General features: G+C 59.9%; 46 protein-coding genes and 2 riboswitches (2 of these 48 only partly in view). Of the genes, 20 read left to right on the top strand and 26 right to left on the bottom strand.

Features of this window, described 5'->3' with window-relative positions:
- The 5 genes in view from NL64_RS05805 to NL64_RS05785 are tightly spaced (at most 4 nt apart) and all read right to left on the bottom strand, a layout consistent with a single transcriptional unit that may run on beyond the window.
- Positions 1–804 carry the 5' portion of a sensor histidine kinase gene (locus NL64_RS05805; RefSeq protein WP_034147195.1) on the bottom strand. The gene continues 72 nt to the left of window position 1, outside the view, so the window shows 804 of its 876 coding nt (coding positions 1–804); the start codon lies at positions 802–804; its stop codon lies off the left edge, out of view.
- The gene (locus NL64_RS05800) at positions 797–1807 is read right to left on the bottom strand and encodes an ATP-binding protein (protein ID WP_034147240.1); all 1011 of its coding nucleotides are present in this window, start codon (positions 1805–1807) and stop codon (positions 797–799) included. Before NL64_RS05800 ends, NL64_RS05805 begins: the two co-directional genes overlap by 8 nt.
- Positions 1804–2208 (bottom strand): anti-sigma regulatory factor, encoded by a 405-nt coding sequence (locus tag NL64_RS05795; RefSeq protein WP_034147194.1) that lies wholly within the window; start codon positions 2206–2208, stop codon positions 1804–1806. Before NL64_RS05795 ends, NL64_RS05800 begins: the two co-directional genes overlap by 4 nt.
- Positions 2205–2567, bottom strand: coding sequence for an STAS domain-containing protein (locus tag NL64_RS05790; protein ID WP_034147193.1), 363 nt, complete (start codon positions 2565–2567; stop codon positions 2205–2207). Before NL64_RS05790 ends, NL64_RS05795 begins: the two co-directional genes overlap by 4 nt.
- A 4-nt stretch (positions 2568–2571) precedes the next feature.
- A complete protein-coding gene (locus tag NL64_RS05785) occupies positions 2572–3423 on the bottom strand; it encodes an STAS domain-containing protein (protein ID WP_034147192.1) in 852 nt (283 codons plus the stop codon).
- 394 nt (positions 3424–3817) lie between these two features.
- Between NL64_RS05785 and NL64_RS05780 the strand changes: the two genes are divergently transcribed.
- Positions 3818–4018, top strand: a complete 201-nt coding sequence (locus tag NL64_RS05780) for a hypothetical protein (protein ID WP_034147191.1) — start codon at positions 3818–3820, stop codon at positions 4016–4018.
- 59 nt (positions 4019–4077) lie between these two features.
- Here the strand turns inward: NL64_RS05780 and NL64_RS05775 are convergent, their stop codons facing one another.
- Positions 4078–4599 (bottom strand): DUF4142 domain-containing protein, encoded by a 522-nt coding sequence (locus tag NL64_RS05775; RefSeq protein WP_034147190.1) that lies wholly within the window; start codon positions 4597–4599, stop codon positions 4078–4080.
- A gap of 217 nt (positions 4600–4816) precedes the next feature.
- Between NL64_RS05775 and NL64_RS05770 the strand changes: the two genes are divergently transcribed.
- Together NL64_RS05770 and NL64_RS05765 are read left to right on the top strand one after the other, a co-directional pair.
- Complete coding sequence (locus NL64_RS05770; protein ID WP_034147189.1) at positions 4817–5053, top strand: DUF465 domain-containing protein; 237 nt, start codon at positions 4817–4819, stop codon at positions 5051–5053.
- Between the two features lie 110 nt (positions 5054–5163).
- Positions 5164–5406 carry a hypothetical protein gene (locus NL64_RS05765; RefSeq protein WP_034147188.1) on the top strand — a complete coding sequence of 81 codons (243 nt, stop codon included), beginning with the start codon at positions 5164–5166 and terminating at the stop codon, positions 5404–5406.
- Between the two features lie 113 nt (positions 5407–5519).
- Here the strand turns inward: NL64_RS05765 and NL64_RS05760 are convergent, their stop codons facing one another.
- The 6 genes from NL64_RS05760 to NL64_RS05735 all read right to left on the bottom strand — a co-directional run bounded on the left by NL64_RS05760 (position 5520) and on the right by NL64_RS05735 (position 12127).
- A complete protein-coding gene (locus tag NL64_RS05760) occupies positions 5520–6608 on the bottom strand; it encodes an SMP-30/gluconolactonase/LRE family protein (protein WP_034147187.1) in 1089 nt (362 codons plus the stop codon).
- A complete protein-coding gene (locus NL64_RS05755; RefSeq protein ID WP_034147186.1) occupies positions 6605–7750 on the bottom strand; it encodes a sterol desaturase/SRPBCC family protein in 1146 nt (381 codons plus the stop codon). Before NL64_RS05755 ends, NL64_RS05760 begins: the two co-directional genes overlap by 4 nt.
- Before the next feature lie 104 nt (positions 7751–7854).
- Positions 7855–8718, bottom strand: a complete 864-nt coding sequence (locus NL64_RS05750; RefSeq protein ID WP_034147185.1) for a LysR family transcriptional regulator — start codon at positions 8716–8718, stop codon at positions 7855–7857.
- 176 nt (positions 8719–8894) lie between these two features.
- The gene (locus NL64_RS05745; protein ID WP_034147239.1) at positions 8895–10742 is read right to left on the bottom strand and encodes an amidohydrolase; all 1848 of its coding nucleotides are present in this window, start codon (positions 10740–10742) and stop codon (positions 8895–8897) included.
- A 294-nt stretch (positions 10743–11036) separates the two neighbouring features.
- The gene (locus tag NL64_RS05740; protein ID WP_007946492.1) at positions 11037–11351 is read right to left on the bottom strand and encodes an SCP2 sterol-binding domain-containing protein; all 315 of its coding nucleotides are present in this window, start codon (positions 11349–11351) and stop codon (positions 11037–11039) included.
- Between the two features lie 65 nt (positions 11352–11416).
- On the bottom strand, positions 11417–12127 hold the full coding sequence (locus NL64_RS05735; RefSeq protein ID WP_034147184.1) for a histidine phosphatase family protein: 711 nt from the start codon (positions 12125–12127) through the stop codon (positions 11417–11419).
- Between the two features lie 201 nt (positions 12128–12328).
- Here NL64_RS05735 and sohB point away from each other — a divergent pair, with 201 nt between their 5' ends.
- A complete protein-coding gene (sohB, locus tag NL64_RS05730) occupies positions 12329–13351 on the top strand; it encodes a protease SohB (protein WP_034147183.1) in 1023 nt (340 codons plus the stop codon).
- Positions 13352–13536: 185 nt separating this feature from the next.
- Entirely contained in the window at positions 13537–17433 is a 3897-nt protein-coding gene (locus tag NL64_RS05725; RefSeq protein ID WP_034147182.1) for a leucine-rich repeat domain-containing protein, read from the top strand.
- A gap of 57 nt (positions 17434–17490) precedes the next feature.
- Here the strand turns inward: NL64_RS05725 and NL64_RS05720 are convergent, their stop codons facing one another.
- Together NL64_RS05720 and NL64_RS05715 are read right to left on the bottom strand one after the other, a co-directional pair.
- Positions 17491–17985: a DUF934 domain-containing protein gene (locus tag NL64_RS05720; RefSeq protein ID WP_034147181.1), complete on the bottom strand. Its 495-nt coding sequence runs from the start codon at positions 17983–17985 to the stop codon at positions 17491–17493.
- A complete protein-coding gene (locus NL64_RS05715) occupies positions 17969–19627 on the bottom strand; it encodes a nitrite/sulfite reductase (protein WP_034147180.1) in 1659 nt (552 codons plus the stop codon). The genes NL64_RS05720 and NL64_RS05715 overlap by 17 nt, the downstream gene beginning before the upstream one ends.
- A gap of 522 nt (positions 19628–20149) precedes the next feature.
- Between NL64_RS05715 and NL64_RS05710 the strand changes: the two genes are divergently transcribed.
- The gene (locus NL64_RS05710; RefSeq protein WP_034147238.1) at positions 20150–21235 is read left to right on the top strand and encodes an ABC transporter substrate-binding protein; all 1086 of its coding nucleotides are present in this window, start codon (positions 20150–20152) and stop codon (positions 21233–21235) included.
- 6 nt (positions 21236–21241) lie between these two features.
- On the opposite strand, the gene NL64_RS05705 is transcribed toward NL64_RS05710, so the two are convergent.
- On the bottom strand, positions 21242–21460 hold the full coding sequence (locus NL64_RS05705; protein ID WP_034147179.1) for a DUF2970 domain-containing protein: 219 nt from the start codon (positions 21458–21460) through the stop codon (positions 21242–21244).
- Positions 21461–21629: 169 nt separating this feature from the next.
- Here NL64_RS05705 and NL64_RS05700 point away from each other — a divergent pair, with 169 nt between their 5' ends.
- Positions 21630–28259: an NEL-type E3 ubiquitin ligase domain-containing protein gene (locus tag NL64_RS05700; protein WP_034147178.1), complete on the top strand. Its 6630-nt coding sequence runs from the start codon at positions 21630–21632 to the stop codon at positions 28257–28259.
- Between the two features lie 155 nt (positions 28260–28414).
- On the opposite strand, the gene metH is transcribed toward NL64_RS05700, so the two are convergent.
- Positions 28415–32125, bottom strand: a complete 3711-nt coding sequence (metH, locus tag NL64_RS05695) for a methionine synthase (protein WP_034147177.1) — start codon at positions 32123–32125, stop codon at positions 28415–28417.
- Positions 32126–32130: 5 nt separating this feature from the next.
- Entirely contained in the window at positions 32131–32283 is a 153-nt protein-coding gene (locus tag NL64_RS30010) for a hypothetical protein (protein WP_155292719.1), read from the bottom strand.
- Between NL64_RS30010 and NL64_RS05690 the strand changes: the two genes are divergently transcribed.
- Both NL64_RS05690 and nfuA read left to right on the top strand, forming a co-directional pair.
- Entirely contained in the window at positions 32282–34579 is a 2298-nt protein-coding gene (locus tag NL64_RS05690; protein ID WP_034147176.1) for a fatty acid cis/trans isomerase, read from the top strand. The genes NL64_RS30010 and NL64_RS05690 overlap by 2 nt on opposite strands.
- Before the next feature lie 185 nt (positions 34580–34764).
- On the top strand, positions 34765–35349 hold the full coding sequence (gene nfuA, locus NL64_RS05685; protein WP_007912592.1) for a Fe-S biogenesis protein NfuA: 585 nt from the start codon (positions 34765–34767) through the stop codon (positions 35347–35349).
- A 169-nt stretch (positions 35350–35518) separates the two neighbouring features.
- Here the strand turns inward: nfuA and cobM are convergent, their stop codons facing one another.
- From cobM to NL64_RS05665, 4 genes are all read right to left on the bottom strand, one after another.
- Positions 35519–36265, bottom strand: a complete 747-nt coding sequence (gene cobM, locus NL64_RS05680) for a precorrin-4 C(11)-methyltransferase (RefSeq protein ID WP_034147175.1) — start codon at positions 36263–36265, stop codon at positions 35519–35521.
- A gap of 82 nt (positions 36266–36347) precedes the next feature.
- Positions 36348–36761 carry a cobalamin biosynthesis protein gene (locus tag NL64_RS05675; RefSeq protein ID WP_034147174.1) on the bottom strand — a complete coding sequence of 138 codons (414 nt, stop codon included), beginning with the start codon at positions 36759–36761 and terminating at the stop codon, positions 36348–36350.
- Positions 36758–37462, bottom strand: coding sequence for a CbtA family protein (locus NL64_RS05670; RefSeq protein ID WP_034147173.1), 705 nt, complete (start codon positions 37460–37462; stop codon positions 36758–36760). Before NL64_RS05670 ends, NL64_RS05675 begins: the two co-directional genes overlap by 4 nt.
- Before the next feature lie 11 nt (positions 37463–37473).
- Positions 37474–37668, bottom strand: coding sequence for a CbtB domain-containing protein (locus tag NL64_RS05665; protein ID WP_034147172.1), 195 nt, complete (start codon positions 37666–37668; stop codon positions 37474–37476).
- Positions 37669–37790: 122 nt separating this feature from the next.
- Positions 37791–38015: riboswitch (cobalamin riboswitch) on the bottom strand.
- A gap of 231 nt (positions 38016–38246) precedes the next feature.
- Positions 38247–38458, top strand: a riboswitch (cobalamin riboswitch).
- Positions 38459–38557: 99 nt separating this feature from the next.
- On the opposite strand from NL64_RS05665, the gene cobW reads away from it, so the two are divergent.
- The 4 genes from cobW (at position 38558) to NL64_RS05645 (ending at position 45300) form a co-directional block, all read left to right on the top strand.
- Positions 38558–39625: a cobalamin biosynthesis protein CobW gene (gene cobW / locus NL64_RS05660; RefSeq protein ID WP_034147171.1), complete on the top strand. Its 1068-nt coding sequence runs from the start codon at positions 38558–38560 to the stop codon at positions 39623–39625.
- 3 nt (positions 39626–39628) lie between these two features.
- Positions 39629–43453, top strand: coding sequence for a cobaltochelatase subunit CobN (gene cobN / locus NL64_RS05655; RefSeq protein WP_034147170.1), 3825 nt, complete (start codon positions 39629–39631; stop codon positions 43451–43453).
- Between the two features lie 177 nt (positions 43454–43630).
- A complete protein-coding gene (locus NL64_RS05650; protein ID WP_034147169.1) occupies positions 43631–44635 on the top strand; it encodes an ATP-binding protein in 1005 nt (334 codons plus the stop codon).
- 53 nt (positions 44636–44688) lie between these two features.
- Positions 44689–45300 carry a vWA domain-containing protein gene (locus NL64_RS05645; RefSeq protein WP_034147168.1) on the top strand — a complete coding sequence of 204 codons (612 nt, stop codon included), beginning with the start codon at positions 44689–44691 and terminating at the stop codon, positions 45298–45300.
- Positions 45301–45574: 274 nt separating this feature from the next.
- On the opposite strand, the gene NL64_RS05640 is transcribed toward NL64_RS05645, so the two are convergent.
- Positions 45575–46798, bottom strand: a complete 1224-nt coding sequence (locus NL64_RS05640; RefSeq protein WP_034147167.1) for an NADH:flavin oxidoreductase/NADH oxidase family protein — start codon at positions 46796–46798, stop codon at positions 45575–45577.
- A 77-nt stretch (positions 46799–46875) separates the two neighbouring features.
- Between NL64_RS05640 and NL64_RS05635 the strand changes: the two genes are divergently transcribed.
- Complete coding sequence (locus tag NL64_RS05635) at positions 46876–47280, top strand: MerR family transcriptional regulator (protein ID WP_034147166.1); 405 nt, start codon at positions 46876–46878, stop codon at positions 47278–47280.
- Here NL64_RS05635 and NL64_RS05630 read toward each other — a convergent pair.
- Positions 47266–48810, bottom strand: coding sequence for an MFS transporter (locus tag NL64_RS05630; protein WP_034147165.1), 1545 nt, complete (start codon positions 48808–48810; stop codon positions 47266–47268). The two genes, NL64_RS05635 and NL64_RS05630, sit on opposite strands and share 15 nt — an antisense overlap.
- A gap of 103 nt (positions 48811–48913) precedes the next feature.
- Between NL64_RS05630 and NL64_RS05625 the strand changes: the two genes are divergently transcribed.
- Both NL64_RS05625 and NL64_RS05620 read left to right on the top strand, forming a co-directional pair.
- Positions 48914–49819, top strand: a complete 906-nt coding sequence (locus tag NL64_RS05625; protein WP_034147164.1) for a LysR family transcriptional regulator — start codon at positions 48914–48916, stop codon at positions 49817–49819.
- A gap of 299 nt (positions 49820–50118) precedes the next feature.
- A complete protein-coding gene (locus NL64_RS05620) occupies positions 50119–51678 on the top strand; it encodes a TerC family protein (RefSeq protein WP_034147163.1) in 1560 nt (519 codons plus the stop codon).
- A gap of 122 nt (positions 51679–51800) precedes the next feature.
- Here the strand turns inward: NL64_RS05620 and NL64_RS05615 are convergent, their stop codons facing one another.
- Positions 51801–52877, bottom strand: coding sequence for a GGDEF domain-containing protein (locus NL64_RS05615; RefSeq protein ID WP_034147162.1), 1077 nt, complete (start codon positions 52875–52877; stop codon positions 51801–51803).
- Positions 52878–53241: 364 nt separating this feature from the next.
- On the opposite strand from NL64_RS05615, the gene NL64_RS05610 reads away from it, so the two are divergent.
- From NL64_RS05610 to NL64_RS05595, 4 genes are all read left to right on the top strand, one after another.
- Positions 53242–53631 (top strand): RidA family protein, encoded by a 390-nt coding sequence (locus tag NL64_RS05610; RefSeq protein WP_034147161.1) that lies wholly within the window; start codon positions 53242–53244, stop codon positions 53629–53631.
- A gap of 173 nt (positions 53632–53804) precedes the next feature.
- A complete protein-coding gene (locus NL64_RS05605; RefSeq protein ID WP_034147237.1) occupies positions 53805–54569 on the top strand; it encodes an IclR family transcriptional regulator in 765 nt (254 codons plus the stop codon).
- A 39-nt stretch (positions 54570–54608) separates the two neighbouring features.
- Complete coding sequence (locus NL64_RS05600) at positions 54609–55826, top strand: amino acid deaminase (protein ID WP_034147160.1); 1218 nt, start codon at positions 54609–54611, stop codon at positions 55824–55826.
- Between the two features lie 135 nt (positions 55827–55961).
- A complete protein-coding gene (locus NL64_RS05595) occupies positions 55962–56897 on the top strand; it encodes a sugar kinase (protein WP_034147236.1) in 936 nt (311 codons plus the stop codon).
- 161 nt (positions 56898–57058) lie between these two features.
- On the opposite strand, the gene NL64_RS05590 is transcribed toward NL64_RS05595, so the two are convergent.
- Together NL64_RS05590 and NL64_RS05585 are read right to left on the bottom strand one after the other, a co-directional pair.
- Positions 57059–57334 carry a peptidylprolyl isomerase gene (locus NL64_RS05590; RefSeq protein WP_034147159.1) on the bottom strand — a complete coding sequence of 92 codons (276 nt, stop codon included), beginning with the start codon at positions 57332–57334 and terminating at the stop codon, positions 57059–57061.
- A gap of 54 nt (positions 57335–57388) precedes the next feature.
- Positions 57389–57671, bottom strand: the 3' portion of a protein-coding gene (locus NL64_RS05585; RefSeq protein WP_034147158.1) for a PAS domain-containing hybrid sensor histidine kinase/response regulator. 2255 nt of this gene lie beyond the right edge of the window; 283 of the gene's 2538 nt are visible here — the last part of the coding sequence; its start codon lies beyond the right edge, outside the window — the gene reads right to left on this strand; the stop codon is at positions 57389–57391.

The following is a 57671-nucleotide window of genomic DNA, read 5'->3' as shown; positions in this document are numbered from 1 at the left end:
CGTACTCTGCATTCCGACTTCGCCACCCAGCAACTCGGCGAAGCGTTTGCACAGGGACAATCCGAGCCCGGTGCCGCGCAGGCGTTTTTGCAGCGGTGAATCGACCTGGGAGAAGTCTTCAAACAATGCGCCATGTAAATCAGGAGCGATACCTATTCCGGTGTCGCTGACGGCAAAGCGTACGTGATCGCTGTTTTCCAGCCGGGCCGAGACCCGGACCTCCCCATGAGTGGTGAACTTCAGCGAGTTGGCGATGAAATTGCGCAGGATCTGCGCGAGTTTCTTGTCGTCGGTGTACAAATGCGGCAGCCCCACCGGCTCCTCGAAAATCAGGTCAACCGCACTGGCATCGACAATCGGGCGAAACATGCCGCGCAACGCGGAAAACAGGTCGAACATGTCGAACCAGGCCGGCGAAATGCTGATGCGCCCGGCCTCGATCTTCGCCAGATCCAGCAAGTCGTCGACCATGTCGCTCAGTTCGCGGGCGGAATTGCTGACGAATGCAACCTGCTTGTGCTGCTCGGGGCTGAGCGGGCCGTCGAGTTCGTCGGTGAGCAGGCTGGCGATGCTGAGGATCGAGCCCAAAGGCGTGCGGAACTCATGGCTCATGTACGACAGGAAACGACTTTTCAGGTCCGAAGCCTGGCGCAACTGTTCAGCCTGGGTGTCGAGTTCGGCATAGAGCGCCAGAACGCCCTGGTTGGTTTCGTCCAGCTCTTCACGCAGGGCATTGGCTTCGCCTTGCAGGCGGGCGATCAGTGCGGCTTGTTCATCAATCTGACTGATGGGTAATTCAGCCATGGTCGGCCTCCAGAGCAATGACCAACACCGTGACATCGTCCCGTCCACGACAGAAATCGCGGTGCAGAATCGCAGCGATGACGGCGGGATGGCGGTGCACCAGGCCGGGGTAGTCCTGCAGGTTCCAACGCGATTGCAGGCCGTCGCTGTACATGATCAATAGCTGTCCGTTCACCTGAGCATAGTCAAAGGGTTGCGCCTTTCGATACTGGCCGCCGACGATGCCGGGATGGGACGCCAGGCCACGGGATTTGTCCGGTGCGATCAGGCAGGCGCCGATGTTGCCGATGCCGACGAATTTCAACGCGTCGCCGGCACCGTCGAACTGGGCAATGGCCAGTGCGCCGCCGCGAGTGCCGGTCATGGCTTGATGAATGTCCTCCAGCAACAGCAACGGGGAGGCGAACGGCATCAGCGCGTAGGCTTTTTCACCGGCGCGGGCGGCGCGTTCCGCCTCCTCGCCATGACCGAGGCCATCGATCACCAGGGCGCTGATGCGTGGCCCGTCAAACGCCAGGTGCCAGACATCGCCGCAAGCGGGATCGTGGTGCAACGAATGCTGGCTGACACCAATGCGTCGGTCCGGGGCCTTGTCCGTTCGCGGATACAACCGTGTGAGCAGCACGGCACCCCGTGAATCGGCATACACGTCGAACACTTCAGTCTGCCGTGACACGGCGCCAAGCCCGATGCCCTGAGTGCCGCCGGTGGAAAAACCGTCGGCCAGGCACGCGTGCAAATCAAAGCCCTTGGCGCGGTCGATGGCGAGCATTTCGATGCCGGCGCCATTCGCGCGGGGCAAGACCCTCAGGTGCAATTCGCCACGGGAAGCATGCTTGAGAATGTTGCTGGCAAGCTCGGTGGCGACCAGCGCCACACGTCCCGCATCCGTGGTATCGAAGCCGTGTTGTTCCGCGAGTCTCTGCGCGGTGCGTCGGGCGTGACCGATCTGGCTGCTGTCCTCGATGACCAGCACTTGTGTCATCGAGCCGCTGATATTCATGTCCATCGGGTAATCGTTATGCGAGTGCCCTTGCCTGGCGCGGTGTCGAGTTCGAACTCATTCACCAGGCGCTTGGCACCGGTCAGGCCCAGGCCCAAACCGGAACCGGAGGTCCAGCCATCGGTCATGGCCAGTTTGATGTCGGGAATGCCCGGCCCTTCGTCACGGAAGAGCAGGCGCAGGCCGGTACGCGAGTTTTCATCGAGGATTTCCCAATCCATGTCGCCGCCACCGCCATACACCATGGTGTTGCGCGCCAATTCGCTGACCGCGGTCACCAGTTTTGTCAGGTCGATCAGGCGCATGCCGCATTCCTGAGCGAGCTTGCGCGTCAGTTGGCGGGCCAGGACCACGTCCTGCTCGATGTGAATCGGATGAGTGCCGCTGCTGCGCACAGTCATTGGTTGCGTACTCGTTCCTGAAGCAGTTTCATCCCGCGTTCGACATTCAGCGCGGTACTGACACCGGGCAGGGTCAGGCCAAGCTCCACCAGGGTGATGGCCACCGCGGGTTGCATGCCGACCAGTACCGTCTGGGCATCCATGATTCTCGACAGCCCGGAAATCGTCCCGATCATCCGACCAATGAACGAGTCCACCATGTCCAGCGCGGAAATATCGATCAACACGCCGCGCGCGGACGTCCGGCTGATGCGCTCGGACAAGTCGTCTTGAAGGGTCAGGGCCAACTGGTCATGCATGTCCACCTGAATGGTCACCAGCAGGAAGTCGCCCATTTGCAAAATCGGTATGCGTTCCATCGGCTCAATCCGCCTTGCTGACGGTCAGTCCCAACCGGGTCAGGGCCAGTTTCAGGGCATCGGCCAGGTTGGCCTTGGTCACCACGCCTTGCAGGTCCAGCCCAAGGTGCACGATGGTCTGGGCGATTTGCGGGCGCACACCGCTGATGATGCAATCGGCACCCATCAGGCGAATGGCGGTGACGGTCTTGAGCAGGTGTTGCGCCACCAGCGTGTCGACGGTCGGTACGCCGGTGATGTCGATGATGGCGATCTCGGAGCCGGTGTCGACGATCCGCTGCAACAGCGATTCCATCACCACTTGGGTGCGCTGCGAGTCGAGAGTGCCGATCATGGGCAGTGCCAGGACGCCGTCCCAAAGCTTGACCACCGGGGTCGACAGTTCCAGCAACTCTTCCTGCTGGCGCTTGATCACCGCTTCGCGGGACTTCTGGAAGGTGCGGATGGTGTGCATGCCCAGAGCGTCGAGCAGTTCGGAGATTTCCCAGAGTTGCTCGGCCAACAGGGCCGGGCTGTCCTGGTAATGATTCTGCAACAGGGCAAACAGCGGGCCTTTCAACGAGAAGATGAAACTGGCGGTCTGGTGCGAATCCTGGCCGAGCAGGGCGCGGCTATGGGAGAGTTTGTCGAGGAACTGGCGAATTTCATCCCAGCCGGACGCAGCAATGTTTTGGCCGTTGCCATTTTGCAGACCCGAGATAACCAGATGCAGGAATTCCGAGGTCTGCTGTTGCAGATCCTGCTCTTTGAGGTTGCGCGTGGCGCCACTGGCCTCAAGGCCGTTTTTCCATTCGGCAAGCAGTTGTGTCTGGTTTTTTTTCATCGCATCGAGAGTGCTGGATTGCAGTGCCGCCATGAGACTTGACTCCTTGATTGTATGCAGCCGATTCCCTGAAAAATGACCGGCGCAAAGCAGTGACATTTGCCGCAACAAATAGTTGTTCGGCGACCACAGGTTTTTTATCGGATGTGCATACGGACTGTAGTAGGAGCTGCCGAAGGCTGCGATCTTTTGATCCCGATCTTGATCTTCTGCAACCTGTGCCGACGTCAAAAGATCGCAGCCTTCGGCAGCTCCTACGGGGCGTGCAATGCCAAAAGATCGCAGCCTTCGGCAGCTCCTACAGGTGCCTTGCACAGTAGAAATCGCGGTGTATTGATCCATCCGATGGAACGTTGCCTGTGTCACGGCTTCGAAACATCAAGGCCTGACAGTTTCAGTCGTGAGCTTGCATTGATGGGAGGTACTCATGAAAGACCAACCCAAGCGTGACAACCTTGGCCAGCCCGAGGAAGCAACCCCGCAACCACAAAGTGGTGACTCGGCGGTTGATCAGAAAAATCGCCATACCGATAACGACAATGAATTCAGCCCGGGCTTCAAACCCAATCCTGATCGACCCAAGCCCAGTGATGACACCGATGCAGATATCGACACCGACGGTGGCTAGGTGGAACCCTTAAACAAAGAGGCCGCATCCTGGATGCGGCCTATTTGTGTGTGAGGGTGTTATTTGTCCGGATGGGCGGCCTGAAGCTTTTTCGCCATATCCAGGTGTTTTTCCAGTCCCGGCAACATTTTTTGCGCAAAGCCCTTGAGCTCGGTGGCGCCTTTGGTTTTGTCGTCGGTCACGGTGTTGGCTTCTTTCTTGAACAGCTCGATGGTGTCTTCGTGAGCCTTCACCTGATTATTGGCGTAGGCCGCATCGAAGGACTCATCACGCATATCGAGGATTTTTTCCTTGGCCTGTTTCACCAGCGTCGTGGTGTCCGGCACTTCGATGTCGTTCTTTTTCGCAATGGCGGCCAGTTCGTCGTTGGCCTTGGAATGGTCGGTGATCATCATGTTGGCGAAAGCCTTGACGTCTGCCGATTGGCTTTTTTCCAGCGCCAGTCGGCTGGTCTCGATCTCGGCAATGCCGCCGGCGGCTGCCTTGTCGACAAAATCATTGGAGGTCGCCGCGAATGCCGCGCCCATGCTGGTACTCAGGGCGATGGCCAGCGTGAGGTGGCGCAGGTTAAATCCGTCCATTGGTTCTTCTCCACACAGTTTTTATTGGCGATCGAGTTGATCGTTATTCTGTGGAGGCTGCGGCGCGGGTAAAGGTTTTATCGCATTTGCGACAGGGCGACGAACGGCCACCGCTGGTCTGACAGATGGTCGACAGAACCGGCAAACCAAGGCCATTCTGATAGTTGGCGAACGCAATCAGTCGCGTTTGCTTCCGATTAACAAACGGAGGTGTTCCATGCCGGTGCCACACGATCTTTACAAGGATTTGAATTTCACAACAAAGGAAGAAATCCAGCAGAAACGCACCAATGATCCGTTACTGGATTCATTGATAAATAAATACTCGCAGGCGGATGCTGAGGTGGTGAAGGCAGAGGAAGCCAAATCCAGCGATGACGCAGTGACCAGGCTCAAGGCCAAGCGCCTGGAGGTCAAGGACAGGATCGTCAAACAACTTCAATCGCCGTCCTGACGCACCGTCATGACCCACCGACCATCGGTGGCTGAATAATTGGAACGGCGATGTTAACCGGCACCTCGAATGTTCAGAGCCCGACTTGACGGCTCGACACGAGGTGCCTCATGACAGACCCAAAATTTCCCAGTGAAGAGCAGGGCGGCTACGACCCCATTCCAACCCATCCCGAACCTTTGAGTCCCGGCCGGACTGCGGTCAATCCGGAAGACGAGCCGGGAATTGACGAATTGCCGAACAACGAAGGTGCCATCCCCATGGACCAGGACGACGGCACGGATATCGACCGGGATCGCATGCGCGAAGAAACCGATAATGCGGAACGCGATGGCGAGGTTGATCCCCGGTAGTGCTGGTTTACCCCAACCCTTGTAGGAGCGAGCCTGCTCGCGATGACGGCAGCACATTCAAAATCAATGTCGACTGTCAGGACCTCATCGCGAGCAGGCTCGCTCCTACAGGTTTATTGCAACGCTTTACTCAGCGGCAATCGCGCCATGTTTTTCGCTTTCAACGAACCCAAGTACAACCACTCCCCATACTCGCGCACGGTGGTGATCGGCGAGTAGTTTCCGCTGCTGCCATCCTGCAGATTGGCGATGACCTTACCCTCAAGATCCAGCCCCAGCGCGAAGGCGCGTTTTTCCACCGGTTTGGGCAAGACGGTCATGGCCCGCACGATCATCTTTCGCACCAAGGGATGCTCCGCCGTGGCATCGAGCAGAGCGTTGCGCGGGGCATACAGCGCCACCCAGAAGCGATCGTGACCATTGAAGGACAGGTTGTCCGGCAAGCCCGGCAGGTTGTCGATGAACAGATCATGAGTGCCGGCTTTCGGTCCGCTCAGCCAATAGCGACTGATGCGATAGGCGCCGGTTTCGTTGACCAACACAAAGCTGTCGTCCGGACCCAGAGTGACGCCGTTGGCGAACTCCAGCTTGTTCAGCAGCACCGCGGTTTTCCCGGTCTGGAAGTCGTAACGCAGCAATCGCCCGTCACCGCCATGCTCGATGATCGCCTCACCGTCCTTGCCATAACCGAAGCGGCTGGAGGCGTCGCTGAAATAGGCGTAGTGCCCGGACTTGTCGATGGCCACGTCGTCAGTGAAACCGAAGGGCACACCGCTGGCGGTCGTGGTCAGTGCCACCAGGCGGCCCTGGGCGTCCAGCGACAGCAAGCCCTTGACCGCGTCGGCGATCACCAGCAAACCATTGGGATGGCGGGCCAGGCCCAGTGGTCGGCCGCCGGTATCGGTCAGGACTTTAGTGACCTTGCCGTCCAGGCTGGTGCGGATGACCCGACCGTCATGCAGGCCGGTGATCAGCGTATCGCCTTCGAGCAACAGCGCCTCCGGCCCGTCGATATCCGCCGCGCCGACGCGCTCCACACCTTTGAGGCGCTGGTTATCAGCGTAGACACCACTGGTGAGGGACGGCGCCGGTGGCGGGCTCCAGGCCACCGGTTTGACTTTGGTCGGCATCAGCAGCAGGAAGGCGCCGATGGCCACGATCAGCAGCAACAGCCCATGGCGAAACTTGAACGATCGCCTCACACGCGAGCTCCCGAAAGCACCAGGTGTTTTTCCGCCATTTCGCGCAAGGCTTGCATCGACGCGGCCGATTCGTCATCGATGCGGCGTTTGAGCAGCAATTTGTTGGCAACGCGCATGATCAGACCGCTGAACTCATACTCCAGCGTGCGAACAAATCGCGTGCCTTCGCCTGCGGATTCGCATTCGTAAGTCAGCAGCAAAGACAGGCCGTTGTCGCCGTAAGCCCGGGCAACCCAGCGTCGCCCGGGCAAATACTCATCGACCACCCAACTCAAATGCCCCTCGCGCCCGCCAGCGCGGATGTCTTCTTCGAACCGTGCCCCGGCATGCAACGGCCCGCGCTGCGCATTGATCTTGAGCGAAGACGGGTGCCATTCCGGCCACCGAGTCACGGTGCTGGCATAGGCAAGTACGGCAACGGGACTTCCGGCAATGTCGATCTGATGCTGCATGCGCGTCATGGGTGTTCTCGTCAGGTACGGGGTGGCGTCTTCCGGCTCCCAGTGGAGGGTGCCGAACAGGAAGTCCATCAACGGAAAAACGATGTTGAAATTGCGCTCCTGCATCATCTCGCGGCGGTGATGCAGCTCGTGCAAGCGGCGCATCTGGCGAATCCACGGCAGCCGAGTCAGCGGATTGTGCGGCGGTAGATGCTCACAGGCATGGAACACCTCATAGGCCAGGTAACCGAGGACCAGACAACCCCCGACCATTCCCGCGACGTTGGCATTGAACTGGCTGAGCAGCCACCAGACGGGCAGGGTAATGACCAGCGTATGCAACACGATCAGCCAGGCTGGAAACAGAATCACCCGCCAGTCGCGGGCGCTGTTGTACGTCATGTGACCGGGGGCGAAAAAACTGTGATGGTCGCCAGTGTGGCGGGCATAGAACAGGCGCGCGAAGTTCTTTTTCTGATGGCCCAGGTGCCGATGCACCATGTACACGCCAAAGTTGTAAAACAACAGGGTCAGTGGCACCGCCAGCCATTCCAGCGGTAGCACCTGATGCACGCTGCTCCAGAAGACGGTAATCGCCATCAGGCCGAACACGAGCACGAAGGTGCCGTGCAGCCATGGGTTATAGAGTGGATGAATGTTGGCGCGGTAGCGGCTGCGGAATGCTTCGGTGGTCTGCCTCACTGCAATCACCTGTCGTTATTGTTATCTCCAGCAGAGTAGTCGATTCCGGCGTTTTGGCTGGCCGAACCTGATGACACAAATGCCATGATCCGGTGCAGGGCGACTCAGGTCAGCGGGTTCCAGCGTTGCGACCAGTCGTCATCGGACTGGATGACTTCGCGCAGCAGGTCGAAAGCCCGTTGCAGGGTTGGCGAATCACGGTCGCGGGAGTAAACCAGATAGGTCGGGTAACTGAACTCCGGCGCCTTGGGCACTTGCTCCAGCGCGCCGCTTTCCAGGTAACTCTGCACCACGCGGGTACGGAAGTAGCCACTGCCGCCGTTTTCCAGAATGTACTGCAAGCCCAGCGGGCCGAGATTGAAGCTCAGGGGCGCCCTGGCTTTTTCCGGCAGGGCGGCATCGTGCTGGCGCCGAAAATCCTCGCCCCAGTCGATGTACACGTAAGGATTGGGCCGGCCGGGTTGGCGGACGAGGATGAGTTTTTCTTCGAGGATCTGCTCGACTTGCAGGCGTGGCCCGTATTCCGGTTGATAGACCAGCGCGGCATCCAGAACCCCCAGCTCCAGTTGGCGCAGCAGGTTCTCGCCATCGCGGATTTCCATGCGCAGCGCATGGCCGGGAATCTTTTCGCGCAGTTCGCCGGCCCAACTGAGCATCAGCGGATTACACAGACTGACCTCGCCGCCGATGTGCAGCACGTCGTGATAACCCTCCGGCAGCGGCAAATCCCGCCGCGCAGCTTCCCAGGTTTCCACCAGTTGATTGGCATACACCACGAAGGCTTCGCCATTGGGCGTCAGGCGGGCGCCGGCGCGGTTTCGCACAAACAGCGTACTGCCCAGGTGGCTCTCGAGTTTTTGCACCCGCGCGGTGATGGCGGTCTGGGTGACGTGGAGTTTTTCGGCGGCTGCGGCGAGGCTGCCGTGACGGACGATTTCCAGAAAGGTGCGGGCGAGATCGATGTCCATGGGGTGGCCGGTGTGGGAGGTGCTCGCATTGTAGGAGCACCGTTCACCCGTGGCGAGGGAGCTTGCTCCCGCTGGGCTGCGCAGCAGCCCAAAAAAATCGGCAGCCACAGATTTTATGCGAGCGCTACGCGCTCGAGCGGGAGCAAGCTCCCTCGCCACAGTTGCGTGGTCTCACTTCAAAACGCGAAGCAAGAACAGCCGAACGCCCCCCAGAAACCGGCAAAATCGCTCACCGGCGCAGTCGACAACCGCGCCCGCTCATGACTGTGCGCATGCACCGCACAGGCCCCGACGCATTGATGAACCTGCGCGGTCAGCGGCGACAAGGGTTTCCAGTGCCCCGGAACTTTCGCGACCGGCGACCATTCCGGCACCACCGGAATCGGCGGCGGGCTGAGTTTTTCGAACTCGACGCTGCCGTAGACGACCTTGCCGTCGACGATGGTCAGCACCGATTCGATGCCTTTGATGCCTTCGTCCTCAATGTGGAAATAGTCCGCCGACAGCGCGATCAGATCCGCCAGTTGCCCGACCTTGATCTGGCCCTTCTTGCCTTGCTCGGAGGAGAACCAGGCGCTGCCGTGGGTGAACAGCTCCAGCGCGGTGTCGCGGCTCAAGCCTTGCGGGTACAGCTCCAGACCGCCGACGGTGCGACCACTGACCAGCCAGTACAGCGAAGTCCACGGGTTGTAACTGGACACCCGCGTGGCATCGGTGCCAGCGCCTACCGGCACGCCCTCGGCGAGCATGCGCGCAATCGGCGGTGTGTGCTCGGCGGCTTTGGCGCCGTAGCGGTCGACGAAGTACTCACCCTGGAACGCCATGCGATCCTGAATCGCAATGCCGCCGCCGAGGGCTTTGACCCGTTCGATATTCTGCGGGGTGATGGTTTCGGCGTGGTCGAAAAACCATGGCAAGCCATCAAACGGAATGTCGCGATTGACCTTCTCGAACACGTCGAGCATGCGGCTGATCGATTCGTTGTAGGTGGCGTGCAGGCGGAACGGCCAGCGCTGTTCCACCAAATGGCGGACCACCGGCTCCAGATCCTGCTCCATGCTGGACGGCAGGTCCGGGCGCGGTTCAAGAAAATCTTCGAAGTCCGCCGCGGAGAACACCAGCATTTCCCCGGCACCGTTGTGCCGCAGGAAGTCGTCGCCCTGATGCAGGGTCACGCTGCTGGTCCAGTTCTTGAAATCGGTCAGCTCTTCCTTGGGTTTCTGGGTGAACAGGTTGTAGGCAATGCGCACGGTGAGTTGTTGATCTTTGGCCAATTGCTGGATGACCTGATAGTCGTCCGGGTAGTTCTGATAACCGCCACCGGCATCGATGGCGCTGGTCAGACCCAGGCGATTGAGTTCGCGCATGAACTGCCGGGTCGAGTTGACCTGATATTCCAGTGGCAGCTTCGGTCCCTTGGCCAGCGTCGAGTACAGAATCATCGCGTTGGGTCGGGCGATCAGCATGCCGGTCGGGTCGCCATTGGTGTCGCGCTGGATTTCCCCGCCCGGCGGGTTTGGCGTGTCGCGGGTATAACCCACCACTTTCAACGCCGCGCGGTTGAGCAGGGCGCGGTCGTAGAGATGCAGGACAAACACCGGCGTGTCGGGCGCGGCCTTGTTCAATTCGTCGAGGGTGGGCAGGCGTTTTTCGGCGAACTGGAATTCGTTCCAGCCACCGACCACCCGCACCCATTGCGGCGTGGGCGTGCGGTCGGCCTGCGCCTTGAGCATGCGCAGGGCATCGACCAGCGACGGCACGCCTTCCCAGCGCAGTTCCAGATTGTAGTTGAGGCCGCCACGGATCAGGTGCAGGTGCGAGTCGTTGAGACCGGGAATCACCGTGCGCCCGTGCAGGTCGACGATTTGCGTGCCGGGTCCTTGCAGGGCCATGGCCTGGGCATCGCTGCCGACCACCACAAAATGGCCGTCCTTGATCGCCACGGCACTGGCTTGGGGTTTTTTGCGGTCGACGGTGTGCAGGCGTCCGTTATACAGAATGAGGTCGGCGGGTTTATCGGGCATGGTTTTACTCCCAGCGAACAGCGGGCTGATCCAGGCACCGACGGCACCTGCCGAAAGGCCTTGCAGTACACGACGGCGATTGAAACCGTCGTGATCGTCAGGTGGGCTCATGGCAGTGCTCCGCGCAAAAGGATCGAGGGGCAAACGGCCGATGTCTGACGCATGCGGCCAGAAGGAATATAGACGGCAAATCCGCAGGTGGTCGTTTCATGAGGCCGAAAACGACGAATCCCGCCACAAGGGGCGGGATTCGTTGGCAGGCAGGTGCGCTCCCGTAAGTCGGGAGCGACGTGCTTAGCTCGGGAACAGCTCGGACAGTTTCATCGCCAGCATCATGTCGCCTTCAGCGCGCAGTTTGCCGCCCATGAACGCCTGCATACCGTCGGTCGAACCGTCAACGATGCCTTGCAAGGTTTCGCCGTCCATCACCAGAGTCACTTGGGCGTCCGGGTTTTCGCCTTCTTGCAGCTCGCAAGTGCTGTCTTTGACGATCAGCGAGAAGTTCTTGGTGTCGTCGATGCGGAAACCGAAGACCAGGTCCAGACCGGCAGCAGCGGCTGGGTTGAACTTGGCTTTCATTGCTTGTACGGCATCAGCTACGGAGGTCATGGTTCGATCCTTTCTTGGGTAATAAAGCGCTGGGTGGTTACAGCCAGGGTCACAATAGTCCGGACTCAGCGAAACGTGATGAGTTCCGGGGCCTTCAGCAGTTGCAGGTGCGCATGACTGTTGAAGGAAGCCAGGGCCACCTCGCGTCCACGAAACTTCAGGTGGTTGAGCGAGGTGTTGACGATTTGCCAGTTCAGCTCAAAGGCCTGTTTGGCAGGCATTTGCGTAATCAGGTGGAGCAGGGCAGTGATGGTGCCGCCGGAAGTAAACACGGCGATTTTCTGGGTGTTGTCGGCCTGTTCGAGGATCCGCTGCAAACCGGCCTGAACCCGCTCGACAAAGCCCAGCCAGCTTTCCAGGCCCGGTGTGTCGTAGGTGCCGGATAGCCAGCGTTCGATGATCAGGGCGAAAATGCGCTGGAATTCGCTACGGTTTTGCGCGGCGTTGCGCAGGATGTTCAGCGCTTCGGGCTCTTCCGGCAGCATCGCCGGGAGCAGGGCGCGGATCACCGCGTCGGCATCGAATTCGTTGAAGGCGGCATCGGTTTCCAGGATCGGCACAGGCAGGCCCACCGCAGCGAACTGTTCCAGCGCGCTATTGGCCGTATGCTGCTGGCGGCGCAGATCGCCGGCAAGGCAGCGGTCGAAGCTGATGCCGAGCTCGGCCAGGTGCTGGCCGAGGATTTCTGCCTGGCGAATACCGGTCGGCGACAGGACGTCATAGTCGTCTGCACCAAAGGAGGCCTGGCCATGTCGAATCAAATAGATGCTGCCCACGTCCGCGTCATCCCGGTACGTTGAAGGTTTGGCGAGGTTATGAGGATGGCGGTGAGCTGTCAATGAAAAAACATACGCTTGTTTGAAATGCTCGTTACAGGCCTGTTGCCAGAGGTTTCGCGGCTGGTCGCAAGGCCGGCGCATGGGTATGCTGGAGGTATCCCGCGCGCGTTCGAGCCGCGCATCGTTTAAGGAGTCCCTGTGGAGTTTCTCACCGAGTACGCCAGTTTCCTGGCCAAAACCGTGACCCTGGTGATCGCCATTCTGGTGGTCTTGGCCAGTTTTGCGGCATTGCGCAGCAAAGGTCGGCGCAAGGCTGCCGGCCAGTTGCAGGTCAGCAAGCTTAATGATTTCTACAAAGGGTTGCGCGAACGCCTGGAGCAAACCCTGCTCGACAAGGATCAGCTCAAGGCCTTGCGCAAGTCGCAGGCTAAAACCGAGAAAAAACAGAAGAAACAAACCGAGGCCAAACCCCGGGTGTTCGTGCTCGATTTCGACGGTGATATCAAAGCCTCGGCCACCGAAAGCCTGCGTCACGAAATCACCGCGCTGCTGACCCTGGCGACGCCGAAGGATGAAGTGGTGCTGCGTCTGGAAAGCGGCGGCGGCATGGTGCACAGCTACGGCCTGGCGTCATCGCAACTGGCGCGTATCCGCGAGGCAGGCGTGCCGTTGACCGTGTGCATCGACAAGGTCGCGGCCAGCGGCGGCTACATGATGGCGTGCATCGGCCAGAAGATTATCAGCGCGCCGTTCGCGATTCTCGGTTCCATCGGCGTTGTGGCGCAGTTGCCTAACGTCAATCGCCTGCTGAAAAAGCACGACATCGACTTCGAAGTCCTCACCGCTGGCGAATACAAACGCACCCTGACGGTGTTCGGCGAAAACACCGAGAAGGGCCGGGAGAAATTCCAGGAAGACCTGGATATCACTCATCAGCTATTCAAAAACTTTGTTGCTCGCTACCGGCCGCAATTGGCCATCGACGATGTGGCCACCGGTGAAATCTGGCTCGGTGTCGCGGCACTCGACAAGCAACTGGTGGACGAACTCAAGACCAGCGACGAGTACCTCGCCGAACGTGCCAAGCAGTCCGAGCTTTATCATCTGCATTACGCCGAGCGTAAAAGCCTGCAAGAACGTATCGGTATGGCGGCCAGCGGTTCGGTCGATCGTCTGTTGCTGAGCTGGTGGAGCCGCCTGACTCAGCAGCGTTTCTGGTAACGCGCAAAGCTGCATCGAAAACATCAAGCCGGGGCACATTGCCCCGGTTTTTTTTCGCCTGCGAATCCTCGCTGCTTCCAACGTCCTCCACATCACAGCGAATTTTCTGAAGCAGCTCGTCGCTCATTCCTGCTGCCCCTTCGATGGCGGGTGGTTATGTTGGTTTTCCTCGACCTTGCAAAGGAATGCACATGATTAACCCTCCGCTCAATGCACCTCCGAGCCCTGCGCCAAATGTGCGAATGCCGGCCGAATTGCAATCGGCCGTGGCCGATGCGCAACCGCAAACCCCCGAGCTTTTTGGTGGGCAACTGCTCAAGAAAAAGTGGGGGCAGGACATCGATCCGCAGACTGCCCAACTCGTCACGCTGGATTACAACTACCGAGGGCACCCGCCACAGGACGGCATCCAGCAGGGCCGGATCGCCACGTCGCAAACGTTGCTCCAGGCACTGCTGTCCAACGCGCAAACCGTCGGCGACGGACGTTTTGGCGAAACCGCGTTTGGTTTGTACACGCCCCCCGACGTCGGCCCCTCGGTTCGCATCGTGGAAAATGTCGATGAGTTCGCCGACCACGGTAACGGCAACCATGACACCTATGAAGGCATCTACCGCCGCACCCAGCCACAGACTTATGGCCCTTCGACGCAAATCGCCCTGCGGCCCGCAGACTTCAAGAAATGGGTCTGGGAGCTGGAGCTCAAAAGGCACTTTCAGGAATACCTCGACCGTACCTGGCCATCGGACAAGCGCATCCTGGCACACGATCCTTACCCGCTGCGAACATCGGTAAAGTCAGCATTTGTCATTGCGGCCTGCTTGCAACGCAAGGAAAACAGTTTGGGCGAGGCAGGTCTGGCACTGGCGATGCAGGCGGCCGGACTGCCGGCCGATCAAACCTGGGGCACCCTGACCCTGGCGCAACTGCAAGCGCCGACCCACGCGATGTCGTCGATTGAGGTCAGTCGACTGAAACTCTATCGCTACACCTCGACGGACATCTGGTGTTTTTACGAGCACACTACCGGCGGTTATTTGCTGTACATCCCCGGTAATTCGTCACCCTTGCACCCTTTCACTGACATTCGAACGTTACGCAAATGGGTTGTGCAACAAGCCTCGGCGTCAGACACGAAACAGTCACTGGCTGCACACTTCGTTGAAGACGATCGTGCGGACGGCACTTTCCACGCCGGTGTCTTGACCGCGCTGGATGGCATGGCGATTTACCCCAGGCAACATCACTTGGGGAAAAATGCCGGACTGTTCAACGACGATGGCTTTTGGGATCCGCGGCAATACATTGGTTTTGATACACCGCCTCCAGGCACCGACCCTTTCGCGCAACTGGTGCTGAGCATGAAGAAGACCGCCATGGCCAGCGTCGAAAGCATCCGCGACGATGCGCAGGTCAATCGAGACAATTTGAGTGCGGTCGTCGAGCCTCTCGTCAAGTGGATCAACCAGTTTGGCCCATTGGCATTGTTTGTACCGGGTGGTGAGGGGGTGGTGGTATTGGCCGGGATCATCGATGCCGGCTATGGCGTGGCTGAGGCGGTGAATGGCAAAAGCCCGGAAGAGCGCGCGGAAGGCGTGTCACGCACGATATTCGGATTGTTCAATGCGCTGCCTCTGGCAAAAGCGGTGGCCGATCTCAACGTGGCCGGTTCCAGTGCCGAGTTATCGCATGAAGCCACGACGGTGGAGAGGTTGCCAGAGAGCAAGATTGTGCCCAGGCCGGGCGTGCCGCCGGCAGTTCTGCCCCAGACAGCCTTATCCCGTATGGAGTTGCTGCGCGGTATCTGTGCCCCCGAGGCCACCTTCAGCGATGAGCTGCTGGCGCACATTGGCCGGGTGACCACCGTCGATGACGACATGCTGCGGCTGATGCATGCAGGACGTCCACCGACGCCGCTACTGGCCGACAGCATCAGTCGTTTCAAGCTCGATCGGGAGCTTGAAGGCGTTGCTGATGCGGGCACCAGGGCTGAGTTGTTCAAACAGCGCTATCAGGCGCTCCAGCATTCAGAGCTTGAATGGGTTCGCATTTTCGAGCGCGAGTATCCCGGCCTGCCGAAAAGCGTTGTGCAGCAGATCCTCGACCGCTCCGGAGTTGATATCAACCGGTCACCTGAAGCTACCGAGGTCATACCGGTGCTCCAGCGTCTGGACAGCAAGGTGCGTCAATACCAAGAGCATTTGCGTCTTAACCGGGCATACGAAGGCCTTTACCTGCGCTTCATCGCTCATTCCGACACCAACGTCCTGGCATTGCACTCGCTGGAACGCTTGCCCGGATGGCCAAAAGGCGTGCGAATCGAAGTGCTGGATGGCTCGATCAGCGGCCGCGTGCTGGACCGTAGCGGCCCGTTCGATGCGCCGGACTGCCGTCGTTTGATCAAAACGGGTGGTCGCTATGCCGGGGCAGGTGTGGCGGACCCGGCCAAAGAAAGTACTGACCTGTTTGTGGCCCTCCTGAGTCTCTTGTCTGCTGAAGAACGTACAGCGCTGGCCTTGCACTCGCTGGATCAGGCCATTGAGTTGCGACGACTTCTCAGTGAAATGGCGCTACCGCGTTCCGGGTTCATGCTAGGACTGGGCAGGATGGATTCCGGATTGCCGTTCGACGCGCAAGGACTGCGCGGCGGTGGTTACCCGGCAACACCACAAGGTAGCGCCCTGACACAGCAGATGATGCGGATCCAGGTGCAGCACCTGTATCCGGAATTCACTGACAGCGAAGCCGATGCTCTGTTGCTGGTGGCAGGCGAGGCCGCTCAGAGACATCTGGACCGGTTGATGCAGCAGTTTCAGCAGCTTCACATTGACCTGACTGCCTGGATCGACCGAACGGCGCTGGACATTCATGCCATGGACGTCGACTTCCTGGCAGTGGGCGATGAGGGCGCTGCCGGGATGAATGCCGCGCAAGTGGCGGCGCATAACATCGGGTTGGCGCAGCATGTGATGGAGTACGAGCGAGAGACCCGCACTGAACTGGCCGACGAGTTGATTGCCATCTGGCAGAAGCGCGCGCCACAGGCCAGCAAACGTTATTCGAATGGAGTGTTTGCCGGATACAAACTGGATCTGGAGTTTGAGGAATACCACCGATTGCCCGACATGAGCGTACGGTTCAACGAGGTCATAGGTTTGTCGATGCGAGGCCTGTCTCTGGGGGCTCGTGACAGTCTCGATGCGTTTCTGGAGAGTTTCCCCAACCTCAAGGGCTTGAGCCTGGAACGTCTTGATCTGGTCGTACCCAACCCCGAGGGCGGCCTGATAGGGCTATTACCTCCCGTTATCCCGCAGATGAAACAGCTGACGGCACTCAACCTTAGAGCGACGTCCCTCGAGTTTCAGGAGAGCACCGCAGCGAAGCTCACTGAGCTGGTCAATCTGAAAGCCCTGGACCTGAGTGACAACCCGCTGAACGTGGCGCCGGTGCTGCTGGGGATGAACAAGCTGCGAGAAGTAAACCTGCGCAACACTCGAATTACAACGTGCCCGATCGGCATCATGGATGAGCCGTACCTGACGTCGCTCGACCTGCGCGACAACCACATCAGCCGTGTCCCGCAAGCTGTGTTGAATCAAGCCATAGCCCGTGGTCGCGTCAAATTGTGGGGCAATCCATTGACGGACGAAGACACGTTGTTGCGCATTGTCAGGCATCGCGAACTGACGGGAATCAACCTGTGGCTGGCTGAGCCGGGAGCCAGTTATGGCAGCGCTACCGATTGGTTGCGTGAGGGCGACGAGGCGTTGCGTCAGACGAGGGCACTGATCTGGCAGCGACTGAAGGCCAGGCCTTCGAGCACGGGTTTCTTGCGGGTAATGGACGGTCTGAGCCTGACCGCGGATTTTCGGGTCAGTTACCTGGACTTGCAGGCAAGGGTCTGGCGACTGCTGCACGAAGCGGATGCTTCAGATGAGTTGTGGGGCTGGTTGAGAAGAACATTGGAAACCACCATCGCTGATGCCGAAAACCCGTTCGTGATGTTTTCCGCGCTGGAGGACAGGGCGCGGCTCTACAGAGACTGGGTGGCGTTGGGGCGGGGCGTTCCGATAGGGAAGTAGCAAACGTTTTGTAAGTGGATGGCCTTGAACCCCGCGAAGGGGTTCAAGGCATCACGATCAACGGCGACGGAACAGCGGCAGCGGTTCGTCAGTGGCGGCCTGATAGGTCACCGAGAAGTCCTTGAGGCCCTCCAGTGCTTCGTACGGGTCTTTGTCGGGACGTACGGCAAAGGCGTCGAAACCGCAGCGATGCATGTAGAACAGCTGGTCGCGCAGCACATCGCCAATCGCCCGCAGTTCGCCTTTGAAACCATAACGGTCACGCAGCAAACGCGCGTTGGAGTAGTTGCGGCCGTCGGTGAAGGCCGGGAAGTTCAAGGCGATGACCTGGAAATTCGCCACGTCTTCACCGATTTCTTCGGCTTCTTCACCGGCGTCCAGCCAGATGCCCAGGCCGCCGTCGCGGGCCAGGAGCATGCGGCTGTGTTCGCGCCACAGTTGCAACGGCACGATGTAGTCGTCGCAATTGGTGATCTCGTCGATGCTGAAATCCTTGGGCAGCAGGTGCCAGGTTTCGTCGACGACTTCGTTGTTCTTAATGATTCGCTGCATAGACGCGTTCCTTGAAGAGGTCGATGCCAATACGCTGATAGGTGTCGATGAAACGCTCGTCTTCGGTACGTTGTTCGATGTACACGTCGATCAGCTTTTCGATCACATCAGGCATGGCTTCCTGGGCGAAGGACGGGCCGAGGATCTTGCCCAGGCTGGCGTCGCGGCTGGCGCTGCCGCCGAGGGAAACCTGGTAGAACTCTTCACCTTTCTTGTCCACCCCGAGAATGCCGATGTGGCCGACGTGGTGGTGACCACAGGCGTTCATGCAACCGGAAATGTTCAGGTCCAGTTCACCGATGTCGAACAGGTAGTCCAGGTCGTCGAAACGGCGCTGGATCGATTCGGCGATCGGGATCGACTTGGCGTTGGCCAGGGAGCAGAAATCACCGCCAGGGCAGCAGATGATGTCGGTCAGCAGGCCGATGTTCGGCGTGGCGAAACCTTGCTCGCGCAACTCGCCCCACAGGGTGAACAGCTTGTCCTGCTCAACGTCGGCCAGGATGATGTTCTGCTCGTGGGAAGTGCGCAGTTGACCGTAGCTGTAACGGTCGGCGAGGTCGGCAACGGCGTCGAGCTGCTTGTCGGTGATGTCGCCCGGTGCAACACCGGTCGGCTTCAGGGACAGGGTCACAGCGACATAACCCGGCTTCTTGTGGGCCAGGGTGTTGCGCACGCGCCAACGGGCGAAGCCCGGGTTTTGCTGGTCGAGCTCGGTCAGGGCGGCGTCCTGGTTGTCCAGAGCCTTGTAGTCCGGGTCGACGAAGTGTTTGGCGACGCGATGCACTTCGGCTTCGGTCAACGTGGTCTGGCCACCGCGCAGGTGTTCCATTTCCGCATCGACTTTCTGGGCGAAGACTTCAGGCGTCAGCGCTTTCACCAGAATCTTGATTCGCGCCTTGTACTTGTTGTCACGACGGCCATAGCGGTTGTAAACCCGCAGGATGGCGTCGAGGTAGCTCAACAGGTCTTGCCATGGCAGGAATTCATTGATGAACGCGCCTACGACCGGCGTACGGCCGAGGCCACCGCCGACCAGCACACGGAAACCCAGTTCGCCAGCGGCGTTGTGCACCGGCTCCAGGCCAATGTCGTGGACTTCGATGGCGGCACGGTCGGAGGTCGAACCGTTGACGGCGATCTTGAACTTGCGCGGCAAGTAGGCGAATTCCGGGTGGAAAGTCGTCCACTGACGAACGATTTCGCACCACGGGCGCGGATCGATCAGCTCGTCGGCGGCAACACCGGCGAACTGGTCGGTGGTGACGTTGCGCAGGCAGTTGCCGCTGGTCTGGATCGCGTGCATCTGCACGGTGGCCAGCTCAGCCAGGATGTCCGGGATGTCTTCCACTGCCGGCCAGTTGAACTGCACGTTCTGCCGGGTGCTGATGTGCGCATAGCCCTTGTCGTAGTCACGGGCAATCTTGGCCATCATTCGCATCTGGCGCGAAGTCAGTTGGCCGTACGGCACCGCAACCCGCAACATCGGTGCGAATCGCTGGATATAAAGCCCGTTTTGCAGGCGCAGGGGGCGGAATTCTTCTTCGCTCAGCTCACCTGCCAGATAGCGTCGGGTCTGATCACGGAACTGCTTGACGCGGTCCTCGATGATCCGCTGATCGTACTCGTCGTATACGTACATATAAGTCCTGTTCTCAGGCTTGGGTCGCTCGGATACAGCTGCGTTTTTGTGCTTGCTTGAGTCCGATGGAACCTCTGCAATTCTGCGCGCACGGCCGCGCACTCCCTACGGAGCCGGGGCAAGATACCAGTTTGCAGTTATGCGCAAAAGTGATGTTTGAGTATATGTAAAGAACCAAATCGCCTAATGAGAATCGTTGTTGCAAGGACCCTGTTTGTGGTGCGGGCAATCGTCGTCTTTACTGTGGTCGAGTCTTTATGCAATCACCGATAAAACCGACAAGAGGCGATGCAATGAGCAACCCAACCAAAGCGACAAAAAGCGATAGCACGGTCGATGCCTGGGCGATTCTGTTCCTGATCATTCTGGTCGTTGGTACAGCCGTATTTTGGGTCAGTCACCAATAAACGACCCCGTCCGGGCCTCGTTCTGACGATTGTCGGACAAAAACCGGAATAAACACCGTTTTGCGAAGGTTCGCTGGCTATAATGCGCGGCGAATTTCCGGGGCTCGGGCGACAAATGTTGAAGTTTCTGTGTGGTGCATTACTGGCGCTGGGTACGGTCGCGGGGCCTTGCGCCCAGGCGGAATCAGTGTTGTTCCTGAATCCGGGAACCACCAGGGAAGCTTTTTGGGTCAGTTACTCGCAGTTCATGCAGGCCGCGGCCAAGGACCTGAACATCGACCTGCGCATCCAGTATTCCGATCGCACCTCCGATATCACCATCAAGCAGGCACGCGAAGCCCTGCTGGGGCCAAACCGACCCGACTATCTGGTGTTCGTCAACGAGCAGTACATCGCTCCGGAAATTCTGCGTCTGGCAAAGGGCAGCGGTGTGAAGCTGTTTCTGGTCAACAACGCCCTGACCGTGGACCAGATGCACCTGCTTGGCGCACGCCCGGACAAATACCCTGATTGGGTGGGCAGCCTGGTGCCCAACGATGAAGAGGGCGGGTACCTGATGCTCAAGGAGCTGATTCGGCTCCATCCCCCCGTCGCCCCCGGACAAATGATTGACCTGGTGGCCTTCTCGGGATTGAAAGTCACCCCGTCCGCGCAGTTGCGAGAGAAGGGCATGCGTCGCGCGTTGGCCGAACACCCCGAGGTGCGCTTGCGGCAATTGGTGTACGGCGGCTGGACCCGGGAGCGCGCCTATGAACAGGCCAAATTGCTGTTCAAACGCTACCCGCAGACCTCGCTGGTCTGGACGGCCAATGACGAAATGAGCTTCGGCGTCATGCAGGCCTACGAAGAAACCGGTGGCAAACCCGGTAAGGATGCGCTGTTCGGCACCATCAACAATTCACCCGATGCCTTGCACGCCTTGCTGGAAAACCGACTGAGCGTGCTGCTGGGTGGGCATTTCAGTCTGGGCGGCTGGGCGTTGGTGCAATTGCATGACTACGACCAGGGTGTCGACGTCAGCCAGTACGGCGGGCGTGACCGGCAGATACCGTTGTTGCAACTGATTGATCGGGCACAGGCCAAGCGCCTGCTGGCGATGGGAGCGGCACAGGACTTCGGCGTGGACTTTCACAAGCTTTCCGCCAAGGGTCGGCCAGTGTCGTATCGCTACCCGTTCAACCTGCAAACCCTGATGCATTGACTCGTTTCAGAGCCCGGCCAGCATCAACACCAGTTTGACGATGCCGAACAGCGTCAGCGCGAATATCGCCGTGAACAGAATCCCCAGAATAACGAAATGACTGGGCTTGCCGTGGGTGAAATCCCGCGCGCGGTTCTTCCCGCTCTGCACACCGAACGCCGCCGCCATGACGCTGTGCAGCATTTGCCAGAAGCTCGGCGGCTTGTTGTCGACTGGATCGTCCATAAATCCCCCGTCTCAAAGTTGGTCTACAGAGCATAGCCAATCCGATGGTTCGCGCCGTGACCGGAGCTGAAGCAATTGGTAACTCACCCTCCTTGATGCGATAACTATGTACCGCAGCTGCGGCCCGTTGAAATGATGTTCTGTCGCTCCACGTGTCAGGAGAGACAGTATGTCCACACAAGTATTGGCTGCAGGAAAAAGCAGCATTCATGGCGAGCTTCTGGAGCAGCTAACGCCTGCTTGGCTGATTGAGGCCACGCCGGCAAGGCGCTCTGCGTTGAAAGCATCCAGCATCCGCCTGCCGGACTGGTATCGGAGTGCATCCATTAAGCAACAGACAGCACTTAGAGACAGCTTTCACGCCAGTTTTACCGCCCAGACCCGACTGGACAAAACGATGTCGACGCTGCAAGACATCGACACCTTTGCCGCGCTGTTACTGATCAAGGCCCTGAAGGACCGGTTCGGAGTCGAAGCAGACGTCAACAAAACCTATGTGTGTCTGCGACGGCCTCTGGCAATTGGCGCCCTTGAAATCGAGGTTTCGACGTTCGAGGTCATGAAACTCTCGTTGTTACAGGCGGCGCTGCACAACTTCGAAGCGTCCGAATGTGAGCAGGGTGCCTATCATGCCCAATCCGGGTTTGTCGTTGAAACGTCGACCCCAGGCGTATTTGAGGCGGTCGCTGTCAATGTGACGGTCAGGCAGCTCCTTACGCTCTGTCGCACCCTCGACATTGGCCAGCAGTATCAAACTTACTTAAAAACGTTTTTCCAATCAGCGGATGCCAAGGCTGAGGACACGCTTCGCCAGCAGTTCATTGCCAGTCAGAAAGCCGCATTGAGGTCAGCCGCCGACATTGCAGTGTTGAAAAAGGATATCGAACCCAAGGATCACGAGATGATCCTGTCGGTTATCAATGGAGAAAATCATCCCAGGCAGGGCAACAAGCAAGTCTGGTTTCGTGATTTGAGTTTGATGACGCGCAGGATGACCGGCTGTGTCGTATTCGGTATCTGTGAGAAATATCGCTACACCGATGAATTCATTGTTTACGTTCCCCATGATCCGGAACATCCACTCAAGCGTTACACGCCTGCACAGATGCGTGAAGAGTTCAAACGTCAGTTTACGGTACGGGATAAGTCGCTACCCGAGGCAGCCGCGCCGAGTGGGCATCAGCGGTTTTTCAGCCAGTTCGTCGCCTACGCCGACCGTCCTTACTACTTCAGCCAGTTCACTCGCGAAACCGTGGACGCTCCGACTGACCCGTTGCGCTCTATATGGGTGAAAGTCGCTCAGCTCATTCCCCTGGTCTCTAACGTCAGTCGTATCAAAGAGCTGCCACCCGAGCGCCAAGGCAAACGGGAGCCGGAAGACAACCCATATCTCAATCCCGTTGAGATTCTTCACAAAGGGTCTGCAGGTATCTGGGCTGACAACGTCGATCTTTGGGCTTATCTCTACGAACAGAATCGCGACAAGGTAATCGCCGATGCGCGTAGCCACGCAGCCCCCACGGCTGACGTGGATGCGAAGGTTCGCGTGGAAAAGCTCAATCACCTGCTGGAAATCTGCATGCTCGGTTTGAACATGGTGTCGATGTTCGTACCGGTGCTGGGCGAGATCATGATGACGGTCATGGCCGCTCAACTGCTCTACGAATCCTTCGAAGGAGCGATCGAATGGAGTGAAGGCGACCGCATCGCGGCCAAGGCGCATTTAGTCGACGTCGCGGAAAACCTGGCATTGATCGCGGTGATGGCAGGTGTGGGCCACGGTTTCGGCAAACTGGCGGCGGTCAAGCCTGAGCCTGTAATCGAAGGCCTGGAACCGATCAAGCGGTCCAATGGTGACAATCGACTGTGGAAACCGGATCTCAAGGCCTATGAAAGCGATGTGGTTCTGAGTCGCGACACCATTCCAGACGCACAGGGCCGCTTTCGGGTAAAGGGCAAAACGTACATTCGCCAATCGGGCAAGGTCTACGAAAAAGCCTACGATGGATCGCTGAAGAAATGGCGCATCAAACATCCCACCGATGCGCACGCCTGGCAGCCGATTCTCGAGCACAACGGGCATGGCGCGTGGCGTCATACTTACGAGCGTCCGTTGCAGTGGGATCGGCTGACGTTGTTGCGGCGTATAGGCCATTCGACGGACGCGTTGACCGACGAGCAACTGCTCAAGATCGCCGATGGCTGCGCTGTCGACGACAATGCCTTGCGCAAAATGCACGTGGACCATTTACCTCCACCGCCCGAACTGGCGGATGCTCTGGGGCTGTTCGCGGCGGATCCAGAGGGGGCTCAAATCATTGAGCACGCCGCTAGCCGGCAAGCCATCGACAGATTGCAAAGAGAGTGTCCCGGGCTGAGCAGATTCGCCGCGCAGAGGGTCCTGCTCGATGCCAATGTCGAAGAACTGGCGCGGCTGAAAACTACGCGCAGGACTCCCTTGCGGATGCTCGAGCAAGCCCGCTGGTACGCGCAACGGGGCCGTCAGAGTCGTGCTTTCGTCGATCTGCAAACACATCGAATGGTTTCAGCTGACAGCAAATGGCTGGCGCTGCATGCGCTGGAAAAACTGCCGGGCTGGTCCGATGAAGTACGTCTGGAAATCCGTGACGGGCACGTTGAAGGGCCGCTGATCGATGCCATTGGTAGCGAGACTGCGGCCAGTCGCAAGTACCTGGTCAAGAATGGCCCTGCCTACCAAGCGTTTGACGAGCGTGGAGAGGCGCTCAACAGTGTGCCGAGAAATGGCGATAACTTTTTCTCCTCGATCATGCATGCGTTACCGGATGAGTCTCGCCAGACGCTGGGCCTTCCACACGTTGGGCAAAGTGGCGATCTGCAAAGGGCGGTCATCGACTCGGCTGTTGAACATCGAGCTGAACTGGCGCAACGACTGCAGCAGCGATTCAGCGGTAACAAGGTGTTCAAGCCGCCCGTACGCGTTACAGAGCGTACGGTGGGTTACTACGCCAGTGGGCGTGGCCAGGGCTTGAATCCTTCGCTGGTGACTCGCGTGCAGGATGTTTATCCGGGGCTCACCGATCAGCAAGCCAACGGCTTTATCCTGAATCAGTTACGGGCAGGAAAAACCGACGCCCAGATTTTTGGCTTGTTGCAATCTCGCCTGCGTGAATGGGAGCTGCTGGAGTCGACGCTCGATCAATGGGTTGGCGAGTCCGCGCCGGAATCTGTTTTGCAATCCATGCTGGGCGGCAGGCCTTCAGTTGCACGTAATATCAAGGAGTGCTGGCGCAATGCTCCGCTGGTCGGGGAGCCACTGCGCTTCCGGTGGCTCGACTTGACCTGTGACGACCCGTTACCGCCGCTGTCTGCGGATTTTTCTCACGTCCGCGAGTTGAGTCTCAGAGGGCGATTCATCAACGATGCCAGTATCGATGCCTTGCTTGGCTATTTTCCCGAACTCGAAGGGCTGGGGGTCAATGCGACCGGTAGTGGATTCACTAACGTGCCACAGAAACTGGGTGCGATGCCGCGCCTCACCAAGTTGAGCCTGTATTCGGCCGAACCCTTCGCCGAGCAGATGCCAACGCAGTTGAGTCAGTTGACGAACCTCGAAGAGCTCAACGTTTACACGCCGGGTTTCACGCCGATGGCACTCGATCTGAGCCGTATGCGCAATCTGCGCAGGCTTGGGATTACGGCCAAGGGGCTGCTGGAGTGGCCGGTCGGAGTGATCGACTTACCGAACCTTGTGCGATTGGATTTGAAAGGCACTGGAATCAGTTCATTGCCCCGCGCCCTGTTCGAAGGGCATGAGCCACTGTGGTCAGGATTGTCCCTGGAATGGTCGAACTTTTCCCGCGAAGAATTCAAACCCGCCTATGAGTACGTCAAGAATCATCCAGAGCACCTTGTCGACCTGGAGGAAATGGTCAGGGGCTATTCCGAAGCTGAACTGGCGCGACTGGCCGAGGGCGTAGGCGGAGCGTTCCACGCGGTGCCAGACAGTTTTTTTGCGCAATGGCAGGGAGCGCAGGCCAGGTTCGAGGCGGTGGAAGCCTTGAGCGAGCAGCATCGCCTGCTTGATCTCCAGTTGAATCGGTGGACAGGGCAGGGGATTCAGGCGGGATTGGATTTTGATGAGGTGATCAAACGATCAATGGCGACGATTGCTATTCGAACCAGTTGGCGAAACGGCGCATTCAAACGTTACACCTCGATGGCGGATGTTTCGGTGCTGGAACTGCCGAAACTTCAACTTCGAGCGCTTCCGGAATTGTCCGCTGGCGCTTTCAACCATGTGAAGACGTTGTATTTGACCGGGACGCGAGCGACTGCGGAAAAGCTGCAAGGTTTTGTTCGCGGATTTACCGAGCTGCAGACGCTGGACTTGAGTGGCAACGGGTTGACCGAAGTGCCGATAGCGCCTGGCGATCTTGCGAAGTTGACCCGTCTGGATCTCTCCGGTAATCAAATCGTTGTCAGCCCTGGCGTGCAACAGGCGTTCGACGGTTTGAGTGCACTTGAGTCTCTGGACTTGAGCCATAACCCGCTGAACTCGCTGGACGTCAGTGGTATGGAGCGTCTCCAGGCCCTGAATTTGCAGGCGACGGGGCTACATGAGTGGCCGGCAGGGGCACAAGATCTGCCGCAGCTGAACTGGCTGGACTTGCGTAACAGCAAGATTTCCGCCTTGCCGGAAGCGGTGCTTGAGAACGATGTGCTGATCAAGGTTGATCTGACCGGCACGCCATTGACGCCGCAAGCTGTGTCAGCACTCAAAGCGGCTCGGCAACGCATCGAAATCGCTAAAGGGCTGCCCGCCGGAACCCTTGAAACGTTCGCTCTCGAGCCGGTGCCTTCGGCTTTTCCTCCGGCGGAAAGCGGCTATTCGATCGCTCGTCATTTGCTGCCGCTGTCGCAAGTCCCTGCGGGCGAGGGGGCGGGGAATTTTTCACAACGTTTGCAGCGTTTGAACCCGTCGCTTGCCGACGATGATGCCTTACAGGTGATCGAGCAGATCCGTGGGAGCGGGGCGACTGACCCGCAAATCAACGCACGGCTGGCTGGATGGGAGCACACCTTCGAATCGATGACGCGGCGATTGAATGGATGGCTGTTTACGCGACAATCGCGCGGAGCTGGCTGGGTGATGTCGTCCAAGAGCCGCCGGTTGGGAGCCCTGCGGGTTCTCGAATGCTGGCGCGAAGGCTTGACCGCCGCCGATGGTGTTGCGGACTCGGTGTTGAATCTCAATGGCCTGCAACTCGGTGAGCTCCCCGAGCTGCCATTGGAGTTTTCCCATGTGGGTACATTGAACCTCACCGGTACAAGGATTTCCCCGCACGGCTCCGACGGGTTCCTCAAGGCGTTTACCCAGGTGAAAAGGCTGGAGCTCAATGGCAATGACCTGGAGACAGTGCCGGAGCCTGTCCTGTACATGGACAAACTTGAGCGGCTGGAACTCTCCGCCAACCGCCTGAGCGACGCCGAGCACCGATTTGCCTCATTGAACCGGCTGGAGCGATTGACCTGGCTGGATCTGGGGTACAACGACCTGGACGCCTTTGATATCGCCATTTTCGAGCGGCTTGAGACGCTGGATCTGCGCAACAACAACCTGACTGAGTGGCCGGAAGGTGTACTGGACGCTTCCCAGCTGAGAACGATGAATCTGAGCGGTAATGACATCTCGTCCATTCCACCTCTGGCTTTCGATGGCAGTCACGATGTGCTATTGGCCGGCACTGACCTGAGCGACAACTACAACCTGTCCCGTGAAAGTCTTGAACGCCTCAGGGACTACCGCGAGAGTTCAGCGAGCGAAACGGTACTGGGGCTTTCGCGCTCCGACCTTGATGACTTGATCGAAGAGGCTAATGGTGAGGGCGAAAGCGAAAGCTCCAGCATCGAGCCTGATGAAGTGCTGCCTGAAGCAGAGGTCGGTCCTGAAGAGCTGGCACCGTGGTTGGCCAATGGCTCTTCCGAGGAGTTGGCCAGTAAAACGCGAATCTGGAATCAACTGGCGGCTGAACCGGACAATACTGCATTTTTTCATCTGCTTTCGCGCCTTCAGGACACGCAGGAGTTCAGGGTGGCGAATGCCGATCTGAGTCGCCGCGTGTGGATGGTGTTGGACGCTGCTGCCAGCAACAGTGAGCTAAGAAAAATCCTGTTTGATAGCTCCAGTTCCCATGGCACTTGTGTCGATGGTCGAATCCTCACCTTCAGCGGCCTGGAAAGCAAAGTGTTCCTACACAATGCCTTGCTCGATGTCCCTGCCGGGCGGCTGTCCGTCAAGGGCGCGCCACTTTTGACATTGTCCAGGCAACTTTTTCGGCTGGACAAAGTGGATGAGCTGGCAATAAAAGCCGCTCGTCATGCCGGTCAGGATCAGGCGGAGGTGCGGCTGGGTTATCGAATCGGTCTGACGGGGGGATGGAGCGACGGTCTGGAACTGCCCGGCCAACCTAAACACATGACCTATGCCTCGGGTGTCACTCGCACGCAGCTGGACGAAGTGCGTCTTGCAGTAATCAATGCGGAGCGTGGCGATGGTTTTTTTGAGGACTTGATCCAGCGTGACTACTGGAAGGACTACCTCGAGGAGAAATACCCTGACGTGTTCAGAGCGCTTGATGAAGCGGAGGCTGGAGAGACGATTGAAGATGAAACGATGAGTGCCGATGATCCGGTATATGTAAATCGGCTGGTCAATAACCAAGTAGCGCGCAATGAGAAGTTGATCGAGCTGTCTCGAAAAGAGGTTGCGGAGATTGAGTCGACAGCCAGTGCCGCCGGCCCATCCATGACGACGTAAAGCTAACCCCGGCGCTAAGCGGCCAAGGTCCCTGTAGGAGCTGCCGCAGGCTGCGATCTTTTGACGTTGATTTTTAAAAAGCCAAGATCGCAGCCTGCGGCAGCTCCTACAGGCCACATGCGTGTTTCTGCAGGAGCCGGCTTGCTGGCGCCAGGTCAGTTGTCGTAACCCAGGTTCGGCGCCAGCCAGCGCTCGGTCACGCTCAATTCCTGACCTTTACGCGACGTGTAGCTCTGCACCTGATCCTTGTCGATCTTGCCCACGGCGAAGTATTGCGCCTGCGGGTGAGCGAAGTACCAGCCGCTGACCGCTGCCGCCGGGAACATCGCGTAGTGCTCGGTGAGGAACACGCCGCTGCGGCCGGCGCGCATTTCCTCGGCTTCTGGATCGAGCAGGGCAAACAGCTGGGCTTTCTCGGTGTGATCCGGACAGGCCGGATAGCCCGGAGCAGGGCGGATACCGCTGTACTGTTCCTTGATCAGTGCTTCGTTATCCAGCACTTCATCCTTGGCATAACCCCAGTAGTCTTTACGCACCTGCTGGTGCAGCCACTCGGCGCAAGCCTCGGCCAAGCGGTCAGCCAGGGCTTTGACCATGATCGAGTTGTAGTCGTCGCCAGCGTCCTGATAGGCCTTGGCCACTTCTTCGGCGCCGATGCCGGCGGTGGTGATAAAACCACCCACGTAGTCGGTGAGTTCGCTGTCCTTGGGCGCGACAAAGTCGGCCAGGGAGAAGTTCGGCTTGCCGTCGGTCTTGATGTTCTGCTGACGCAGGTGATGCAGCTTGGCCAGTGGCTTGCCGTCATCGCCGTACAGTTCGATGTCATCGTCACGCACCTGGTTGGCCGGCCAGAACCCGAACACTGCACGGGCGCTGATCAGTTTCTCGTCGATCAGCTTGGCGAGCATTTCCTGGGCATCGGCGTACAGCGCCGTGGCGGCTTCACCCACCACTTCGTCCTGAAGGATGCGCGGGAACTTGCCGGCCAGGTCCCAGGAGATGAAGAACGGCGTCCAGTCGATGTACTCGGCCAGCACTTTGAGGTCGATGTTATCCAGCACTTTGCTGCCGGTGAACGTCGGCTTGACCGGCTCGTAGGTGCTCCAGTCGAACTGCGGCTTTTTCGCAATGGAGGCAGCGTAGCTCAGGCGTTCGGTACGGGCGCTGCGGTTGGCGGTGCGCTCGCGGACTTCGACGTATTCCTCGCGGGTTCTCTCGACGAAACCGGCCTTCAGTTCCTTGGACAGCAACTGCGTGGCCACGCCGACAGCACGGGAAGCGTCAGTGACATACACCACCGCGTCGTTGCTGTACTTGGGCTCGATCTTCACCGCTGTGTGCGCTTTGGAAGTGGTCGCGCCACCGATCATCAAAGGCAGGTGGAAATCCTGACGCTGCATCTCGCGAGCGACATGGACCATTTCATCCAGCGACGGCGTGATCAGGCCCGACAGGCCAATGATGTCGCATTTTTCGTCCTTGGCGACCTGAAGGATTTTCTCCGCCGGTACCATCACGCCGAGGTCGACGATGTCGTAGCCGTTGCAACCCAGCACCACGCCGACGATGTTCTTGCCGATGTCGTGCACGTCGCCTTTTACCGTGGCCATGAGGATCTTGCCCTTGGCTTCCGGTTTGTCGCCTTTTTCCAGTTCAATGAACGGGATCAAGTGGGCCACGGCCTGCTTCATGACGCGGGCGGATTTCACCACCTGCGGCAGGAACATTTTGCCAGCGCCGAACAGGTCGCCGACGATGTTCATGCCGGACATCAGCGGGCCTTCGATCACTTCGATCGGGCGGGCGAAAGATTGGCGGGACTCTTCTGTGTCTTCAACGATGTGGGTGGTGATGCCCTTGACCAGCGCATGTTCCAGACGCTTGTTGACGTCCCAGCTGCGCCACTCTTCGGTCTCGGCTTCCTTGACGCTGCCGTCGCCCTTGTACTTGTCGGCGATGGCGAGGAGGGCGTCGGTGCCTTCCGGGGTGCGGTTGAGGATCACGTCTTCCACGGCGTCGCGCAGTTCTACCGGGATCTGGTCGTAGATCTCCAGTTGCCCGGCGTTGACGATGCCCATGGTCAGGCCGGCGCGGATTGCGTACAGCAGGAACACCGAGTGGATCGCCTCGCGCACCGGGTTGTTACCACGGAACGAAAACGACACGTTGGACACGCCGCCCGACGTCAGGGCGTACGGCAGTTCGTCGCGGATGTAGGCACAGGCGTTGATGAAGTCCACAGCGTAGTTGTTGTGTTCTTCGATACCGGTGGCCACGGCGAAGATGTTCGGGTCGAAGATGATGTCTTCCGGTGGGAAGCCGACGTCGTTGACCAGAATGTCGTAGGAGCGTTTGCAGATTTCTTTCTTGCGCGCTTCGGTGTCGGCCTGGCCGGCTTCGTCGAACGCCATGACCACCACGGCGGCGCCGTAGCGCTTGCACAGTTTGGCGTGATGAATGAACTGCTCGACGCCTTCCTTCATGCTGATCGAGTTGACGATGCCCTTGCCCTGAATGCATTTCAGGCCGGCTTCGATCACTTCCCATTTCGAGGAGTCGATCATGATCGGTACGCGGGAGATGTCCGGTTCACCGGCAATCAGATTGAGGAAGGTCACCATGGCCTTCTTCGAATCGAGCATCCCTTCGTCCATGTTGATGTCGATCACCTGGGCGCCGGCTTCGACCTGCTGCAGGGCGACTTCCAGGGCTTCGGTGTAGTTGTCTTCACGGATCAGCCGGGCGAATTTGGCCGAGCCGGTGATGTTGGTGCGCTCGCCGACGTTGACGAACAACGAGTTGCGATCGATGGTGAACGGTTCCAGACCCGAGAGGCGGCAGGCCTTCGGGATTTCCGGGATTTCGCGCGGCGCATAACCGGCCACGGCTTTGGCGATGGCTTCGATGTGGCCCGGCGTCGTACCGCAGCAACCGCCGACGATGTTGAGGAAGCCGCTTTGGGCGAATTCTTCGATGACTTTGGCGGTTTGCGCCGGCAGTTCGTCGTACTCGCCGAATTCGTTCGGCAGACCGGCGTTCGGGTGCGCAGATACGTGGGTGCTGGCCTTGTTCGACAGCTCTTCCAGGTACGGGCGCAGTTCGCTGGCGCCGAGGGCGCAGTTCAGACCGACCGAGATCGGCTTGGCGTGGGCCACGGAGTTCCAGAAGGCTTCGGTGGTCTGGCCGGACAGGGTGCGGCCGGAGGCGTCGGTGATGGTGCCGGAAATCATGATCGGCAATTCGATGCCCAGTTCTTCGAACACGCCTTGCACGGCGAAGATCGCGGCTTTGGCGTTCAGGGTATCGAAAATGGTTTCGATCAGGATCAGGTCGGCGCCGCCTTCGATCAGGCCTTTGGTGGCCTCGGTGTAGTTCTCCACCAGCTCATCAAAGGTCACGTTGCGGTAGCCGGGGTTGTTCACGTCCGGGGACAGCGAGCAGGTGCGGCTGGTCGGGCCGAGCACGCCGGCGACGAAGCGCGGCTTGTCCGGGTTCTCGAGGGTTTTCGCATCGGCGACCTTGCGCGCCAGGCGAGCGCCTTCTACGTTCAGTTCGTAGGCCAGTTCTTCCATGCCGTAATCGGCCATGGAAATACGCGTAGCGTTGAAGGTGTTGGTTTCCAGAATGTCGGCGCCGGCATCCAGATAGGCTTTCTCGATACCACCAATCACATCCGGGCGCGTCAGCACCAACAGGTCGTTGTTGCCTTTGACATCGCTCGGCCAGTCGGCGAAGCGTTTGCCACGGTAATCCTGCTCTTCGAGCTTATAGCTCTGGATCATCGTGCCCATGCCGCCATCGAGAATCAGGATGCGCTCTTTGAGGGCGTGCTTGAGAGCTTGAAGGCGAACGCTGCGATCGGACATTTGGACTACTCGGTAAGGCCATGACGAAGGGCCGGGATAATAGCAAACCTGTGCGCTTTTAGAGCATGTTCGCCTTTTGCATGAATATCGCTCATGTTGGTGGGGCGTGCGGAACGGTAGAATCGCGGCGTTTTTTCAAGGATCAGGATCAGGGACATGTCGTATCGCGTCGTCATCAGCAGCGTGTGGCTGTTATTAAGCTGGGGCGCGGGTGCGCAAACCCCTGAGATTTCTCCTGCTATTTCCTACACCCGCGACATTCAACCGATCTTCACCGAAAAGTGCGTGGCCTGCCACGCCTGCTATGACTCCGCCTGTCAGCTCAATTTGGGCAGTGGCGAAGGGGCAGCGCGTGGTGCCAGCAAAACCCCGGTCTACGACGGCGATCGCCGCAAGGCCGGCGCGCCGACCCGGTTGTTTTATGACGCTTTCGGCAAGCGCGCCTGGCAGCAGAAGGGCTTTTACTCAGTGCTCGATGCCCAGGGCAGCCAAGCCGCGTTGATGGCGCGCATGCTGGAACTGGGTCATCAAACTCCGCTGCAACCCAATGCCAAATTGCCCGAAGACATCGTGCTGGGCCTGAACCGCGAAAACATGTGCGCCATGCCGGCGGAGTTCGACGGCTACGCCAGTTCTCACCCGAAACAAGGCATGCCGCTGGCAGTCACCGGCCTGACTGATCAGCAATACCAGACGCTGCAACGCTGGCTGGCTTCCGGTGCGCCGATCGATGAACAGGGTCTGGTGCCGAGCGCGAAGGAAGCGTTGCAGGTGGTGCAGTGGGAAAACCTGCTCAACGCACCGGGCGCCCGCGAGAGCCTGGTAGGGCGCTGGTTGTTCGAGCACTGGTTTCTCGCGCACGTCTATTTCAAGGACGGCGAGCCGGGACATTTCTTCCAGTGGGTGCGATCGCGAACCCCGACCGGTCAACCCATCGACTTGATCAACACCCGTCGGCCGAATGACGACCCCGGCACCCAGGTGTATTACCGCTTGTGGCCGGTGCAGGGCGTGATCGTGCACAAGACCCACATTACTTACCCGCTGAGCGCGGCGAAGATGGCCCGGGTCAAGAGCCTCTTTTATAGCGGCAACTGGCAAGTCGACGCCTTGCCGGGCTACGGTCCGGAACGCCGGGCCAATCCATTCACCACCTTCGAAGCGATTCCGGCCCAGGCGCGTTACCAGTTCATGCTCGATAATGCCGAATATTTCGTGCGCACCTTTATTCGCGGCCCGGTTTGCCGGGGGCAGATCGCCACCGACGTGATTCGCGATAACTTCTGGGCGCTGTTCCAGGCGCCGGAGCATGACCTTTACATCACCGACCCGAACTATCGCGGCCAGGCCACGCCATTGCTGGCGATGCCGGGGCAGAACGACGACGTTGGCAGTGTCCTGACCCTGTGGCACGACTACCGCGACAAACGTAACGAATACGAAGCCCTGCGTCGGGACAGCTACGCCGATTTGCCGCCACCGAGTTGGTCGAGCCTGTGGGCCGGTAACGACAACGCACTGCTGAGCATCTTCAGGCATTTCGACAGCGCCGTCGTGACCAAGGGTCTGATCGGCGACGTGCCGCAAACGATGTGGCTGTTCGACTTCCCTCTGCTGGAACGTACGTATTACCAATTGGCGGTCAACTTCGATGTGTTCGGCAACGTTTCCCATCAGGCCCAGACGCGCTTGTATTTCGACCTGATCCGCAACGGCGCCGAGCAGAACTTCCTGCGCCTGATGCCGGCGGATTCTCGCGAGGGTTACCTGGATGACTGGTACCAGGACGGCGGAAAATTCAAGATGTGGCTGGACTACGAGTCCATCGACGACGACACGCCGACCGCGCTGAAGCTCAATGAAAAGGACCCCAAGCGCGACTTCGCCCTGCAGCTGCTGGCGCGTTACGGCGACCTGAACGCCAAGCCTGATCCGATCAACCGCTGCGACGGCGCCTATTGCTCGCGTCCGAACATCGACCCGGACTTGCAAGCAGCCGAACAGGCCTTGAGCCGCCTGACGTCGCGTCCGGCGGCTGGACTCAAGGTCATCGATCAATTGCCGGAAGCGACCATGCTGCGCATCGAAACCGCGAGCGGCAAGCGTGTGGTCTACAGCCTGTTGCGCAATCGCGCGCACAGCAATGTGGCGTTCCTGGTCGGCGAGTCGATGCGGTATCAGCCGGGCCTCGATACGGTCACCATTTTCCCTGGGGTTCTCAGCAGTTACCCGAACTTCATGTTCAATATCCCCGCCGATCAAGTGCCTGATTTTGTCGACGCGATGGAAAACGCCAAGGATGCGAACCGTTTCGAGAAAATCGTCGAACGCTGGGGCGTCCGGCGCAGCCATCCGCAGTTCTGGCAGTACTTCCATGATTTGAGCCGCTACATCCACGAAACCGACCCGGTGGAAGAGGGCGTACTCGACATGAATCGCTACGAGAACCTCTAATCACGCTACCCTTGTAGGAGCTGCCGCAGGCTGCGATCTTTTGATCTTAAAAAACAAGATCAAAAGATCGCAGCCTGCGGCAGCTCCTACAAGGGGATCGTCGGAATCTTTCCCGACAAAAATACTAGGACTTTGTCCGCGGCGATGATTGGCGTAAACTGCGCCCAAGCCTGCGAGGAGTTTCCATGACCGCTATTACCATTACCGACGCCGCCCACGATTACCTGGCTGATCTGCTCTCCAAGCAGAACACCCCGGGCATCGGCATCCGCGTCTTCATCACCCAGCCTGGCACCCAGTACGCCGAAACCTGCATTGCCTATTGCAAGCCGGGCGAAGAGAAACCTGAAGACACCGCGCTGGGGCTGAAAAGCTTCACCGCGTACATCGACCATTTCAGCGAAGCTTTCCTGGACGATGCCGTTGTCGACTACGCCACCGACCGCATGGGCGGCCAGCTGACCATCAAGGCGCCAAACGCCAAAGTGCCGATGGTCAACGCCGACAGCCCGGTCAACGAGCGCATCAACTACTACCTGCAAACCGAGATCAACCCGGGGCTGGCCAGCCACGGCGGTCAGGTCAGCCTGATCGATGTGGTCGAGGACGGCATTGCCGTTCTGCAGTTCGGCGGCGGTTGCCAGGGCTGCGGCCAGGCAGACGTGACCCTGAAGGAAGGCATCGAGCGCACCTTGCTCGAACGTATTCCCGAATTGAAGGGTGTACGTGACGTGACCGACCACACGCAGAAAGAAAACGCTTACTACTAAGGCGTTCGCTGCGAACATAAAAAAACGGCACTGTGGCGAGGGAGCTTGCTCCCGCTTGATGGCGTAGCCATCACAATACAGCCGATGCATTTTCCCGTGATGAATGCGTTGGCTGATGTTGGGACCGCTTCGCGGTCCAGCGGGAGCAAGCTCCCTCGCCACAAGTGCTTTAGGGCCTATAAAGATGCGCATGCCCCGCACGATAAAGCGATGACTCACTGAACTGATCACTGCCCAACACCCGACCTACCAGAATCAACGCTGTACGCCGAAACCCCTTGGCTGCAACCTTCTCGGCAATGTCCTCAAGCGTCCCCACTACCCAATCCTGATCCGGCCATGTCGCCCGATGAATTACCGCGATCGGGCAGTCCGCGCCGTAATGCGGCAGCAACTCGGCGAGGATTTTCTCCAGATGATTGACCCCCAAATGAATCGCCATGGTCGCCCTGTGCTGCGCCAGGCTGCCTAGTTCTTCGCCTGCCGGCATCGCAGTCTTGTCGGCGTAGCGGGTCAGGATCACGCTCTGCGACACGTCCGGCAATGTCAATTCCGCCCCCAGCAGCGCGGCACAGGCGGCGGTTGCGGTGACGCCGGGGATGATCTCGAAAGGAATGCCGAGTTCGCGCAAATGGCGGATCTGCTCGCCGATTGCGCCATACAGGCTCGGATCGCCCGAGTGCACCCGCGCCACATCCTGGCCCTTGGCGTGGGCGGTCTTGATCAGTTCGATGATCTGTTCCAGGTGCAGTTCGGCGCTGTTGACCACCTGTTCGGCGCGATGGCCTTCAAGTACCGCCGCAGGCACCAAAGAGCCGGCATAGATAATCACCGGGCAGCTGCGAATCAGCCGTTGGCCTTTGACGGTGATCAGTTCCGGGTCGCCGGGACCTGCGCCAATGAAGTAGACGGTCATCGTCGGTTCCTGTGGGAAAAAGGTCTGGGCAAGGCTTCAGATGAAGGTTGCTCATGATCGAGTGCGGGGATTATCGGCGATTTTACGCGGCGCCTGCCAATGCCAGGGTGGCCTGCGCGTATTTTTGTCGCGGGATCAGCAATTTGGCCGGGGCGTTGGCCAGTTGTTCGGCCAGGGCCAGAGCGGCACTTTCCGCCACGCCGTAGCATCCGGTGCGTTCGAACGCGATGTCCGAATGATGGCTGAGTTGGGTTTGGTAACCGGCCAGTTGCTCACTGCTGAAATACATCACCTGCAATCCAAGCTGCTCGGCCAGTTCGATCAGGGCGGGTTCGTTACGCTTTAAATCGATGCTCGCCAGCGCTTTGACCTGGTGAATTTCGATTTGGTGGGCTTGCAGCGCCTGATCGAGCAACGCCCGCAGCGTGCTGACGGGACAGCCCCGTTGGCAACCCAGGCCGACCACCAGGGTCGGCGCTGTGCTGACAGTTGTCATGCGTGGTATTGACCATCGCTTTTGCGGCGGAACAACCAGGCGCTGACCAGGCCCAGGGCCAGCCAGAACGCCACGTTGGTCAACTGCGAAGCGATTTTGAATTGAGTTTCCAGGGCTTGCGGAGCGAGCATCGAGTGCACTTCCGGTTGCGGTGCGCCAATCACATGGGGAACGGCGAGGATGGCCACGCCGAGGATCTTCATCAGCCAGTGACGGCTGAATACGATCAACGCAATGCCGACCGCCGTGGAGGCCGCCGTGCCGATCCACCAGATTTGCCGCTGTGCCAGATCGGCAGCCGCGGTGCCCGGCAGCTCAGGCGGCAGACCAAGTGTCGGTGCCAACACGAAGGTGGCGTAACCGGCCAGGCCCCAGAGCAGACCCTGAGAGGTTTTGGTCGGAGCGCGCAACGTGTAGAGGCCGGCGAGCATCAGGGCGAAACCGACAGCCACCACCAGGTTGCCGCCGGTGGTCGACAGCACGCGCTGCCAGCCGTCTTCCGGCGCCCAGGCTTCGGCATCGTGGGTGTGGGCAGCGACGCCAGCGGCGTGTTCGTGGACTTCAACGGCGGCGGGTTCGGATTTTTCGTAGGTTTCGGCCTGCGTAATCAGCGGAGATACCCAGAAACTTTGCAGCAGGGTGAGCAGCAGGGCGGCCAGCAAGCCGGAGAAACCTGCGGTTTGCGCAATACGCTTGATCATGTCGGCAGGTCTCAATGGCACGGGAACGCGGCACTGTGGCGCGTATCGTGAGCAGCGTTGTGGACTGCTTCGATGTGCGAGAAACCGGCGAAATACACCAGGCACGCGCCGAGGATCGACGCGCAAACGGCGGCGGTCAGGCGTTGAGTCAGGGTAGTGGTAGTGCTTGCGGTGGTGCTGTGGCCGGTGCTGCTGATGATCGACATGGCGCTTCCCTTTGTGCTGTCAGCGGGGGATCAAGAGCGCAAGCAGAACCCCGCACGACCGGGCGCGCAGAGGTTCGAACAGCGCCCGCCCACCGCGGGTTTGTTGATTCAGAGACCGTGTTGGTCACTTTGTGTTGCGGGCCGGTCTCCGGGCTCACGAGGGGCGCAGGCGTTAGCCTTGACCTGCAAGCATCACCTTCCCATGCCGCAATGGCACAGTGGATCTGACGCTTCGCTCGCTTACCGTTGCGGGGGCAGCACCGGACTGACATGGCTTTGAGTAAAGCACATGATTCACCGGTTTCCCGTTTCACCCTGTGAAGGGCACCCGTAACAAGGTGCGTAGGAGAGCATGGGCGAGGGCCGGGCGTCAATTGGAAGGGGTTCTCGTTTGAGGTACCACACCCCCTGTGGTGAGGGAGCTTGCTCCCGCTGGGTTGCGAAGCGACCCCCGGCATTCTTTCTGGAATACCTCGTCAGCAGGTATTACGACGGCTTCGCCGCCGAGCGGGAGCAAGCTCCCTCGCCACAGGTGATCGCATTCTTCCCATGAACATTGACCCGCCCCAATACGATGCGTAGCCTTGCGCTTTCGAGGTTCTTCGACGTTTGTCGAAGCTAAGAAGGGAACGCGGTCAATGCCGCGGCTGCCCCCGCAACTGTGAACGGTGATGTTCGCTGCCACGCCACTGCACGCTCAACCCTTGAGCCCGCGGGAAGGCGCAGCAAACGCCAGTCGAGCGACTGGCACACCGTCAGCCAGGAGACCTGCCTCGATACAGATTCTCACTACAACCGGGCGGGGTGATCCGGTGGCGAACGCTCCTGGCGCGCTTGTGCGTGGCCGGTTCTCGTCCCGTATGCCCGCCACCTTGCCAAAGGGCATCCGATGAAAACACTGGCCAAACTCCCCGTCACCATCGTTACCGGCTTCCTCGGCTCGGGAAAAACCACCTTGCTGCGGCACATGCTCGACAACGCCCAGGGCCGCCGTATCGCGGTGATCGTCAATGAATTCGGCGAGCTGGGCATCGATGGCGAAATCCTCAAGCAGTGTTCCATCGGTTGCACCGAAGAAGAAGCCAGCGGTCGTGTGTACGAACTGGCCAACGGCTGCCTGTGCTGCACCGTTCAGGAAGAGTTCTTCCCGGTGATGCGCGAACTGGTGGCCCGTCGCGGCGATCTCGATCACATCCTGATCGAAACCTCTGGCCTGGCCCTGCCAAAGCCGCTGGTCCAGGCTTTCCAGTGGCCGGAAATCCGCAGCGCCTGCACCGTTGACGCAGTGATCACCGTGGTCGACAGCCCGGCAGTCGCGGCTGGCACCTTCGCTGCATTCCCGGATCAGGTCGACGCCCAGCGCAAACTCGACCCGAACCTGGACCACGAATCGCCACTGCACGAACTGTTTGCCGACCAACTGTCCAGCGCCGACCTGGTGATCCTCAACAAGGCCGATCTGATCAGCCCTGAAGACCTCGCCCGCGTACGTCTGGAAGTCGCCGAAGAACTGCCGCCAGCGGTAAAAGTCATCGAAGCCAGCAGCGGGCGCCTGCCGCTGGACGTGCTGATCGGTCTCGGTGCCGGCTCGGAAGAACACATCGACAGCCGTCACAGCCACCACGATCACCACCACGACGATGACGATCATGACGACCACGATCACGACGCGTTCGACTCCATCTCCATCGAATTGCCTGCCTGCGATGAAAGCCTGCTGATGGACGCGCTGACCCAACTGGTGGTCCAGCACGGCATCCTGCGCGTCAAAGGCTTCGCCGCCATTCCGAACAAGCCGATGCGACTGCTGATCCAGGGTGTGGGCACGCGTTTCGACAAACACTTTGATCGTCAGTGGGGCGCTGAAGAAGCACGCACCACACGTCTGGTGTTGATCGGCCAGGCGCTGGATGCCGCGTTGCTCGAAGCGCAATTGCGCGCCGCGCTCAGCGTGTAAGCCATGCACCTGCTCAGGACCCAGCCCGGCGGTTTCGTGTCGGATGACAACATTGCCGACCTTGGACAAACCCCCGCCGAGCTGGTGGTCCTGTGCAGCGGCGACTCCAGCCTGGCGCTGCTCGCCGAAGCGGCGCAGCAGTTGCCCGAGGATTACCCGAGCGTGCGCCTGGCCAACCCGATGCAGGTGCAGAATCATGCGTCGGTCGATTTGTACGTCGACGAAGTGCTGCGCCACGCCAAGGTCATCCTCATTTCGCTGCACGGCGGCATTGCCTATTGGCGTTACGGCGTCGAGCGGCTGGTGGAGTTGTCGCAGCGCGGTGTGCAGCTGATTCTGGTGCCGGGTGATGATCGCCCGGACCCGGAACTCAGCGATCTCAGCACCGTGGTCGCCGAAGATCGCGACCGGCTCTGGCAGTTTCTGCGACAGGGTGGCATGGGCAATGCCCTCGATTTTTTCCGCTGCCTGGCCAATCGCTGGTTGGCTCGCGATTACGTCTGGGCTGAGCCGCAAACCCTGCCGCGCACGGCGATTTACCACCCGCAAAAAAGCCCTGCACAACTGAGTGACTGGCAAGCCGAATGGCAGGCCGATCAACCGGTGGCGGCGGTGCTGTTTTACCGTTCGCATTTACAGGCGGCGAACACCGCTTTCATCGATGTTTTTTGTCAGCGTCTGCTAGCGGCGGGCCTCAACCCGCTGCCGATAGCCGTGGCCAGTTTGAAAGAGCCGGGCTGCCTTTCGGTGGTCGAGGATTGGCTGGATGAAACATCAGCTTCGGTGATCTTGAACACCACCGGTTTCGCCCAATCCAGCCCCGAAGCGCCGCATCTGCGACCGTTTCGGCGCAATATCCCGGTGATCCAGGCGATATGCGCCCAGGACAACGAACCCGGTTGGCGTGCCAGCGAACAGGGCCTCGGCCCGCGTGATCTGGCGATGCACATTGCGTTGCCGGAACTGGATGGGCGGATCATCAGCCGCCCGATCAGTTTCAAGGACCTGGCCTGGCGCAGTGAGCGCAGTCAGTCCGACGTGGTGTGCTACCGACCGCAACCGGAACGCATGGATTTCGTCGCCGAACTGGCGCGGCGCTGGATCGATCTGGCGCGGTTGCCGAATGCGCAAAAGCGCGTCGCGCTGATCCTCGCCAACTACCCGACACGCGATGGTCGCATTGGCAATGGCGTCGGTCTCGACACCCCGGCCGCCGCGCTGAACATCCTGCGTGCGCTGTACAAAGAAGGCTATCCGCTGCCAGCTGGTCTGCCGGAAAGCGGCACCGCGTTGATCCAGCAATTGCTCGGCGGCGTCAGCAACGACCTCGACACCATCGACCAACGTCCGTGCCAGCAAAGCCTGGCGATGGACGACTATCTGCTGATGTTCAACGCGCTACCCGAAGCCAACCGCCAAGCGGTGCTGGAACGCTGGGGTGCGCCCGACAGCGATCCCATGTGCCGAGGCGGGCGGATGATGATTGCCGGCCTGCGTTTCGGCCTGACCTTCGTCGGCATCCAGCCGGCGCGGGGCTATCAGGTGGACCCGAGCGCGGTGTACCACGACCCGGACCTGGTGCCGCCCCACGGCTATCTGGCGTTCTATTTCTGGTTGCGCAACACCTACGGCGCCCACGGCGTGATCCACGTGGGCAAGCATGGCAACCTCGAATGGCTGCCGGGCAAGGGTGTCGGGCTCTCCGAAAATTGCTGGCCGGACGCGCTGCTCGGGCCACTGCCGAATATCTATCCGTTCATCGTCAACGATCCGGGCGAGGGCGCCCAGGCCAAGCGCCGCACCCAAGCGGTCATCATTGATCACCTGATGCCGCCGCTGACCCGCGCCGAAACTTACGGCCCGCTGCGCAACCTTGAGTTGCTGGCCGACGAATATTACGAAGCGCAATTGCTCGACCCACGACGTGCCCGGGAATTGCAGCGCGACATCCTGCAACTGGTGCGCGACACGCACATCGACCGCGAATTGCAACTGGACGAAAAACTCGACAGCGATGCCGATGCGGCGATCTGGCTGCCGCGCCTGGACACGTACCTGTGTGACTTGAAAGAGTCGCAGATTCGCGATGGCCTGCACGTGTTTGGCGAGTCTCCGGTGGGACGTTTGCGCACCGACACCTTGCTCGCGCTGCTGCGCATTCCCCGGGGCGACGGCCGTGGGGCGCAATCGAGTCTGCTGCGGGCGCTGGCCAAGGCGTTTGAGTTGGCTTTCGATCCATTGGATTGTGCGCTGGCCGAGCCGTGGAGCGGACCGCGTCCGGTTGCCTTGTTGTCGATCAGCGATGACCCTTGGCGCACCACCGGCGATACCCGCGAACGCCTCGAACTGTTCGCCACACAGCTGATCTCCTGTAGGAGCGAGCCTGCTCGCGATGGTGTGTCAGTCGACATCAATGTAGCTGACACACCATCGCGGGCAAGCCCGCTCCCACAGGGGGGCGGGTGGTCTGAAGTGAACGCCATCCTCGACAACTTGCGCGAAGTAGTTGCACCGCGACTGGACGCCTGCGGCCCCGCAGAAATGCGCGGCCTGCTCGACGCCCTCAGCGGCCGCTTCGTCCCGGCCGGCCCCAGTGGTGCACCGAGCCGCGGTCGTCTGGACGTACTGCCCACCGGCCGCAATTTCTATTCGGTGGACGTGCGCAACCTGCCGACCACCACCGCGTGGCGCATCGGTTTCCAGTCGGCCAACCTGATTCTCGAACGTCACCTGCAAGACCATGGCGACCATCTGCGTCAGCTCGGTTTGTCTGTGTGGGGCACGGCGACCATGCGCACCGGCGGCGATGACATTGCCCAAGCCATGGCGCTGATGGGCGTGCGACCGGTCTGGGCCACGGGCAGTCAGCGGGTCGACGACTTTGAAATCCTGCCGCTGAGTGTGCTTGATCGTCCGCGAGTAGACGTAACGTTGCGTGTCTCCGGTTTCTTCCGTGACGCCTTTGCCAACCTGATCCGCCTGTTCGACGCCGCCGTGCAAGCAGTCGCCGCGCTGGACGAGCCGGACGATCTCAACCCGCTGGCGGCCAAGGTGCGCGCCGAACGTGAAGCGCTTCTGCAATCGGGGCTGGATGAAGAAGCCGCTCGGCGTCAGGCCGGTTGGCGCATCTTCGGCGCCAAGCCCGGTGCGTATGGCGCGGGGGTGCAGGGCGCTATTGATGGTCGACTGTGGCAGAGCCGCGAGGATCTGGCTGAGGTGTATCTGAACTGGGGCGGTTACGCCTATGGCGGTGCAGACGAAGGGACTGCGGCCCGTGAGCAGTTCGCCCAGCGCCTGAGCCAAGTGCAAGCGGTGCTGCAAAACCAGGACAACCATGAGCACGATCTGCTCGATTCCAACGACTATTACCAGTTCCAGGGCGGCATGCTCGCGGCGGTGGAAAGTCTCAGTGGAGAAGCAGCGGCCAGTTACCATGGTGATCACAGCCAGCCGGATTTACCGAAAATCCGTACGCTGAAAGAAGAACTGAACCGGGTCATTCGCTCCCGGGCGGCCAACCCAAAGTGGATCGACGGGGTCAAGCGTCACGGCTACAAAGGTGCGTTCGAAATGGCGGCGACGGTCGACAACCTGTTCGCCTTCGACGCCACCACGCAGTTGATCGACGATCATCAGTACGCGTTGCTGGCGGATGCGTATTTGCTTGATCCGAACACCCGGGATTTCGTGCGCGAGCACAATCCGCACGCCCTGCGCGACATGACCGAACGCATGCTCGAAGCGCAGCAGCGGGGCATGTGGAAGGAGCCGGGCGAATATCGCGAAGCGCTGGAAAATCTGTTGCTGGATATAGAAGAAGACAGCTGACACACACACAACCTGTGGCGATGGAGCTTGCTCCCGCTCGGCTGCGAAGCAGTCGAAAACCAGACAATGTAGTGTGTCTGAAAAAATGTGCATTTTGAGTTGGGGGCTGCTGCGCAGCCCAGCGGGAGCAAGCTCCCTCGCCACAAAGTAAATACCGACCATGATGAGAACCCTGACATGACCGATACCCCGCATTTCCCCCTCTCCGCCGTGGTCGGCGCCGACGATTTGAAGCTGGCGTTGTACCTCACCGCCATTGACCCGAAGATCGGCGGCGTACTGATCGAAGGTCCGCGCGGCATGGCCAAGTCGACCCTGGCCCGTGGTTTGGCTGACCTGCTCGCCAGTGGTCAGTTCGTCACTTTGCCCTTGGGTGCCACCGAAGAACGCCTGGTCGGCACACTCGATCTCGACGCGGCCCTGAGCGAGGGTCGCGCACAATTTTCCCCCGGTGTCCTGGCCAAGGCTGACGGCGGTGTGCTCTACGTCGACGAAGTCAACCTGCTGCCGGATCACCTCGTCGATCTGCTCCTCGATGTGGCCGCCAGCGGCACCAATCTGGTTGAGCGCGACGGCATTTCCCATCGGCATTCGGCGAAGTTTGTATTGATCGGCACCATGAACCCGGAAGAGGGCGAGTTGCGTCCGCAGTTGCTCGATCGCTTTGGCCTGAACGTCGCCCTCGGTGGCCATACCGCGCCGGCCGAACGCGGGCAAATCATCCGGCGGCGTCTGGATTTCGACAGTGACCCGCAACGTTTCTGCACCGAGTGGGAGAGCCAGCAGCAGTCGTTGCGTGAGCGCTGCCAGAATGCGCGCAGCCTTTTGGCGAGTATTCCCCTCGACGATGAAGCGCTGGCGCAGATTACCGAGCGTTGCTTTGCCGCCGGCGTCGATGGTTTGCGCGCCGACCTGGTCTGGTTGCGCGCGGCGCGTGCCCATGCCGCCTGGCGCGGCGGGCCATCCATCAGCGAAGAAGATATCGACGCGGTCGCCGAGTTCGCCTTGCGCCATCGTCGTCGCGAGCACACGCCACCTGGCCCCCAGCAGAATCAATCGCAATCCAGTCAACAGCCAAACCCGAACGAGGGCCAGGGCCAGGGCCAGTGGGGCGAAATGCCCGCTCAAGCGCTGCCGGTCGGTGCACGACGTGAAGTGCCGAGCTGGCCAAAAAAGCCCTAGGCATTCGCCCTCGATCTGACGCGGGGGCGAATGCCAGACCCCGCGCCGGACGGCTGGACCACGGCAAACAGGGCAAACGTCACGCCGCCCGCAGCGGCTCGGTGAATTGGCCGGGTACGTTACTCAATGGCCGGCCACGTCAACACGACGACCTGTTGTTCCACCAGCGTACGCGCTCGGCCCATGAACTGTGGCTGGTGATCGTCGACGCCTCGGCCTCAACCCGTCGCCATCAGGCTTTGAGCGATGCCAAAGGCTTGCTGGCGCAGTTGTTCGATGACGCCTATCGACAGCGTGCGCGTCTGGCATTGCTGACCGCCAGCGGTTCGCTGCCGAAGTGGCAGGTGCAGGGATTGAAGGCGTCCAGCGGTTTGCGCCATTGGCTCGACGGGCTCGGCGCGGGTGGTGGCACACCGTTGCTGGCGGCGTTGAGTGAAGCGGGGCGCTGGCTTGCCGTGCGGCAAAAGCGTTTTCCGGCGGAGCAGCAACGGTTGTTGGTGGTGACCGATGGCCGCTTGAAAGACTGGCCGACGTTGCCCGCGCTCGATTGTCCGGGACTGGTGATCGACATCGAACGCGGGCCGATTCGCCTTGGGCGCAGCAAGTCTTTGGCGGCGCAGTTGCGGTCCGAGTATCGGCATATCGATGAGCTGCTTCCGGGGTGAGTTCTTTGTTGCGCTTGCTGGCCTCATCGCGGGCAAGCCCGCTCTCACAGGGTTTTGGGTTGTTGCATGGATTTCGTGAGCGCCATGGATTCCTGTGGGAGCGGGCTTGCCCGCGAAAGCGGTGTACCAGTCACTTACAACTCTGAATCACTTCGCCATCGCCGCCCGCTCCCACAGGGTTTTGGGTTGTTGCATGGATTTCGTGAGCGCCATGGATTCCTGTGGGAGCGGGCTTGCCCGCGAAAGCGGTGTACCAGTCACTAACAACTTTGAATCACTTCGCCATCGCCGCTCGATACTGCCGGGTGCGCTTGGCAACGTACACGCGATCCACAATCAACGCCCAAATCGCCGAGACTTGCGGCCATGTCTTGCGTTCACGACTCAAACGATGCATCTGGAACCGCACCACCGCCATGCTTGCCAGCGACGCCAGCGTTTTACGCTTCCAGTGTATCGGCGGTAGTTGCGGATGGCTGTTCTGGCCTTCGCGCCAGCGATTGACCAACTGCGGCTCAATGGCCAGCGCCGTGCCGATGCCGGCCATGGCGATGCCGCTGTCGAGCACCTGCTCGACCACTGCCAGGCGCCGAATCCCGCCCGTCACCATCACCGGCATACGTGCCACGCCGGCCAGTTCACCGGCCATTTCCAGAAAATACGCCTCGCGCGCCAGGGTCCGGCCGTCGCGCGCCTCGCCTTGCATGGCCGGCGCTTCGTAGCTGCCGCCGGAGAGTTCCAGCAGGTCGATGGGGTGATCGTTAAGCCACTCGATCACTTGGCGGGCATCATCGGCATCAAAACCACCGCGCTGGAAATCCGCCGAGTTGAGCTTCACTGACACGCAAAACTTTGGCGAAACGGCGTTGCGCACGGCGCTGACCACCGCCAGCAGCAAACGGGCGCGGTTTTCCAGTGAGCCGCCCCAGCGGTCGGTCCGGCGATTGGTCAACGGCGAGAGGAATTGGCTGATCAGGTAGCCGTGCGCAGCATGGATTTGCACGCCGGTAAATCCGGCTTTCTCTGCCAGCGTAGCAGTGGTAGCGAAGCGTTGGATCACTTCTTCGATATTGGCCTCAGTCATGGGTTTGGGTTCGGCGAACATTTTTGAAAACGACCCCAGGTCCATCGCCACGGCAGAGGGCGCCAAGGCTTGCTGGCCGAGATTGGCCATGGTCTGCCGGCCGGGATGATTGATCTGCATCCAGAACTGCGCGCCACCGGCGCGGCCAATGTCGGCCCATTGGCGAAAGCGCTGCAGATCCCGCTCATCCTCCAGCGCGACGCCACCGGGACCGGTCATGGCCCGGCGGTCGATCATCACGTTGCCGGTCAACAGCAGACCGGTCTCGCCTTCGGCCCAGGCCTGATACAGGCGAAACAATGCTTGGCCCGGCGCCTGGTTACCGTCGGCGAGGTTCTCTTCCAGCGCGGCTTTGGCAATACGATTACCGATGGTCTGACCGTTGGGTAAATACAAGGCTTGGAAGGGTGACATGCTTGACTCCTCATCAGTGATGAGTGGAGGCTAAGCTTAAAGTTAACTTTAATGTCAAGCAGGCAAACGAGGACGCGATGCAGATAGGTAAATTGGTGCAAATGAGCGGGTTGTCGGCGTCGCGAATCCGCTTCTACGAGGCTCAGGGATTGCTGCCGCAGGTCGAGCGCTTGCCCAACGGTTATCGGCGTTATCCGCCGCAGGTGCTGCAAACCCTGCAAATCATCCAGTGCGCCCAGCAGGCCGGTTTCAGCCTGGAGGAGCTGAAGCGCTTGTTGCCGGACACCGTGACGGGCGCGTTCAAGCACGACGAATTGATCGTCAGTCTGGAGCGCAAGGTTGATCAGATCGAAGCCATGCAACAGCACCTGGCGCAAAGCAAGGCACAGTTGCTGGGCTTGATCGAGAACATCGCGGCGAAGCCTGAAGGCATGGCCTGCGATGCGAACGCCGAACGAGTGTTGGCCTCATTCAAACACTAAGGTTGGCGGCGGAGCGGGAAGCGGATTGCGCATCAGCGTGCCCACCACCAGCGCCGCGAGCAATCCGGCCAGTCCTGCGACCCACAGCAACAGGCTGAATCCGGCGACGAACGCCTGCCGGGCCAACGGTTCGACCGTCGCGCGAGCCGCCTCCGGCACCAGGTTCAGCGCCGCACTCATGTCACCGGCCACCACCCGCGAGGCGATGCCTTGCGTTTGCTCGAGCAACGCAACGCCGTGGCTCGACAGACCACCATGCAACTGTTGTTCGGTGTGGCTGGCGAGCAAGGCACCGTACACGCCGATGGCCAGCATCACCGCACTGAAGCGCATGGTCGTACTCATGCCCGACGCCATGCCGGTACGTGCACGAGGCACGCAAGCCATGATGTTCTTTTGCGTATCGCCATTGAGCAACCCCGCGCCGGCACCAGTGACTGCAATTGCCACGGCGAAGGACAGGTAACCGCCGCTGTTGACCGTCCAGGCGCTGAGCAGATTACCGCTGCCAACCAGTGTCAGCCCGAGAGCCATCATGTTCGCCGGCGTCACGCGTCCTGTCAGACGTGCGCCGATGCGCGGGAAGATCAACATGGTCACGGCAAACGGCAGCATGCCCAGCCCCGCAGAAATGGCGGTGAAGCCCAAGCCGTTCTGCAAGTAGAACGGCAGCATGGTCATCATCACTTGGGCGCACGCGGCGTAAGAAAACATACCGAGCAGGGCGCCGATGAAGCGCGGGTGTTTGAACAGTTGCAGGTCGATCATCGGCCGCTCTTGCAAGCGTTCGATCAGCACGAACAACCCCAGCAGCACGGCGCCGCCGATCAGGCGGGCGTAGGTCACGGGGTTGTTCCAGCCGATGCGGTTGGCTTCGATCAAACCCCAGATCAGGCACAACAGGCTGGCGCTGAAGGCGAGGCTGCCCCACGGATCGAGGCGCGCGGCCTGGGCATCGCGGGATTCCGGCACCGCGCGCCAGACCATGTACATCAGGAACAGGCCCACGGGCAGGTTGAGATAGAAAATCCAGCGCCAGCCGATGTACTCGGTAATCAACCCGCCCAGGGTCGGCGCAGCGGTCATCGCCACGCCCATGCAACCGCCCCAGAACGCCCAGGCTTTGGCGCGCTCTACTTCATCGTGAAAGGTGTGGCCGATGGAGGCCAGCGCCGAGGTCAACAACAGCGCGGCGCCGACGCCCTTGATGGCCCGGGCGATGTCGAGGAACAAGGCGCTCGGCGCCGCCCCGCAACCCATGGAGGCGAGGATGAAAATGCCCAGTCCCCAGATCAGGGTTTTCTGCCGGCCAAAGCGGTCGGCCAGGCTGCCTGCGGGCAGCAGCAGCGCGGCGAAGGCCAGCATGTAGGCGCTGACAACCCATTCGATGTCAGCGAAATTCGCCCCGAGGTCACGGGCAATGCTGGGCAAGGTAACGGCGACGATGTTGGTATCGAGCACGATCAGCGAGCACACGGCCGAGGCGGTGAGCAAGGTCAGGCGCGGACTCACCTTGGGTTTGACGGACATGGCCAGGGTTCTCTACTGTGAGGTTTCGTGCAGCTTATCGCTGGCAGGCTGTCCCTTTGTTAGGCGCACATCGTCACTTCATTACCTTTGAGCTAATGCACCGATGGACATCCGTCATTTTCGTTATTTCCTGGCAGTCGCTCGCCACCGCAACTTCACACGCGCGGCCGAGCAATTGGGCATCGCGCCGCCGACGCTGACCCGGCAGATCCAGGACATGGAAGCGGAACTGGGCGCACGCCTGTTTCTGCGCCAGGCGCGGGATGTCAGCCTGACTGAGGCCGGCGCGGCGCTGCTGATCGAAGCCGAGGCCACGGTGCGGCAATTCGAGTCGGCGCAGCGCAATGCGCAGCGCGCCGGTCGTGGTGACATCGGCCATATCGAACTGGGTTACGTCGCCTCGGCGGTGTATTCGGGGCTCCTGCAAAAACAGGTGCAGGGTTTTGCCGCGCAATACCCGGATGTCAGCCTCAATGTGCGGGAAAGCCCCATGGCCAGCCTGCCAAACATGATCCTCGAGGGGCGCTTCGATTTGGGGTACATCCGCTGCCCGCTGGCGTTGCCCGAGGGCGTCGAGGGCGTGCGCTTGAACGACGAGGGTTTTGTCCTGGCGCTGCCGGTGGATTCGTGGCTGAACCGTTTGCCGGTGATCAATTCGGCGCATTTGCAGAACGAAAACTTCATTCTTCCGGAGCAGGTCGTGGGCACTTTGCAAGTCGCCGCCCAAGGCGGTTTCGTGCCAAAACTCGGGGCGCAACCGGGTGGGTTGGTGGCGGTGATCGCTTTGGTTTCCCTGGGGCAAGGGGTGGCGGTGGTGCCGGAATCGGTGGTCGGTCATGTCAGTTTGCCGAATGTGATTTATCGCCAGATCAATGACTGCGATGCATCGTCGTGGCTGGCGTTAGTTCATCGGCGGTTCGAGAAGTCTCCGGCTGTGTTGCGGTATGTTGAATGGATCAAAAGATCGCAGCCTTCGGCCGCTCCGACAGGGGATCGCGTAGACCTGTAGGAGCTGGCGCGGGGTGCGATCTTCTGCTCTTCTACAGATCTTGAAATGATTTCCGGCTGTAGGAATTGTCGCGATCGCCTGTACGATCCAAGTCCTTTTTTCCTTTCAGGACTTGCATGAACACCCTCACGGAGCCTCCCAGTTATCCTTCCTCCACGCGCCTGCGCGTAGCTTTGACGCACGCGAAACACCCGGTCTTCCGACGTCCGAACGCCAAATTCCTTGCACATCTACGGCCTCTGAGCCGCGCCTTGCCGTGCCCGGCATTCTGAATTCACTGAAGAGATCGAGACGTTTTTATGGAATGGTTAGCTGACCCCACCGCCTGGCTTGGCTTGTTGACGCTGATTGTGCTGGAGCTGGTGCTGGGCATCGACAACCTGGTGTTTATCGCGATCCTTGCGGACAAGTTGCCGCCGCATCAGCGCGACCGGGCGCGAATCATTGGTTTGTCCCTGGCGTTGCTGATGCGCCTGGGCTTGCTGGCGAGTATTTCCTGGCTGGTGACCCTGACTCAGCCGCTGTTCGAGGTGTTCGACAAGAGCTTCTCCGGACGAGACCTGATCATGCTCTTCGGTGGTGTGTTCCTGTTGTTCAAGGCCACCATGGAGTTGCACGAACGGCTCGAGGGCCATGTCGGCCAGCGCTCATCTAACACCACGTATGCGATGTTCTGGCCAATCGTGGCGCAGATCGTGGTGCTGGACGCGGTGTTCTCCCTCGATGCGGTAATTACCGCCGTGGGCATGGTCGATGAACTGGCGGTGATGATGATCGCGGTGATCATTTCCATCGGCCTGATGATCGTCGCCAGCAAACCGCTGACCCGCTTCGTCAATGCGCACCCGACGGTGATCATGCTGTGTCTGGGCTTCTTGATGATGATCGGCTTTGCGCTGACCGCCGAAGGCCTGGGTTTCCATATTCCCAAGGGCTACCTGTATGCGGCCATCGGCTTTTCGATCCTGATCGAGGTCTTCAACCAGATCGCCCGGGCCCGGCGCAAGCGCTCGATGCAGGGTCTGCGGCCGATGCGTGAGCGTACTGCGCACGCGGTGATGCGTCTTTTGGGCGGGCGCAAGTTGGCAGTGGAAGAAGTCGGCGAAGAGATTGCCGACATGCTGGATGACGGCGAGGCGCCGAGCGAAGAACTGTTCGACCGCCGTGAACGGGTGATGATCAGCGGCGTATTGCAACTGGCCGAGCGACCGATTCGCACGTTGATGACCGTGCGAGCGGACGTCGATCACATCGACCTGGCGGATGATGCCGAGACCATTCGTACGCGACTGATGCACTCGTCCTACTCGCGTCTGCCGCTGATTCGCGACGGCGCGGTGGATGAACCGCTGGGGTTCGTGCACAAGAAGGAATTGTTGAAGGAGTACCTGGCCGGCAACGTAGTTGATCTGGCGCACCTGGCACGGCAGACCATCAACCTGCTGGACAGTTATTCGATCCTCAATGCCTTGGAGCAGATGCGCAAGGCGTCGACGCACATCGCGTTTGTGGTCAATGAATTCGGTGATTTCGTCGGCGTGCTGACCATGACCGACATCCTCGAATCGATTGCCGGCGAGTTGCCAGATGCCAGCGAAATCGAAGGCCCGGATGTGCTCGAGGAAAAAGGCGGGTTTGTGGTCAGCGGTGCCTTGAACCTGGCTCGGGTACGCCAGCGCACCGGGTTTGCGGCGGAACCTACCGGCGACTATCAGACCCTGGCCGGATTGGTGGTGAGTTTGCTGGATCGGCTGCCGATGATCGGCGACAGTCATGAGTGGGAAGGCTGGCGGATGACCGTCTTGAAAGTTGAGGAGCGGCGGGTGACGCGGGTGTTTCTGGCGCGCGTGGGCGGGTGATTTTGCGCTGGGTTCGAGGGCCTCATCGCTGGCAAGCCAGCTCCCACAAGGTTCTGTGGTGGACAGGTAATTTGTGAGCACCATTGATCGCTGTGGGAGCTGGCTTGCCAGCGATGGCGATCTCAACCATGAAAGGTATACCGATCCTTCCCCGTATGTTTTGACTCATACAGTGCCTTGTCAGCCTTGATCAACGCTTGGTTCAGCGTATCGCCATCGAGCACCCGGGTCAGGCCGATGCTGATGGTCACCGGGTGCCGGGTCGGTTGTTCGCGCACCACTCGACACAACTCACCCGCCAGCGACTCGACATCTTCGCGGCGCACACCCGCGAGATAGATCGCAAACTCCTCGCCACCCAAGCGTGCGAACTCAAAGTCGCTCATCACCGTTTTAATGTCCGCCGCGATGCGTTTGAGTACTTCATCGCCGATGTCGTGCCCGTACAGGTCGTTGACCTTCTTGAAGTTGTCGATATCGATCATCGCCAGGTAGTGATCGTGCTCACGCGGTGTGGCGTCCAGCTGTTGGTTGGCGTGAGCCATGAACGAGCGGCGATTGGGAATCTCGGTCAGCGTGTCGACGTAGGCTTGATCGAGCAGCAATTTGGACATGATGAAGTTGTAGAGCTTGGCCTTGCGCAAAGTGAGGAAGCTGTAAATGGTCAGCGCGCAGAAGAATCCCGTGTAACAAAAGGTCATCACACCCTGCAAATCAAACAACCCCACATTGGTATGGAAGAACGGGTTGAGCATCAGCCAGGTAACGATCTGCGCACCATAGAACGACCAGCGACTGAGTGGCAGCACAGAGGCGCCATACAACATGCTCGATGCCGCCAGCACCTGCCAGGCGGGCCGGAAATCGGCGGGCAAGCCATCGATCAGCAGGCGCACGCCGAGGGCGATGAAGAAGACGAACAGCAGATTGAAGACATGGAAATGCCGGGCATCGCGGATGAACGTCAAGATGATCGCGAAGATCGCAAAAATCCCCATGAACATCAGTGAGACCCAAGTGAAACGTTGGCCGCCGACGAAACTGATGATCAGGTCGAATACCACCCACACCGCGATACTGGCGGCATAGATGAATTGGCAAAAGGTGCGCAGGCGTTCGAAATCATGTTGGATAAATTCAGCCTTCAGTTCGGCTGGCGCGGCTTTTTTCAACACTTCATCTTCAATGGTTTTGTACATCGTCACCCTTGATCGCGCGTTGGTTGTCGAGAATCAACTGACCCACGGTCTGAAGCGTAGTGAAAAAACAGCGGTTGGAGGGCAACCCTTCGGCGTTGCTTCCTCGTTGCCAACTGTAGCTTCTACCCGACACAGATTTCGCAGCGCCTCTCTCTTGCTTTTTGTAGACCCTCCCGATTCAAAACAAATTTCAATATCCGCCACATTCCCTTCGCAACCTGTGGCAGACTTCTGTCATTCATTCCGCTATTGCATATCACGTTCCGTTATAGCGGAATTATCACCGTCCAATTTCCACGGATGGCAGAGATTTCCAAAAGCACCCAATCTTGATCCTTCCATTTTCAATCAGGAGAAAACATTCATGAGCATTACTCGTTACGGCACCGGTAGCGCTGCTGCAGGCGGCACGCCTCGCCCTTTCGCCCGTGCCGTTGAAGCCGATGGCTGGTTGCACGTTTCCGGGCAGGTGCCGGCGGTGGACGGCGAGATCATTACGGGTGGCATTGTCGAGCAGACCCACCAGACCATGAAGAACCTGATCGCGATTCTCCAAGAGGCCGGTTATGGCCTGGAAGATGTGGTGCGTGCTGGCGTGTGGCTGGAGGATCCGCGGGATTTCACCAGTTTCAACAAGGTCTTCTCCGAGTACTTCAAACCCGAACACGCCCCGGCTCGCGCCTGCGTGCAGGCGAACATGATGGTCGACTGCAAGGTCGAGATCGACTGCATCGCGTACAAGAAAAAGGCCTGAACCGAGGTGCGCCCATCGCTGGCAAGCCAGCTCCCACAGGGATTGATAGTCTGCCTGCAAATTTGTTGCAGCACACGGAACCTGTGGGAGCAGGCTTGCCAGCGATGGCGTCCTGACGGTCGCCACAGCACTCTGGTTAAATTCCCCGGTGAATTTGTATGGAAATCACTGACATGACCGAAGACACCATCAAGCGCCGGGCACGCGGTCTGGACCGGGCGTTCGATATCCTCGATTTCCTCAAGGAGATCGGTCAGCCCCTGCGCCCGAACGACATCGCCAGCGGTATCGGCAGCCCGAAGTCCACGGTCTACGAGCTGGTGGCCTCGTTGCTGGAGCGGCGGATTCTGGAGCCGGTTGGCAAGGACGGTCACGTTTACCTCGGCCGTCAGCTGTACTTCCTCGGGCAGGCGCACTTGCGTCATTTCGACCTGACCCGCGAGGCCGATCACGCCTTGCAGGAAATCGTCAGCCAAACCCGTGAAACCGCGCAGATGTGCCTGCTCAACGGGCGCAAATACACCGTGGCGTTGATGAAGGAGGGCGAGCGGCATTTCCGCATTTCCTCGGACATCGGCGAGAACGCGCCGATTCCCTGGACCGCCTCCGGGCGCCTGCTGCTGGCGCACTTGAGTGACCAGGCGATCATCGACCTGATCGACCACGACGACTTCATCCTGCCCAACGGTGAACGCCTGCCGCTGGAACAGTTTCTCGAGGAAATCCGTCAGGCCGGTATCGATGGCTTCTTCTCTTTCGATAGCGTCGCCGACACCTTTACCCATTGCTTCGCCGCCCCGGTCAAAGATCCGAACGGCGTGGCCATCGCGACCCTGTGCATCGTCGCCCCCCGGGCCGATGCCAAAAACAATTACAACGACTACCGCCGGGTGCTGATCGAAAGCGCAAACAGCCTGGCCCGTCGCATCAACGAATAACAGCGGCTGCTTGCGGCCGCGAACGTGAGGAGTTCGACCATGACTACTGCCGAAAACACGGCTGCCGTGGACAAGGGTTTTGCCCAGACTGGCGCCAGCCTTGTCCGCGACGTCAGCTTGCCCGCGCTGGTGCTGCATCGCGAAGCGCTGGAGCACAACATTCGCTGGATGCAGGCATTCGTCAGCAACAGCGGCGCCGAACTCGCGCCGCACGGCAAGACCAGCATGACCCCGGCGCTGTTTCGTCGGCAACTGGACGCCGGCGCCTGGGGCATTACCCTGGCCAGCGCCACGCAAACCCGTGCTGCGTATGCCCATGGCGTGCGCCGGGTGCTGATGGCCAACCAACTGGTCGGTACACCGAACATGGCGCTGATCGCCGACCTGCTGGCCGACCCGACGTTCGACTTCCATTGCATGGTCGATCATCCGGACAACGTGGCCGACCTCGGCGCTTATTTTGCGTCCCGTGGCGTGCGCTTGAACGTGATGATCGAGTACGGCGTGGTCGGCGGGCGTTGCGGTTGCCGCAGCGAGCAGGAAGTGCTCGACCTGGCCAAGGCCATCGCCGCGCAACCGGCGCTGGCCCTGACCGGCATCGAAGGCTATGAAGGCGTGATTCACGGCGATCACGCGGTGAGCGGTATCCGCGCGTTCGCCGGTTCTTTGGTTCGCCTGGCGGTGCAGTTGCAGGACAGCGGCGCGTTCGCGATTCCCAAGCCGATCATCACGGCCTCGGGTTCGGCCTGGTACGACTTGATTGCCGAAGAGTTTGAAGCGCAGAACGCCGCCGGTCGTTTCCTCAGTGTGCTGCGTCCCGGCAGTTATGTGGCCCACGACCATGGCATCTACAAGGAAGCGCAGTGCTGCGTGCTCGACCGTCGCAGCGACTTGCACGAAGGTTTGCGTCCGGCACTCGAAGTCTGGGCGCATGTGCAGTCGATGCCGGAACCGGGCTTCGCGGTGATTGCCCTGGGTAAACGCGATGTGGCTTACGACGCCGGCCTGCCGGTGCCATTGCTGCGTTACAAGGCCGGTGTAGTGCCGGCCAAGGGCGACGACGTGAGCGCCTGCAAGGTGACGGCGGTGATGGACCAGCATGCGTTCATGACCGTGGCGGCAGGGGTTGAATTGCGCGTGGGCGATATCATTTCGTTCGGCACTTCGCACCCGTGCCTGACGTTCGACAAGTGGCGCACGGGGTGTCTGGTGGATGAGCAGTTGAACGTCATCGAAACCATGGAAACCTGTTTCTAAGGTTGAGACCGCGTTGAGCCCATCGCTGGCAAGCCAGCTCCCACAAGGATTCCAGTGTTCAAAAATCCCTGTGGGAGCTGGCTTGCCAGCGATGAGGCCCGAGAAGACGACAGCGAAATGCCAGAGACCCACAACATGAACACCATAAGCACCCTGGGCCCCAACACCCCGCGCATCGCCCTGATCGGCGAGTGCATGATCGAGCTGCAACACCGCGCCGACGGCAGCCTGCAACAGAGTTTCGGCGGCGATACCTTGAACACCGCGGTCTACCTGTCCCGCGAACTCGGCGCCGCCGGCACGGTGGATTACGTCACCGCCCTGGGTGACGACAGCTTCAGCGATGCCATGTGCCAGAGCTGGGCCGCGGAAAACATCGGCCTGGGCATGGTCCAGCGTTTACCCGGTCGTTTGCCGGGTTTGTATTGCATCCAGACCGACGCCGCTGGCGAGCGCCGTTTTCTCTATTGGCGCAATGAGGCGGCGGTCCGCGATTGCTTCACCACTGCGTCCGCCGCGCCGATCCTGGCCGCATTGCCGGATTACGACTTGCTGTATTTCAGCGGCATCACCCTGGCGGTGCTTGGTGCGCAGGGCCGGGAAAAATTACTGGAAACCTTGAACGAAGCCCGACAACGCGATGCGCGGATCGTCTTCGACAACAACTACCGGCCTCGGCTGTGGGCTTCGGTGGAGGAGGCGCGGGCGGCCTATCGCAGCGTACTGCCTTATGTTGACTTGGCACTGCTGACCGTCGATGACGAACAGGCGCTGTTTCATTTCTCGGATTGCGCGGCGGTATTTGCTGCCTACGAGCAAATCGGCACGCCTGAAGTGGTACTCAAGCGTGGCGCCGAGGCGTGTCTGATCCGTTGTGCGGGCGAGTCGTTTGAAGTACCGGCGCAGAAGGTTGAGCGAGTAGTAGACACCACGGCGGCGGGGGATTCGTTCAGTGCGGCGTATCTGGCTTCACGACTCCAGGGCGGCAGCCCGGTCGAGGCGGCGCAGGCGGGGCATCGGTTGGCGAGTCGGGTGATTCAGGTGCCGGGGGCGTTGATTCCCAGGCCTTGAAAGGGATCCCCTGTGGCGAGGGAGCTTGCTCCCGCTGGGCCGCGAAGCGGCCCCAAAACCTGCTTGATTCGATTAGTCAGGCACATCGAGTGAACAGGGTTTGCGACTGCTGCGCAGTCGAGCGGGAGCAAGCTCCCTCGCCACAGAGGCCATGAAGCAAGTTAGTCCCGGTAAAACACCTGCACCAGGTGATACCCGAACTTGCTCTTGATCGGCCCATGCACCACCCGCAGCGGTTTCTTGAAAATCACCGCATCGATTGCGCCGACCATCTGCCCTGGCCGCACTTCACCCAAGTCGCCGCCACGCTTGCCGGACGGGCAGGTGGAATACTTCTTGGCCAGCACATCAAACGCTTCACCCTTGGCGATGCGTTGTTTGAGCTGCTCGGCTACTTCCGAGGTTTTCACCAGGATATGGCGGGCTTGAGCTTTCATGGAGTAATTACCTTGCAACGGTGGTGACAGCGGGGCGCGCGATTATGCCTTAACTCACTCGGGTTGGCCGATCATCGTGCGAATCTTGTTGGCCAACAGATCAATGGAAAATGGTTTGGCCACCATGTCCATGCCATCTTCGAGAAAGCCCTGACGCTCGGCAGCTTTTTCCGCATAACCGGTCATGAACAGCACTTTCAGTTCAGGGCGATGCTGCCGGGCAATCTCTGCCAGTTGCCGACCATTCATGCCCGGCAGCCCGACATCGGTGACCAGCAGGTCCACGCGCAAATCGGATTCGAGCAACGGCAGGGCGGCCTTCGCATCTTCGGCTTCA

This window comes from Pseudomonas fluorescens (genome assembly GCF_000802965.1).
GTDB classification, from domain to species: Bacteria; Pseudomonadota; Gammaproteobacteria; order Pseudomonadales; family Pseudomonadaceae; genus Aquipseudomonas; species Aquipseudomonas fluorescens_A.
This window is presented reverse-complemented; position numbering and strand designations above follow the sequence as displayed.

Bases quoted from the DNA above. Each gene is read 5' to 3' on its own strand.
- NL64_RS05595 (WP_034147236.1), top strand. From the start codon at position 55,962: ATGAACACCATAAGCACCCTGGGCCCCAACACCCCGCGCATCGCCCTG.
- NL64_RS05750 (WP_034147185.1), bottom strand. From the start codon at position 8,718: ATGGACATCGATCTCGCCCGCACCTTTCTGGAAATCGTCCGTCACGGC.
- NL64_RS05610 (WP_034147161.1), top strand. From the start codon at position 53,242: ATGAGCATTACTCGTTACGGCACCGGTAGCGCTGCTGCAGGCGGCACG.
- NL64_RS05600 (WP_034147160.1), top strand. From the start codon at position 54,609: ATGACTACTGCCGAAAACACGGCTGCCGTGGACAAGGGTTTTGCCCAG.
- NL64_RS05710 (WP_034147238.1), top strand. From the start codon at position 20,150: ATGTTGAAGTTTCTGTGTGGTGCATTACTGGCGCTGGGTACGGTCGCG.
- NL64_RS05780 (WP_034147191.1), top strand. From the start codon at position 3,818: ATGAAAGACCAACCCAAGCGTGACAACCTTGGCCAGCCCGAGGAAGCA.
- NL64_RS05725 (WP_034147182.1), top strand. From the start codon at position 13,537: ATGCACATGATTAACCCTCCGCTCAATGCACCTCCGAGCCCTGCGCCA.
- nfuA (WP_007912592.1), top strand. From the start codon at position 34,765: ATGACCGCTATTACCATTACCGACGCCGCCCACGATTACCTGGCTGAT.
- NL64_RS05790 (WP_034147193.1), bottom strand. From the start codon at position 2,567: ATGGAACGCATACCGATTTTGCAAATGGGCGACTTCCTGCTGGTGACC.
- cobM (WP_034147175.1), bottom strand. From the start codon at position 36,265: ATGACCGTCTACTTCATTGGCGCAGGTCCCGGCGACCCGGAACTGATC.
- NL64_RS05670 (WP_034147173.1), bottom strand. From the start codon at position 37,462: ATGATCAAGCGTATTGCGCAAACCGCAGGTTTCTCCGGCTTGCTGGCC.
- NL64_RS05650 (WP_034147169.1), top strand. From the start codon at position 43,631: ATGACCGATACCCCGCATTTCCCCCTCTCCGCCGTGGTCGGCGCCGAC.
- NL64_RS05665 (WP_034147172.1), bottom strand. From the start codon at position 37,668: ATGTCGATCATCAGCAGCACCGGCCACAGCACCACCGCAAGCACTACC.
- NL64_RS05740 (WP_007946492.1), bottom strand. From the start codon at position 11,351: ATGACCTCCGTAGCTGATGCCGTACAAGCAATGAAAGCCAAGTTCAAC.
- NL64_RS05785 (WP_034147192.1), bottom strand. From the start codon at position 3,423: ATGGCGGCACTGCAATCCAGCACTCTCGATGCGATGAAAAAAAACCAG.
- cobW (WP_034147171.1), top strand. From the start codon at position 38,558: ATGAAAACACTGGCCAAACTCCCCGTCACCATCGTTACCGGCTTCCTC.
- NL64_RS05700 (WP_034147178.1), top strand. From the start codon at position 21,630: ATGTCCACACAAGTATTGGCTGCAGGAAAAAGCAGCATTCATGGCGAG.
- NL64_RS05720 (WP_034147181.1), bottom strand. From the start codon at position 17,985: ATGCAGCGAATCATTAAGAACAACGAAGTCGTCGACGAAACCTGGCAC.
- NL64_RS05635 (WP_034147166.1), top strand. From the start codon at position 46,876: ATGCAGATAGGTAAATTGGTGCAAATGAGCGGGTTGTCGGCGTCGCGA.
- NL64_RS05625 (WP_034147164.1), top strand. From the start codon at position 48,914: ATGGACATCCGTCATTTTCGTTATTTCCTGGCAGTCGCTCGCCACCGC.
- NL64_RS05765 (WP_034147188.1), top strand. From the start codon at position 5,164: ATGACAGACCCAAAATTTCCCAGTGAAGAGCAGGGCGGCTACGACCCC.
- NL64_RS05675 (WP_034147174.1), bottom strand. From the start codon at position 36,761: ATGACAACTGTCAGCACAGCGCCGACCCTGGTGGTCGGCCTGGGTTGC.
- NL64_RS05620 (WP_034147163.1), top strand. From the start codon at position 50,119: ATGGAATGGTTAGCTGACCCCACCGCCTGGCTTGGCTTGTTGACGCTG.
- NL64_RS30010 (WP_155292719.1), bottom strand. From the start codon at position 32,283: ATGTCCCTGATCCTGATCCTTGAAAAAACGCCGCGATTCTACCGTTCC.
- NL64_RS05745 (WP_034147239.1), bottom strand. From the start codon at position 10,742: ATGCCCGATAAACCCGCCGACCTCATTCTGTATAACGGACGCCTGCAC.
- NL64_RS05800 (WP_034147240.1), bottom strand. From the start codon at position 1,807: ATGAATATCAGCGGCTCGATGACACAAGTGCTGGTCATCGAGGACAGC.
- NL64_RS05630 (WP_034147165.1), bottom strand. From the start codon at position 48,810: ATGTCCGTCAAACCCAAGGTGAGTCCGCGCCTGACCTTGCTCACCGCC.
- NL64_RS05770 (WP_034147189.1), top strand. From the start codon at position 4,817: ATGCCGGTGCCACACGATCTTTACAAGGATTTGAATTTCACAACAAAG.
- NL64_RS05795 (WP_034147194.1), bottom strand. From the start codon at position 2,208: ATGACTGTGCGCAGCAGCGGCACTCATCCGATTCACATCGAGCAGGAC.
- NL64_RS05640 (WP_034147167.1), bottom strand. From the start codon at position 46,798: ATGTCACCCTTCCAAGCCTTGTATTTACCCAACGGTCAGACCATCGGT.
- NL64_RS05615 (WP_034147162.1), bottom strand. From the start codon at position 52,877: ATGTACAAAACCATTGAAGATGAAGTGTTGAAAAAAGCCGCGCCAGCC.
- NL64_RS05690 (WP_034147176.1), top strand. From the start codon at position 32,282: ATGTCGTATCGCGTCGTCATCAGCAGCGTGTGGCTGTTATTAAGCTGG.
- NL64_RS05715 (WP_034147180.1), bottom strand. From the start codon at position 19,627: ATGTACGTATACGACGAGTACGATCAGCGGATCATCGAGGACCGCGTC.
- metH (WP_034147177.1), bottom strand. From the start codon at position 32,125: ATGTCCGATCGCAGCGTTCGCCTTCAAGCTCTCAAGCACGCCCTCAAA.
- NL64_RS05590 (WP_034147159.1), bottom strand. From the start codon at position 57,334: ATGAAAGCTCAAGCCCGCCATATCCTGGTGAAAACCTCGGAAGTAGCC.
- NL64_RS05775 (WP_034147190.1), bottom strand. From the start codon at position 4,599: ATGGACGGATTTAACCTGCGCCACCTCACGCTGGCCATCGCCCTGAGT.
- cobN (WP_034147170.1), top strand. From the start codon at position 39,629: ATGCACCTGCTCAGGACCCAGCCCGGCGGTTTCGTGTCGGATGACAAC.
- NL64_RS05605 (WP_034147237.1), top strand. From the start codon at position 53,805: ATGACCGAAGACACCATCAAGCGCCGGGCACGCGGTCTGGACCGGGCG.
- NL64_RS05705 (WP_034147179.1), bottom strand. From the start codon at position 21,460: ATGGACGATCCAGTCGACAACAAGCCGCCGAGCTTCTGGCAAATGCTG.